This window comes from Legionella anisa (assembly GCF_001467525.1).
In the GTDB taxonomy this organism is placed as follows: domain Bacteria; phylum Pseudomonadota; class Gammaproteobacteria; order Legionellales; family Legionellaceae; genus Legionella; species Legionella anisa.
Window position 1 is genome coordinate 1 of record NZ_LNXS01000002.1, and the last position, 41,495, is coordinate 41,495.

Consider the following 41,495-nt stretch of genomic DNA (forward strand, 5'->3'; position numbering starts at 1 on the left):
TTTGAAAAAATGGCCTAAAACACTGTCAACCCCTAAATGATAAAATTTAAAAATATTTTTTACGCAGCCTTGCCGAAAGGACACTTTGATACTACTTGGTGTTGATAATCGAAAACGCCGACACATTGCAGATAAAATCAGCATGCTTTCAGTCATAGCCAACTGATGTCCGGTACAAATACGCTTTCCCAAACCAAAAGGCATGAACGCTTTATTTGCGAATGGAGAGCGATTCAGATGCCGCCTGATATCAAATAACTTTGGATTGGGCCAGTATTTTTTATGCCTTTGCATACCATGGACATTGAGGATCACCAAATCATTAGACCGGAAATTCAGATGGTACAAACTCACATCGACTGTTGGCTGGCGAACGAGCATATATGCCGGAGGATAGAGGCGAAGCGTTTCACAATAAAGTGCTTGAGTCCAAGACCATTGCCTCATTGATTGCACTGACAATTGCGCACTGTCGGAGCTTTCATCGTATATAGCCTGCTGCCATTCTGGATTGCTCGCTAAATAATGCAGAGCGGTGGTAATAGAACTTGCTGTCGTTTCGAAACCCGCAAATAAAAAAGTACTCAAGTGATCGATGCACTCTCTTCTAGGCCAGTGTAGTTGAAGTTGATGTAATGGTGAACCAGTTCGGACTTTGGCTGTTTGTACTAGGAGGTCCAATTTACTCCTCAAGTCGGAAGCCTTCTTATGAATCAACCGATGTGAAGGTAATGGCAAAAATAAAGGCAACCGCAACAGTTGCCGCATGCGTTGACCACAGTATTGATTTAATACCAACATATCATTAATGATTGGTGAGACATCTGTCACACCTTCAATACCCATTAAGGCTAATATGTTGCCCATGGTCAACTTCATAATGATTGGGTGAATATCAATGAGCCCTTGATCACATTGTTGCATTACATTATCGATATTAGCGGTGATCAAGGGTAACGATTCATTCAGTCCTTGAATAGAGAACTGTGGCTTAATTGCAGGCACTCTATGTTTCCAATCATTATCATCTAACTGGACCAACCCTTGGCGGCCAGTAATAGGGATCAGCTGCTTAAAAACTAGAGAAGACTTGGCAAAACAGCTATGTTTCACTAAGGCATCAGCCAAATCAGGTTGACGAATTACCCATAAGCGCTGATTCAAACACTGAAAACCAGCGATATCACCATGACAATGAGCGACTTGCGCCATGAAACGAATTGGAGCCTTGTGGAAATAAGACAGCGACTTTAAAGGTAACCGGTGGAAAAGCATCGACGTTCTTCCTGAACTTAGATAATTCATGGTACCGCATGAGATTTTTTAGTATAAAATATTTTGCTTTGAAGTCAATTATGGACCGCAATTGGAATAGGTAAATGCGCAAATAAAGAAAAAATATTATTAATATCAATCAGTTGCAACTTAATCACTCTGTGTTATAATCGGGCAGATGATTAATTCATTTTCTATGTTTTCCTCACCTAACCTTTCAAAATAATAAGGAGATTTACTATGCCTAGAAACGATCCTCCTGAAGTAAAAATGCAAAAAACCTTACAGGTTTTAGGAATGGTAAATTTGATGCTATCCCCTCTGCTCTTAATTGACTCCCGTCTTGCTTTGGCAGTAGGTTTAGTAGTAAATGGATTGTTAATTTCCCAACTCCATGACATAGGGAAAAAAAGAAGGCCGGGATCCAATCTGCTCAATCAGGGAAGAACATATTTCTCAGGAATGTTTTTTACCCAAAACTCACCCAACGAAAATATTGGCGAAGTGGATAATACCATAAGAAATATCATCAATGGCGGAGGCGCGATACACGATGAAGTAACCAGTATGTTCTCTAATAAAGGACCCAACTGATTAGATCAGGCAATCTTAAGAAAAGCAAGTAGGGAATTGTGTCTTTAAATCCAGCAAAAAATTAAAATTCACTACGGATTGTTGGGTCAATATAGGAGCCATGGTCGTCTAGCTAAGAGTATTTAGTGTTCCATTTTACTCAAGCCAGCCGGTCATCCCCGCGCAGGCGGGGATCCATTTTTATATTGGCAATGTGCTCTCTCATGGATGGATTCCTGCCTTCGCAGGAATGACACCATCGGCTCATTCTAAAAAAGATACTGAAGACCAAGAGCGACGCTGTAGTTTTTATTAGATAATCCAGCTGAGTCACTTTCATAGAAATGCGCACCGGTATCGTTGTCGATTATTTCGGTATCAGCACGCCCATTCGAATAATGATTGTAGGACGCCTCAACAAAAACTTTTGCGTTGGGTGTGACATAGTAGCCAGAATTAATTGTTGCAGCATAATATCTGGAGTTATTTCCATGCTCTTTAAACGTTAAATTGCGCATATAATGTTCATCATGATCTTGTGCTGAAACCCAATTACTGTATTTTAAAAGGGCATTGAATTCAAAATTATTGATGAAATAGTTCCCTGCTAAGCCAACATAAGGAGTTCTAAATTTTTGTTGGTATCCAATTCCAAGCTGATTACCAAGGAAACACCCCATATCAGCGCCACTATTATATTGGTAGCAACCCCCAATTGCTCGCCAGCTAAAAGAGCTCCATTGATAACCTGCAGCCAGACCCAGCTTATAATTTTCATTTTGCATCAGCCAAGTTCTTAAATTCAGATCCACTTCATTGGCATAATTAAGATGTGTATTCTCATGATGCGACCAGTCAGTCCAGGTTTCTTGATAGGGATTGAGCCAGTCATAATCATCCATTGCAGCCTTATTTTTTGCCAAGGTTATCCAGCCTCTACCATTAATACTAAGCCAGGTTAGGAAATCATAATTTAATTCCCCTTTTATTATCGCAGCATTTTTTATGCGCCAATTGAGCTGGCTTAGCTTGGTACCTGTTTCTGGATTATAAACATATTCATGGGCCTTACCTGATAGGATTCCTACAGAAGTACTTAACGACAAGCCATTCAAACTGTAATCCACAGCATAAGCATCAAGCGTGCACGTCAAAGATAAGGAAGTTAGAGCCAACATAACTATTTTATTATTCATATTCTTTTCCTAGTTTGGGCCGGCAGTCCTTGCAGCGAAGTGACTTCAAAAAAGCAATCGAATTATTGTGACTCATGATGCTCTTGTCAAGAACAAGATTTAAAAATATTGACCACCAGGAGTGTTAATCGTACACTTACATGGTACCTTCATGGTACCTTGTTGGAAAAGAAGCCTGGTTATTAATATCTCTTTACCTTCAAGGGTTGCTCATATTTCCTTAATCTTAGTAATGTAAACTTACAACAAGGGAAATTCTGTATAAAAAACAATCAGGATTAGCCCTGTAGATCGCTTCTTCAGAGCAGACGAGTAAGTTCCGGGGTTTGCTTACACTGGAATTTTTTTAACGAGATAATGACATACTTGAGGAATAGTAATGGCATTAAGTGAAGAATATCAAAAGAAAAGTCTAGAAAACTTCATTAAACGTTACAAGAAAAAATTAGCTGCCCAAAGTATAGCCCTTCTTGAGGCTATCAATAAATTGGCGGCTACTTATAATGTGCCTTTAGGTTTTCAAAGTGATGACGTTATTAATCTTGTAGGCAAGCAACTCGAAAAACCTTTCGATAAGTCTTCGCTTCAAAATGTTGCTGCCTCTATTTACACTTTGGTCATAGAGCAAAACGACCGTGAAATGCATGAAAATAGACGTAAACACCGCGCTCAAGGACATTTTGATCTAAAGTATATTCATCAACGCAGCCTCCGGGATCAATTACAAGACCATGATATGGCCTTGTTAATGCCTCAATCCTATAGAAATATCGAAGTGCTGGGTCCGGTAAACCGCTTTGACTCCCGATCGGTTGAAGCAGCACAAGAAGGCTTGGATTTAGCCCTTAAAAATAAACGTTTTGATCATATTTTTATTTCAATAGGTCCTGGTCATTGGCGAGGTGTTTATTTATCAAAACCCGCTGGAGGTAAAGGGAAATATCAGCTTGAATTATTTGACCCTATGGGTCCGAGTGGTGCTAATGCAATCCGGGAGATGACTTTAGATTTGTTAAAAAAATGTGGAATCGATGAGAGTCAAGTAACGATTAAGACCACAGGACCTACTCATCCACAAACAGACGCGTATGCTTGCGGAGACTTTACTTGTGCTTATAGCCATAAAAAAATGAAAGAGCTTAGCGCCCAAGATAGAGCCTATAATCAAAATCTTATCACCGTATTGGATAGCCGTGGCAATAAAGGAGACGCACTGCGTTATGCAAGTAGAGAGGAATCTTCGAAACTTGCAAAATCCAAACCCATAGTGCAACAGCCTGAAGAGGAAATTGAGTTTTCAGAAAGTGAAAAGCAGGAGTTTTTGCGTCGATTAGGTCAAATCGTGTCAGACCCTAATCAGATAGATAAAGCCGTTCTGGAAGGAAATGTTGCACAAATAAAAAATACATCTGGAACATATAAATCCGCATCGTTACGTGAATTGGACGCTTATGGAGTATTTAATTCAGACGGTTCTATAAATGAAGATGTTGCCGCACAATATGGGATAAAGTTCGATAAAAGTCAAATTAAAACACGGCTGGAATCTTATGGGTTCAAGCATCTCTCTTTAAGAGAAATGCTCATTTTTGAATCGGCTATTCGTTCGGTAATCAATGATCTTACTTCTGAGACAATAGATCTTGATCTAAGCTCGCATCAACCAAGTATGGGATTGGCGAAGCAGTGTTTCGCAGATTTTTTGCCGCCGACTCAGTTTCGACTTGTAAATCCTTTAAGTATGGAATTAACCGGCCCAACCCGACAAATGATAGGCATGGGTTATTTTAAATTTAAAGAGACTAATATTTCAATTTCCCCAGGACCTAATTCAGCCAGATCACTCACCCCAAAGACAAATCCAGAGCTTTATGAAGCAGAACATGATATCGCAAGATATTTAAACAATTTACTAACAAATAATGTAGCTCATGTATTTGCTATGGGGAGGGTGTTTCCTTATTATCCCCAAGCAAGTTCTGGTCAAAGAGAATTAATAAAAGATAACGCGTTAACAAGTGATTTCATTAATTACTTCATACCGGATGCCAATGGACGCGTGGCACTCCCTAATATTCCTGAGCTTGAAGACTTTAATATTACGTCACGTCCAATTAGAACAGTAGGACGATTTATAACTTATGAAATCAGCATCAATGGAAGTGCTCCTATTCAAATACATCATTTCCCTCTTCGCGATAAGCTACCCTTGGAGTTAACTCCAGACGAATTGGCTTATGTTAAACAAGTAAATCAGACCACTCTTCCGCAACAAAATATCCATGCACATTGCCGAAAAGGAAAAGGACGTAGTGCCCAAATTGCCTATCTTTTAGCGTCTTTGAATCCCAAATACAGCCAGCTGAGTCACGAAGAGCGACTCGCTCAGATGCGAGCTGAAAAAACCCCTCATAGGAAACCCGAATATTTTATAGAAACGGACGTACAAAAAGATTATATCAAGAAAGCCGGAAGCTTAATTCAGAGAAACATTCTTGCTGAAGTCCCTCAAAATATTGAACTTTATGGAGACATTCCCACTGAAGTCTCTCTTGAAGAGAAAAATATCGAACTTTATATTGTTTATGGAACTTTATTAAAGCAAGAAATTGATAAACATCTTCAACAGATTGAACTATCAAAGCAAACAGTGGATTTAGCACTTCTTGAATTGATGGAAAAATATCAAGAATTAAGTTCGACTTCTCCCGAGAAATTAGATGAGTGGGTTGAAGGTGTTTGTTCCAATTCAATTATCACTCAGTCTACAATTACGTTATTCGAGTCGATTAAGAACTCTACTGATTTCTTGCTGCATGCCTTTGTAGAACAGAGAAACATCAACGATGTGGAGATGTTTTTTGATTTACAAGTACATCATGGAAGCTATCAAGATATTCTTGATAAATTAGCTGCACTTCAAATTAAACGTTCCAAGGAGATATCAAGTAGACAGGAACGTGGGAAAATTACTCCTGATGCAGCTCAAAAAGAACAAGATAAATTAGAAAAATATGCCGCCTCTTTTGTATCTCACATACAAGAGACCTATTTAAAAAATTGGGAAAAGATAGGGTCTAAAAAGGACAAAGTAAGCTGCTTCGTTGAAGTCCGTGCAAGCAGTTCAGAAGTAATAACTCAAATATTCGATGCGCTACTACATCACGATCCGAAGACATTCGCAAAAGAAGAATTTAAGCGCCTACAAAAAGAATATTATCAGTACAAACCACGTATTAACCTGCTTGAAGAAGTAAACCTACTCGAAAAAGCCAAAGGTATAGACACCTATTCACTTGATCCTGAGCTTAAACAACAGAGCATGATTATAGAACAATTGTTTGCTTTAGGTTATGACCATTTTACAGCGGACACGGATCATATAATCGGGAAAATGTATCTGATCTATGAACAATTAAGTGAATTGATTAGCGCTAATGAACTTAGCCCAGAACAGTGGAATGCCTTAAAAACACGGTATATTGCATTTAAGACTCTATTTGATTTTACAAAGCCAGATAAAATGGAAACCCCTGACATATTTTTAACTTTGGATAACTTATTCCAGGGAGAAAGAGAACACGCCACCCATTTATTCACTTTATTTAAATGGAGAGTCTCCCAAGTCACACCGAGGAAAGAAAGTCTGGAGGAATTTGTTTCCAGCTTAGGTTTTGCTGTATTAGATACCGCGGTCGAAGATCTTCCAAAAAAGTATTATGGTGACAATGCGGATGGTATTTATTCTGAAAAAATCAACCAATTATTAAGAGATATTGAAAAAATAGCTGCGAATTATAAAAAAACCGCTAAAAAAGGAGTCATTAAATTAACGCAAGAGCGTGAAATCCCGACTCAAGAAGAGTACGAAGAAGCACGGGAACAGGTTGTCGAATTAATTTCAAAATATCTTCCATTTCTTACCACCTCAACAGATTTTAGAGTACGTCTTGAAAATCTAGCCAACGACTTTCTACGTTTTGAAAGTGATTCTCAATTAAGCGCTCCGGAGTTTGAGAAATTAAAAAAACGATTTGCTGAATTGAAATTAGAGTATCAAAAGCACGCCAAGAATGAGGTCGTTGAGCAGGTGATAGAAGAAATTGAAGTGCGAATTAAAGAAGTGGTCGAGCCTGATAAAGAGAAAGAAAATCTTCTTACAAAACAATATCGTGAATCAAGAGAAAATGTTCTAAGAATCAAAACCATTAAATCGGGGGCTGCTCGAGAAGCTCAAGATGAAATTCCTTTTTTTGAATCGCGAATTGAAAAGAAAATACCCAAAGAGAGAGGCTATCTTAAACGTCCAAAACTCATTGTGTTCAATATAGATGAGATAATCATTGAATTGAATCATGGTGAAAAGACACGAACGAAGGAACTGATTAATGTACTGAACTATGCCAAGAAATATGGCGTGGAAGTAGCTCTTGCTTGCAGTCATACGCCATCTCCCGATGATGAGGAACAATCACCGTTCGCACAATTAAGAGGAATAATAGAGAAAAAAGCAGGAATTGATATTTCACATATGATGTTTTTCTTAGATACTCTTCCCCTACATCATGAAAAAGCAACTACAGCCCGATATTTTCAGAAAAAAATCGCTCAGTTATCAGAACAAATTGACCTCTTAAAAAGCCAGATTCCTACGGAAGTAGATGTACAAGAATTACAAAGACGGTTCCCTGAAGAAAAAGATAGAGAAGAATTAGAACAAGCCCTCCAACAGGTACGCGCAAAAAAGGAAAAATTAGAACAAACGATTGGAACGTTACAAGAAGAACGTGCTTCTCTGCCTGAGAAATTAGCTAAATTAACTTCAGATGAATTCTTACAGTTGGATGCCATAAGACATTACCATGCGCTTAGAAAGCCGAGCAATGATCTTGATTATTATCAAACGGTTGAAGGCGGTATTTTAGCGGATTTTAAAAACGCTGAATTAGCAAAAAAACATTTAGGAATAAGTGAATTAGAGAAAACTGCAATTTGGGATAACTTATTTCAGTTAGCAGAAGCCCTGATGGAAGCGGAGTACCCTCAACTGCCGACCATGAAACCATCAACTGCAAGACCTTCATTGCAAACCCTATTAAAAGAACTTATTTATAATGCGGATAAACCAAATCTATTGCAAAAGAAATATGGCGATCTTCGCCGATGGGAAGAGGTGAGACAAAAGATTGCAGAAAATAAAGAGCATTTTCTCCAACACATTCCTCAACTCGAAGCATTTTATCACAGTCAACTTGCGTACCGAAAAAGTGCATACGAGAAAAAAATATCTGAAAAAGCTGTTTTGAAAGAAGAGGATATGGTGTTTTTTGATGGCCATCAAAATACTCTTGATCAAATTCATCAACGCAGTAATTATCGAGCAATTAAGATTGGTAATGGTGATAAAAAACCATTTCGACACATGGTGGATCTTAATTATGAGATGGGCGCATACAACGGGGTTATTGCTTATTTAAAAGGAGATGAAGAAAATGCTCCTAAAAATTATGGCCCAAACCACATCAATAAAACATTAGCACCTTATTTAACCAACATTCCTGATTTTAAACTATCTGAGTTTCAACATTCTCCTATCGTATTACATTTAGAAATGTCCGTAATACTTGCGAAATTACCTGAGTTAAGCGCAGAAGAAGAAGTCCAACAACGTTATAAGGAGCAATTTTTTGAGGCTGCTATTGAACGCTTTGAACAATTACCCAAAGCATTGCAAGATGATTTCGTGGAAACTTATTATAGGAATGGGCATCAAGCCTTAAAAGAAATAAATCAAGAGCTTGCAAAGTTAATCTCAGCTCCCTCTTCTCAGCTTGATGACAAATTAGCCAAGCTACAGACTCAAGTCGATAGAATTGTCGAAATGGATGAAAAATTTTCACGACACATTTCACTAACGTTCCTAAGTTCCGAAGCGAACTTGTTACGAGCAATGATTACTGAAGGTTTGGATTCAGAAAATCTCGACCATTTAAAAAAAGTAGGCGTTGATAAAGTGGCGTTTACAGCAGCTCATGATGAATTACGCACACAGTTTTATATCGAATCAATAGAAGAACAACCCGATACTTATCTGCTGCAAAAAATTCATCCGACTCTTGAAGGAATGGATACTTTTGATAAAGAATTTATCACCGAGCAATATACACTTTGCGTTAAGAAACGCTTGATGGAAATTACTAATGAGAATTATGCTTCGTTAAAAGACGCTTTAGTTGCTGTGCAAAATGATGTAGAACAGATAATAACACCACGCGAAAAAAATGATGCAGCTCTAGATGTAGCCGTAGCCCATCGCCAATTGATTGCCGCAAAAAAACTATGTGACTCTTTACGCCAAACAATCGTTCCATACCAAAATAAGGTAGACGAGTTAAATGAACAACCTGAGGTAGATTATATTGAGCAAATCTCTGCTCTATCAGAAATAATTGCACATTACCAACAAAAAGTTGAATCATCCCCTGAATGTCAAGCCAAACTCTTCTTGGATAAAGCAGAGAAATATTTGTGTACTAAAAATTGGGACGTGGGATTTCAATTGGAAAAACATACCATACGCGTAGGAGATAAAGTAAAGAAAATTCCTGCAACTGTAGCAGAACAATTGAAGGTTATAAAAGAGGCCCGGGAGGATGGCAATTATTTAGATGCTAAAACAAAGTTTTTAGATATAGGAAAACAAAAGGAGCTTTCTTGGCGTTCTTCAAAAGTAGCAAAAAACTATTATTCTTTATTCAAGAAACCTGATGACGAAAGCATAGAAAAAGACCTGAACAGCAAGTTTTCGCCAACCTCAAAAACTTAGCTTCAAACATTGATTTTTTGCCCTCTTCTATGATGCCCCTTTCACATCATAATGCGTTTATTATATTGAATTTTTTATTGTACATTTCCTAACAAATCTCCTATCTCTTTTTCTGCTGATTGGGGTGCCGCTACAGATTGGAAAATTGCTTTAATTTCGCTCATTTTTAGCCACATCAAATGGTCTATAATTAAACGTATAAGCAAAATACAACCCCAGGTGTCCTTATGCAAGCCAGAATGGAAAACCTCCCTGATGGGCAAAAATGGTTTATTAATAGCATGAAAAGGCTGGGATATAGGGGCAGTCGAAATGGGGTTTGTCATGGATTGGCCACCTTATTTATGGTTTATTGCCTAAATAACAAGGCTGATTCATTCTTTAGAATATTAGATTTTACTAATGAAAACCGTCACCTCATCAATAAAGAGGTGATTGATGCGTTAAGGGCAAGACTTGCAAAAAATCCACAAGAAGTACTCACCGAAACAGAAAAACAGTTGCTTGAGTTAGCTAATTTTTGTGAAACAGTCGAGATACTGCAGCAACCAATCTATTATCCACAATTGTTTCCTAACGAGCTTGCAATTAGAACTCAAGACGTAGAAGAAACTCTTTCATTATTGGGGTTGGATACCTGGAATAACGAATACACTATTGAAGAACTCTCAGAGCAAACACCAGAAAAAGGTAAATTCTACGCCAAGTTTACTCCAACAGGACTTGACTATGCTTTCATAAATCCAACAGGCGATGAGATTAGAGGAACACTTCTTGCAGAAGACCTAATTACTGCATTCAAACCCAGCGAACAACATGAAGAACAGCCGTTCAAAACATTAAATACATCCTTTAAAAAAGTTATCGATTTGATTGAGAAAAAGAATGGCCATCAAATTAATTCAGGATATTTTCAGAAAAAAAACATTTTTCCTGCAGGAGATGTATGTGGGGTTTATAATAATGCAGAACTTGAAAAATTGATTCAGTCTTTTGCGAAAATCGCACCTGAATACCAACCGATTTCATTTACCCTCTCTGCATGCAGGCATGCAATCGAGCTTACTTATGTAAATAATCAATGGGTCTTATTTAACCCAAGCCGCAAATTCAAATTTTTTAATAATGAACCGTCGTCTGCAAAAGAAATTTCAGTACTAATAGCAGACACATATAAGTCTCTTGCTAAGAATCCTAAAGGTGAATACATTGGCTTATCCTTTACTGTGGCTGTAAATAATAAAGGGCAAGCCCTTAAAGTAAAAGAAGCAATGTCTTCGATACAAGTAAATCCTGATATTCATCCAACTAATTTTGGTGATCTGCGCCGAGTTGATGCTGATGGTAAAACATGGGATGAAATCGCCGTCAAAACAGATAATCTAGTCGCCATGAAAAAGATTGTGGCCGGGCAAGTAGAGGATGACGACGTCATTCATCTAATGCTGAAACATTTGCATACCGCCATAAGAAACAAAAAAAGAGAAGTACATGATTATTTTATCGAGAAACTTAAAGGATATGGACTGCAATTCGAAAATTTAGGTGAACGGGATATAGATACCATTTTAGCTGCATTTACTTCTCAACCTTTAAATGATTTTAAACAATTTTATCAGCTATTATCGCCTAAATTGAGTCAAGAACCGTTATCACATACCTTAGAGCGTTGTTTAGTCAGTTCCATTTTAAACAATAATAAATCGGTTATGGATTATTTATTGGACGATGTATACCAATTGAAATCGCCAGATCGTGAATTAAAACTTCTGCAATGTGCTGTTACATGTGAAAAACCGGATTTGGCACTGGAACAAATGCAAAAACTTGATGCCTTAAAAGAAGAAAAAGCACTAACCGAAGAACAAGTACTAGCATATGATGGCTTCCTAAAGGGAACGTTTGCAAAACACTTTCAAAGTCAAAAACCCTACCCCATGATCTTCTTAGAAGTAAATGAAGGAGTAACTCTGAAGGAAGGACAATTGGGTAAAATATCGACACAAAATGGAAATAGTCCAATTTTGATAAAGCAAGGCAATACGATAATGATATATGGCTTATCAAAAGAAAATAAATGGCAACTCAATCCATTAAAAAATCCACCGAGCGAGGTAATGCAAGAAATAGACAAATTGCAATTTGGCTCAGTAGGAACTATTAGTCCAGGTGAGTTACACAAAGAAATTAGAAAAAATAACCTGCATATAACTTCAACAACGACGTTACTTCTTTCTGCTGTTAAATCAAGAAATGTTGACCTTATAAATAAGCTACTTGAAAAAGGAGCTAATCTTGATATACCTAATAAGCAAGGATTAACACCACTCATGCACGCGAGCAGAAATGGATTTGGTGAGATCGTCCAAATTTTGCTAACGAAAGGTGCAAATTCTTCTTTAATTGATAAGAAAGGGAATAGTGCATTACATTATGCATGCATGGAAGGACATACCGAGATAGCCCAGCAATTAATCAGCAGCAATCCTGAGCTAATTAATATAGCAAATAATGAGAAGATTACCCCTTTGATGTATGCAGTTTATTTGCAATACGAAAATGTTGATTTAATCAAATTATTATTGGCTAGCAAGAGCGAAGCTAATTATGCTGTCTTATACCTTGCTTGTACTAAAGGCCGTTTAAATACGGTTGAAGTTTTGCTTGAGCTTGCTCCAGGTGTTTTAGAAAATAATGTTAATCTAATTGCAGCGGCCATCAAAAGTGGCAACGCAAATTTAGTAAAATTACTTCTTGAACCTAAGCTTCCTGAACATAAAATTGACTATGATCCTCTTCAATTATTTAAATTTGCTTGCCAGAATAGAAATGCCGATATTGCTCGCCTTATTGCCGAAAAACACCCTGATATTTTAAAATCACCAGGAGCTAAGGTCCCCTTCTTAAATGCCTGCATTGCAGGTGACTTGGGAATAGTTAAATTATTTGTAGAAAAGCTAGGTTCCGAATATATAGAAACAATAGAAGATCAAAATGACACAGGATTATTTTTTGCTCTTCAACGTGGACATAAGAATGTTGCGGAATATTTACTGGATAGTTGTCCTAATTTCAATGACTCTATCAAGAATGATCCTCAATGGCTTAAACTTATTACAGAAAGAGGACATTTACCTCTTTTAGAATTATTCGTAAATAAATACAACGTTGATATAAAAAAGCCGGATTCCAAAGGCTTCAGCGCGATTCATCATGCTTGTGCAGGGGGCCACGTCGAGCTGGTCAAATTTCTTGTCGAAAAAGATCCCAGCGTCTTAGAGTCTCGTGTTCTTGACAGTAAAACGCAGACACCTCTGTTTTTAGCTGCAGGTTTGCCCGATCCAACCGTTGCCTCTTATTTACTTAGTAAAGGCGCGGATATTTATGCTGTGGATACAGCTTTAAACACGCCAATACACCTTGCTTGTGTCTCTAGTGACAGCTCTTTATCTCATCTGCTTACACTCCGGGCAGAGGATAATTCTGAAGAAGCAATCCCTGAAATAAAAAAAATGGCTGAACTAAGAAATGCAAAAGGACAGACACCCCTGATGTTTGCCATCGTATTTGATAATCCTTCACTTGCAAGCCTATTCTTAGAATGTAAAGCAGATATTAATCTGGTAGACAAAATGGGAAACAATGCATTGCATCTTCTTTGTAAAAGTCCAAAAGATGAAAACGAGGAGGTACGTTTCTTAAAAGATACGATAAAAATTGTTCTTCATGAAAATAAAGAATTGCTCAATACAATAAATGGCGCTGGAATGACCCCCTTAATGCTTGCAGCTCAAAGTGGCCGAGTGGATATTTTTAAAATTTTATTAAAGTACGACCCCCTTTATGTTAGGAATGATGAGAAAACCATTTTTGATTGCTCGCCTAATGAAGAGACTACAAGCGAATTGCTAAAGGCAATCATCAAGGGTTCAGCAGAAAATCAAGATCAGCTGCAACAGCTAATCGAACTGGAATTAAAAAAACAGCATATCCATCTCGTATTACCGATGCTCAAAGCAGTTTCAGATCCAAAATTTACCATCAATATTTTAAACAACATTCTTTCAATAGAGAGTGATACGCCACTATTTAAATCGAAAGCCATTCAAGAAAAAGCAAAAGAACTATTGCCTTTACTTTCTTTCTTGCATGAATGTATTGGAAAATATGAGGTTCAGATTCCTTCTGAGGAAATTGATAATTTCGTCAATGCAATTGAACAACTCGCGCAAACTGAAGATGAGCAAGATTATCTCATGATTAAGGAATACATTGAGGGAGCTACCTCGAAGTTAAAAGAAACAGTAAAAATAAAAGAACCTACTCCCAGTAACACTAATCCCTATCAATGGTTCCAACCACCCTCAGCTAATGCGCCTGTAAGTACGACTGAGTCGGATAAAAAAATTTCCTTTTCACCTGGGGGGAATGATGATTCCCATAGTTAGATCCTGTGCTGACCCTAGCTCTTTTTCATTCTATTATTGAAAACATACAGGTTGTTAAGTTCTTATTTATTTTAATCGAGGAACTTGCGCAAGATAATGAATATTCTCTAACCAAAGTTGCCATTTAAAACCAAGCACTTAATAATTTCTCTGAAATTTTTAATATAACGTTTCATCCACGTCGTTGCCATCATCGGTTCAACATAGCTGAAAGCACCCCATATTTTATTGTTAATGGTAGCAATATGTAGAAAATAGGGAAAATCTCCAATTTGTCGCCCACTACCGCGATGTATTCCTTTAACTGTTAAACTCCCAAAATGTTTAGGGAAATCAATTTTCCCCCAATTGCTGATACCAAATCCCTCAGTAAATTCTCTTCTCCCCGAATATTCAGGTAATTCAAACCGATCAACCAATTCTTCTGCGTCAAATTTTTTAGGTGTTAAACCCGTTAAATAAAAATTATTATCAAACTGATATTGATAGTGCTGCACTAAATGCCAGAAGTGTGTGTTTTTGTCCACACTATGAAGCGTTTTAACTACACTTACAAAACATCCAACATGTTCAGGAGCTATAGCAGGCTGGGCATAATGACGCAAATTCACAGCTACATGAAGAGAAAGTTTCTCAAACTGTTCAAGTTTAGATGCAGCAAATAATAGTGCAGCATTAATTACTGCCGTCATTTTAACGCGCCTCTCTTTACAAAGAGCTTGGATCCTCTCAGATATTGATGCATCGAAATCGCAAAATAAAACCTTGGTCTCTATTTTTTTTGCTGAAAAATCATTAAACTTAAGTTTCGAGTCAGGACCAAATAGGTTATTGATAGTACATTGATTTTTATTGTATTGTTCCCAGCTAATAGGTGATGGAAGCTGGTATTCAATCGCCGAAATAAGCGGAAGTGAGACTACATCAGGAAATTGCCCTTGTTCAAGCTGTTCATAGAAACGCAACAAATCATTGAGTATTGATAGCTGAGAAGCCCCATCCAAAATGGAGTGGTGCAAACCAATAAGTAAATAATGATGTTTCGGGTTAACTTTTGAAGTAACCAGTATACTTTGCCAAAGATATTTGGAAACAGGATAAGGTTCTTTTAAAATTTGTAAAAATTTTTCAAACCAAGCATTGTCATCCGTTGTAATAAGTTGTTCAATGGGCACTTTATCAAAATCTACATTGGTTTGAAAAAAGTAGGTGTTTGTCTCTCTAAAATAAGTTGCGCGCAATAGAGGGTGCCGGCAATATAAATTGTAAAAAGCTCTTTTTAATAAAAAGAAATCCACCTCACCCTTGATATAAACTACCATACAGGTGTTTGCCGTGCCCCTGCCTTTATCATGAGCAATGGCACAAGCCGTTTCCCATAATCCTAAAGCTCTTTTCACAATGATGTATTGAATGAGTAAGCTTATAAAAATTATAGACGTAAAATATTTACTCAAATGAGTGGAGTTCACATTTTTCACTAGAAAAAACAGAACTCATTACGTATTTTATACCAAATAATAAGCACCAAAATGACTACAAAATTTCTAAAAAAATCCTCTTTTAATAATTTCTTAATTTTATTCTAATATAATATCGCTCAATTATTATTCTAATTGAGTCATTTAAATCAACTATGCCAATGAAAAGAAAACATATGTCAAGCCAACGTGAACAGCACTATTATAAAGAAGTTGGTAAAAAAATTGTTCCCATAGAAGATGAGGATGAGCAAAGAAAAATCGATGAATTCATGAAGAAACATCACTCAGAAACTCCTTCTCATACAGCACGTGAATCGGGTTATTCAGCTTATATGTTCCATGGGAGAGCAGTTGAAGTAAATACGTCCATGGTAAAGAAACGCAAGGTAGATGAAGAGCATTATCTTATTTCAAGAGCACCTAAAGCCCCTACCTTACCTGTTTCGTGTTTGGCTTCAACAGAGCATGTCGTTGCGATGCAAGAAGATGTTAAAGATTTTATGTCAGAATCTGAACCCCAAACAAAACAGAACGTAATGTATCTAATTCCATTGGCGTGCAGTACTAAAAAAATAACTATCCGCAATGAAAAAAGTGCCATTTTAAAGCTCTTACACCAATATGATAGTACTTTAAATAGAAATAATGTCAGCATTACCTATAATAAGGAAAAAGTTGTTTTTGAAATTAAGGTGAGTACACAAGTTGCCGACATTCAAGTGCTTGTTCGAGCACTGACCAGCACAAAAAAATATAAGATAGTTGATTGTGATTTTGAAGATATCGGTTTAAATCAAGGCGTTTGTTTGGTTAAAAGGGATGCATCCAATCCAATTCATGCCCTGGTTGCTATTGTAGATTCTAATTCTGAAAAAGGATTCCTTGAGCGAGATGCGGGTAAAACATCAGGTCGTAATACTGCTTCGTATCAGGATCGTCATTGGACATTTAATTTCTTTACCAGTTTGGAGGATATGCGAAAGAAAACGGAATATCCTGAAGATACTTTCGCTATAAAAATTTTTAATTCAAACTAAAAATCAAAAAACAAAGATAAATATAAAATTCGCTGCGTTGGGTCAAAATGACCTGAGGGATCGTCAATTTTTTATACACAAGAGATTTTAATAATCAATATTAATGGTAATAATATACTTTGATCTAAGTTTACGTCATTCCCTCCTGCGCGGGAGTGACATGATATAGAACCAATATGCCCATTAAAAGACCAATAAACTGCTCGAAAAAAGTGACGACCCCTCAGGTCATTTTGACCTAACACCCATTTACCCCAAGTACTTTAACCTACTTTTTGCTCCCTGCTTTCACCCCCCAAATAAAATCAGATAATTAAGAAATTATTACTTTGCTTCGTATCCTTAAAAAGGATAAGATGAGGCCTGTTTAAGTTTTCAGTACAGGGATAATGACTTCCATACTTAAATCCGAAAATATTGCTCTTACTCATAATGAAGTAAGCCAAAATATCAACATATTATTCACTATTTCGATTATTTTTGTTTCCGTAGCACTACGTTTTTTATGCATTGGTTCACACAACTTGTTTGTTGAAGAAACCTATTACTGGAATTATTCACAACATCTCGATTTTGGTTATCTGGACCATCCCCCTATGGTCGCATTGCTTATCAAAATGTCTACCTTGATTTTTGGCACCAATGAGTTTGCCGTTCGCATGCCTGCTCTGCTTTGTTGGGGAGGAGCTGCCTTTTTCAGTTTCAAGTTAACTGAATTAATTCATCGAGGCTCTGGTCTGTACGCGGTATTATTGCTATCGCTCATGCCATTTTATTTTATACAGTCTACTATAATAACGCCTGATCAACCGGTTCTGGTTTGTTGGTCAGCCGCGCTCTATTATTTTTATCGCATTTTTATTTTCGATGAATCTAAATCCTGGTACAAAGCAGGTATATGGCTTGGTTTAGGAATGTTGTCCAAATACACAATTGTATTACTTGGACCTGCTGTTCTTCTTTATTTAATCACAGTACCTTCAACACGATATTGGTTTATTAAGAAAGAACCTTATCTTTGTGTATTGATTGCCTTACTCCTTTTTACTCCAGTAATTTATTGGAATTTTACGCATGAATGGGCTTCATTTGTATTTCAAAGCGTGCGTCGATTTAAGCCAGCCCATCGTTTTTCCTTTCATCATTTTATTGGATTAGTTTTTCTATTTTTATTGCCATCGGGGGTAATGGGCCTTTATTATCTCTTATGGAATAAAAAATCGATCAACATTGAAGTAAAAAAGAAACGCTTTCTGCAAATATTTACACTGTTTCCATTGGGGTTTTTTGGAGTATACAGTCTTAATCATTCCATTCGATTGGATTGGATAGGCCCAGGACTAATCGCTATTATACCTTGGCTTGCACTACTGATTTCTAAAAACAAATTCTACAAAGAATGGCATCTAATCTCATTTTTTTTATTGCCATGCTATGTTCTCTTAATTGTCATGATAGCGTTCGGAATCTCTGAAAAAGCATCAAAAATGTTTTTTCAAAAAATGATTTCCTGGGAAAATATGACTGAGCAATTCCATGATTTAGCAAAAAATGTGAGCGATATACGACATACTGAGCCCGTTCTTGTCCCCTTAGATGCATATAATATAGGAAGTGAACTTGCATTTTATCAAGCAAGACTACTGGAACAGGGAAAAATCCAAAACATTTATCCCGTTATTGGGAGACATATTTTTGGTATGAATAGCTTGATGTATCAATATTGGTCAAGTGCAACAATGCCTTCTGGAAGGACTTTAATTTTAATTGCTACAGATCCCAAGGATTTTAATTTACCTTACATCAGCAGTAGAATAGCAGTACTAAACCCGCCGAAGAAGCTCTGGTCGCATAGCCAAGGAAGGGGGAAACCCATATCTCCATACTATTATGAACTCGTACAAATGAAATAAAAGGGTAAACGGTAGCCTGGGTGCAGCGCAGTGGAACCCGGGGTTCGCTGCGCTGCACCCAGGCTACAATGCATCCAAATAATGGGGACGATCCTCCCATATATCATGTGACCTGTTATTGCGTTGGCCTCTGTTCCTTTTCGATTTCTTCAGCTACCACTTTTGTCATTCGGTCATAAGCCTGCTGAGTGCCTGTTTTAAACCCAAGCGCTTCAACCAAACTGCTAAAAATACTTTGACGTCTACGAGTGTTAAATAATGGATCATTGGTTTTTCTGTGATCGGCAATTTTAGTTAAAAGCTGATTCAATGATAATTGAGATTCGCCTGCTATCTCCTGATATAGATATTTTAATTGATTAAATTTTTTCTCTGTAATATCTAAATCAGGCTGATTTTTAGGCAGATCCTCAAGTTTTTCATACAGTTCCTTGAGTACTTCCATTTGAGTAGGATTGACCTTAAAACAATTTGGCGGTGGTGGAAGAATATAAAATCCATTTTGAGGGAGTTGCCCCTTGACCAGTTTTGTTTTGTAATCAAGCCCAAAAGTAAAAAAAGCAGGAACTTTGGGAGAATGTTGTAAGGTGTAATTAAGAATATCACATGCGGTAGTACGACATGTGTTCGATGGGTTAATTTCTCTTGCACCATCAATGATACCATCACGAATTTGTTTATTATTAAAAGTGCTTGCCTTACCATAATTATCAACATTTTGAAGTCTGAATGTGATTTGGCCTGAGTGTTCTTTCTCAGGAATATAACACTTGATGCCACGTCTAAGAAAATAGACACCTTTTTCTGGATAGGTTAATTTTTCAACTGCGATGTTTCGAACTTTTCTTTCTTTATAGTATTTAAGCTGATCCTCATGAATATCTCTTGTTATCGCTAAAAATTCTAAATAGTGCTCATAAGTTATGGAGTATGCTTGATAGCTAATGTCTGAGTTCCTATTATCCTCCCCTTCATCCATTAATGACGCATCAGAATGGCTTCCCAAAATTTTTCCAAATAGGGTAAATTGATTAGTACAACTTATCCCGAAGTCTTCGTCGATAACATTCCCTTTACCTACTTTCGCTAAAAGCTCAGGCTTGCCATCGACCATAACCCCGAGCATGACAAAACTATGAATGCCTTTTTTAGCAATAGTTATAAAAAATTCGCTTTTTTTATTGGCAACAAGAACAATAGGCCTACCCATATTTCTTTCTCTCCAATGCTCTAAACTTGAGATTTTAGCATATTTATTGATCATTATGAATGTTATGTAGAATATGAATGTCTTGGCTGTAATGCAGTATTGTTTTCCATATACGAGAGAACAGTACTGCGACATTGGATCAATAGAATATTCTGACTGAGCTTAGATGTACCTTATAAATGGCCCCCTCCTGCCTACACAGGAACGGCAATCTTCTAGGCATAATGTAGACTTTAGAATACGTATTTCCTGATTAAATTTCGTAGGAACAAGTGGGAACGGCATATAGAAAACCGCTTCAGTTTCATTTTGGCAACTCATCAAATCGTTGTAAATGCATTAGCTTATCCTCCCAGGATGCTCGGCTTGTATAGAAAATATGAGCGGTTGGCTCTAGGCACGTATCATTATCCAGTGTCCCGGCTGGTAAAACCACGTTGCCTTTTTCATTTTGTCTAGGAAGTGGGCTACCACACGTCGTGCAAAACATACGTTCCTTTCTTGTATCTTTCAGTTTGAAATAACTGATATTTCTTTCACCTCTCTCCCAGGACAATTGAGCATCATCAAAAAAAACATTGGCACCGTGAATCGAGCCCGTTTCTTTTCTGCATCGACTGCAATGACATAAATACATTGCTGCAGGCTTTTGCCCTGTAATCACATAGCGGCATGCGCCACATAAACATTCCCCTGTATATCGATTCATTTAAAATCTCCCCTATATTTTGAAGAAACTGCTGGAAAAAGCAGGGGAATCATTTGATTGGTCTGGTTAATCCCAAGCTACACGTTCTTACTTGATTATTTTTTCAAACTGTTCTCTGAGGTATTTGAGAATAAATGACTCAAGTGTGCTTGTGTGTAATCAAATAGTTTTTGACCAACAGCCATTCCAACTGCAACTCGTGCTGTACCCCATCCAATCCTAAATCGTTGCTGGAAAAAACTCAATCGACTTAAGAAGGATTGTGGTGGTGTTTTTGATTCATTCCACACTCCAGTTAATACCTCACATGTCGATGGCGATTTGAGGTTTGGAGATGTTGCATACTGCATGTTGCGAACATAATTGAATGGACTTGATGCAATAGTAGCTACTGCGGCTGCACTTGCATTATAAATAAACTCAACATACGACTGATTCGATCCAAGTGTTTTGTTTTCTGATTTTTTGCTGGTTGTTTTCATCAAACTACGTAACATTTCGTAAGTACTTCCAAAGACCATGTCGCGTGTCATTGTTGCCGTAGTTCCCTTTAGAAAAGGTTTAAGACCTCCAAGAGTCCACATATCACGAACGCTTGAACGAAAAGAGGCGCTTTCTTGTCCCCATGTATGATATTTGACAGCAGAAATACTATTGGTTAATGCTCCTCCAATGCTTCCTGCAGCCATACCGACATAAAATTGAGCAACTGTTTCACTAAAACCTAAATTATGATGCAAATAAGGAAAAAGGTACGATTTGAGTTCTCCCTGAGCAATATAGTAAATGCTTCCAAGAAATGCGCGTTGCACTAATGCCTGCGAAAAGCCCTGATATGGTGATTTAAAATTTTGCACTGAAAGAAAAGGACGGTTATATTTCACGGATAAATACAAAGCGCGATCCCAAGGATTAAAAAGCCCTGAGTTGGATACACCTGCAATCAATCCACTGGCAACATCAATATTAAGCTTTTGTTTATAATTTAATTTTGAATCCTGCTCATTTGATTGTTCCTTTGTACTACTCGTGCGCCCCATCCCTAGCTCTCCCACATTAATTTTTTCAAAACAGCATTATATTGGATATTTTTAAAAAATTAATGAAATACTGACCTATTTTTAGGAAGTCTACACATCCTATGCTACATTCTATTCATAATGTGCACCCTATTGCGGTTACTGCTCCAGAGTGAAAAACGGACTATCGTGAAGGTCCTCAGATTTCGTTTGTTGCAGTTGTTCTTTATAATAGTGCATCACGGTTGCAGCCAGTTTAGGGTGTGCTTGAGGCAGCTGTACGGCAAGTCCGGTTGCCCAGGATTCTGCAGTGTGTCCCCCATTGTGCAGTCTACATTCAACCCCTAACGCGTGAGCTAATGACATGGTTGCTTGAGTCAAGGGTTCATCGCCTAAGCCACAGTCACCTGTTTCATAGGTTCCCGCCTGCAGATAAATATGTGGCTCTCCTTTCGGTACTTCCCGCTTGGAGAATACATCATAGCCAGTCTGTAGCATATGCAACAAATAGTGTTGCTCTTGCTTATTTGCCAAAGGAGCACGCCAAGTTTGATCATCCTCATATCGCACAGGAACAGTCATCTCTTCACCACTTAATCGCAGAGAGGGCGGTCCCCACCAAACAGCAGGCGATTGCGCAATCACTTGCCCATAAATATCAGGATGCATTTTAGCAGTATACAGTGCTTGAAGTCCCCCCATACTTTGGCCACATAAACCTATTTTTTGAGGATCACGTGTCACTGGGATACCTGCTTGTCTTAACGCGCCTGGAATTTTAGTAAGCATCGCATCCGTTTGCAAATCACAACCATATTCTTTAAGTCGAGGCATTGATACCCATTTCCCCATTTCCATGGTCGGTTGTGTAGGCGATACAAATACGGCAATGACAGGCTCCATTTTTCCTTCAGCAATTAAATTATCTAAAATGTCCTTTGTGCCCATGCTATTTCCAAAAGCATCCTGACGTAAGTGCATATCACCATCCAACATTACTTGAATATTGTACTCTTTAGATTCTGAAGTCCTATAACCCACCGGAAAATAAACTTCAATCAGCTGCTCGCCAAAGCCTAACTGAGAATGTTCCTCTACTGGATCACTTAAAATACCTTCTGCATTAAGCACACGTTTTTGCGTGCTTCCTTTATTTTTCTTAGCCAGTTCAGGATTTTCATACACAGATCTAACAATTTTTCCATCGGATAAGGCAATTTTGTTGATAATATTAGGTTTTTGAGCCAATTCTCCTGGTTTCGCATCGGGATGTATGAAAAAATCGCTGCTTTCATTTGGTTCGATAGGCCTTTTTGCGATCCATTGGCCATTATCCTCTGCCATGGAAATCATATGCCCCTTCCCGGATGAATCACGATAACCCAATAACATTTCTTTCGGGATAGGAGTTTCTGGATTGGGTTTATAGATGAATGTTGCAGTGTGTTCTGATGAAGTATTATCAATAATCACTTCAACCATCCCGGCGCTTTCTCCGGTCACAACAAATTTAATTGACTCTGACATTTAATTTTTCATTTCATTTTGCATTTTATATTATATTTCGGACAAATAGGAATATTGTGATTCAGCTCATTAGCTTTACGTATTATTTTCAGTTCATTTTTCCAATGATATTTAGTACTAAAAATTAACCCAAATAGGATATATAGTATCAATATGAGTAATATTGGCGACAACAAAACAAAATTTATTAATATTGAAAAAAACATTTGCATTTAAGCCAATATTTATATTAATCTGAAGGGGACTCACAAGGAAAAGGAGATCACCATGGATAAAAAAGAAAAAGCTCGTCTAAAAAATGGAAATAATAAATCAAAACAATCTGATTCTCATCCAAGTTCACAACGTTTTTTTAATCAAAAACAAATTATCCCCTCATCAGAAATGCAAGGAGCACAAAAAACACAACAACCTCAAGAAATCAGTTTGCAAACTACTACTGACATTTTATTAGCTGCTATTTTACAAGAATTAAAAACTCAAAATATGATTGAACTCATGAAGCTAAAAACCCAACAAGAACAAGAGCAAGAAGAGTTGCAAACAGCTGAAAAAATGCAAGAACAGGATAGGGCTCGATTCGAAGAAATCCGGCACACGATGTATGCTTGATTTAATATATATTCTCCCAAAACCAATTAACAGATTTTCTGTTAATTGGTTTTTAAGGTCTGTTTTCCATTTCGCTTGATTTTCGAGTACTGAAGCACAGCATACTCTACCTATGAAGACAGTTTCATCATCAACAGGCCAGATACTATCAATACTGCCGCAACAATTCGCATGGTGTTTACAGGTTCACCTAAAATGATGAGGCCAACCAGGAACGCACCAACAGCCCCGATTCCGGTCCAAATCGTGTACGCGGTTCCCAATGAAAGAGTTTTCATGGATATTGATAAGAGAACAAAACTTGCAATCATCGTTACAATGGTGATGATACTCGGCAAAATCCTGGTAAAACCAAGGGACTGCTTCATGGAAAAAGCCCAGATTACTTCAAATACACCAGCGAAAACTAATAGAACCCATGCCATACAGCCCTCCGTTCAGAATCGGGCCGTCCCGCATGTAACCATAATGGATGAGGTCGTCCTCACATTAGAAATTATACATGATCCGTGCGGTGCTTGCTAATTGAAACCAATTAACCGCTTCAGATAGCCATGCTCTTCTCTCCACTTATCGAGCATCTACGTCTCCACTTTTAGCTTTTCTTGACCTAAACGGGATTAAATTGAGCAAAAAACGCCTAAAATTACTCACTCCTTAAGTTTGCTTTAAGACTAATATGTTAAATTTATCCGCACAAAGTCAAATGAATACCCTTTTTTGGTGAATAACCGCCCATTTTTAGTAACAATTTAAGGTGAATTTTTATGCATGCTAAATTCAGTGTTTTTAATCAAAAACACACTTCAGTGCAATTAAACAATAATTATGTGTTACGTTTTCCCAGACATATGTCAACACAATCATTCCAACAAACATCTCAAAAGATTGAGTTTAAATCCGTCATTACTGGATTGCAAAAACTCCCTAATGTTGTTGTAACCCCCACCCAACCTAAATGTCCACCCGAAATCCATTTAGGCTCAACGGTACGCTATGTAAGTTTTCAGAAAGAAGATGAAGTGAAAAGCTACATTCAAAAAGGTGGATTAACGAATAATTGCAAACCAGGTCAAGTCCCAACGAATGCTTCTGTTGTTAAGTATGTTTTATTTAATGAACCAAGTAATTGGTTTAGTGGATCTAAAACTTTAGAGAATTTACAGTGTTTTATTTCTGAAAAACGTCCCAAAGATGAAAGTGGATTCGTTATTTGTATCGGAGCAGCGCCCTTTAATAGCACGTTTCGCAAACAACACGCATCTATATTATATTCTCAAGAGCAACTTGATGAACCCGAAGATTTTTTAGATGACATCTCCTCCTGTAAACAACCTAATCCACACAAAAATGAAGGCGATGTATTGCATTCTGGTGGTGATTTTTCTTCGTTTGTAGTAGCAGTCTTTAGCTCATCTGATCTCACCAAAGCGCTTGCAGGGGAGTTAGTACACGATATTTTAACGGGTACTGCTTTTGAGCCTTTAAAATGGCAAAAAGCAGAATTGGAAACTCAAAAAGCCCTGGAAATACAATTGGATCAAAAGCCAATAATTGATACTGAGAAAGAGCCTGACGAGACAAATTCTTACCAAGGCGGAATTACGTGTAACATTCTCTAAATAGAACTCGGTAGCCCGGTTGCTTGCAACTGAATCTATACACAACTCACCGAAAAGCCACATTTGGCACATCTTGGGTGAAAATGGTTCTCAAAAATGCTCACATAGTCATCTATGCTGCGCGCTTTTTGAGAACCATTTTCACCCAACCTGCACTCAAATCTGACTTTTCCCCAAGAATTTTAACTTGTGACTAAGAGGCAGTTGCTTGTGCTGAACCCAAATTCTATCAATTTATGGAATGATTCGATCCCAGATGCTTGCAGCCAGGCTTATCCTTTAGGATACAACATTGAATCCTGATGCTTTGAATCATCCCATATTTCCTCTTCAGATAAGCTTGTTTCAATGAACTCAATTATGGCCCCATGCTCCTCTATTATAGCCACTCTAAAATTTTTTAATGGAAAATAGGGTTCCAAAAGCACATGTTTTCCCTTTATTGCTTCATCAATACTATCAACCTTGTAGGCAATATGCGGTTGAGTCTGAATCAATTGATGCAAAGGACAATTGGGGCCAAATCGATGATATTGAATTCGACCAGGCAACTCCCCTCCCGAGGTATACATGTCCATAACAGAACTATAACGCTCCCCAAAACGGGGTTCAGTTACCGGTATTCCCACATGATGATACTGATATTTCATAATAAACCTCTAACTGCTTTGATTTATTTATATTCTACAGACTAATTGTTCCAATATTAATCAATATTATTTCCGAGATTATGAACTTTTGGTTTATAATAATACATATATTTAATAACCAATATTTTATTATGTTTAATCTTTCTCAATTAAGATGTTTCATAAAAGTTGCAGAGCACCTCAATTACAATCGCGCTGCAGAGGAATTGAGTATCACGGCAACCGCCGTGAGCAAGCAAATTAAAAATCTGGAACATCAATTGGGTGAAAAACTCTTTATTCGAGACACACGTAAGGTTCAGTTGACTTTATTTGGTATCATACTCCTGGAAAAATGTCAGCGATTACTTCAAGAAACCCAACGCATCGAACAATTTGTTGAATCACGGCATACAGTTCCTCAGGGACAAATTACTATTTTGGTTTCGACCATTCTTGCAAGCGAGTTAATTTTAGACAGACTTTCTGATTTTATTAAAAAATATCCCTTAATTGAGTGTGAGTTTTTATTTTCTGAGCACGATAATGATTTGGCACGAAAAGACATCGATGTGATGGTTGGCTTTCCTGAGATTCCACCTTTTACCGATCAATTAAAATATAGAAAGATGAAGCCTGTTACTAACATCCTTTGTGCGGCCCCAAGCTTAATTAAACAATATGGCATGCCGGTTCAGGCTTCTGATCTCATGTCATTTCCTTTTATTTCACATAGTTTAAGGAAACCTGCTACAGAACTCCCGCTAGAAAATGGAACGTACCTACCCTGTCCCAAACCAATACTTTTTATGGATGACTTTGATGCGCTAAACCAGGCATGTAAAAACGGAATAGGTCTCTTTTTAACAGGTGATAGATTGGTTGAAAATGCACTTAAGGAAAAAACGCTAATCCAAGTTCTTCCAGAAATCGAATTTAAACGATATGAAATTTTTACTTTTTATCAGCCTCATGGATCCGAACTGCCTAAGGTCAGAGCCTTCCTTGACTTTTATGCTCCGAACTCAAAAAAATCTTAATTTTCCTTCTTGTTTTTGCTGCAGCAAAAAAACTCTGAAAAACAAATCAATGCCATCCCCAACTCTTTAAAAAACCAATGCCAAAGTTAAGCCCCCATATTTATTCTCAATTCATTGATAATTCAAATCGATTTTTCTAGACATTGGGAAAGTTTTTGTATTCTAATGTCACAACGATTTAGGGAAGGGAAGAAGCGATGGTTTTTGCAAGGATTTTCTTTTTAACTGTATTGTTTGGCATTTTTGGAATACAAAAAATTCAGGCAGAAGAAACCGATCAATTTACTCTTCCACCTGGCGAACTGCAAGACATCGGCCCTGCTGCTAGCCACAGACTTTATGAAGTGCTTGAAAAAGTGATTGCGCAAACCAATTCAGAAATGCAAATGCTTCTACCAAGAGCGCAACATAGTCGACATGCCGCATCACAGTTAGCATTGCGCCGTAATGACAGCTACCTTGCTGATTTGGTATATAAATATGGTGGCCCTGGTTTTCCGCGCTGGCTGCGACCTTTACCCAAAAAATCCAAGCAGGTACTCTATAAAGAAGTCTTGCCCTGGAAAACTGTTTATTGGCTCGTTTTTTCCCAGTCCCCCGTATTTATAATTGGACTGGCTCCAACAATCAATATGTATGGTTATTATTTGGGTACGGATAAGCTAGACCATTTTTTCATGATGGGCCATACCTACTACAAAATTTATATGTATTATCTGGATCATGGAAAATCTGCGAAGCAAGCCCATGCAGCGATTGTTTTATATGGTCAAATCCTTGAGCAAACTTATTTAGGCACATTAGCTAATGGCGTTTATTCCAACGGAGATTTATCAGCGAATTATGCTGGATGGAAATTTTATATGAATCTTGGCCATAGCGTAAAAATTGGCGAGCGGACACTTCCCCCAATTCTGGTTTTGAATGGAAATCAATGGGAATTTTCCAAGCACGTCACAAGGGAAAATCTACTCAAGCCCTATATCTCAGATAATTTAAATGAAGCCTATAATCCCTGCCGATACTCTTTTAGCCGAAGTCAAATTCGTAGACAAATTAAAAAACGCTGTGCTCAGTGGATTAGCCGTAAAGGCCTTACACCGCAAATGGTGCAGGCTAAACTGGAGGAAACCCGTCTTTGGCATGGAGAAAATTACGGTCATTGGCTTCCTGAACGCAATGCTGTAACGCTTGCTGCATGTTTCGGAGACAAGTAACAAATTATATTCTGCGCAGTGGCACGATGAGTATGTTTTCTAAAGTGAGCCATCGTGGTTTCGCCAGAAAGCTACATGTTTTCTCTCATTCTGCCGGAAAAAGAAAACCGTTAAAAATAGGATCATTTTATAGAGGCACCAAAAATATTTTTTGCACCTTGTATTGTTTTTCCTAAACTAGAAATTGTTTGATGTTCCGAATATAAAGTAATTTGTCGCAAATCCAATCTAGAAATAATTTTCATCATTGTCGTATTGTTGATTTTTCTTTCTTTCCTCAATGTGCGCAATTCCTGATGGGCTCCTTCCAAAGCGGCATACCGTAATTGGCGTTCGAAGGTTAAGGCTAATATACCCTCAAGTTTTTCACTTTCAGTACCCTGATTGGATACAATAAATTGATTAAACGTCGCCATTAATTTATCTGCAACGTCGATACACACAGCCCTATCTCGCTCATTTACATCATCACATAAACTCTTCATTTTTATTTTAATTGCTTCAACTGCCGCCTTGGATAATGCAAGCACTGCTTCGTTTTCTTCCTCTTGAGTGTGTTTATGTATTAAGTTTTTCAAACCCGGCGTAATTAAAGGCAAGAGCAGACTGCTAATTAATAGCGAGCAAAGAACAACACCAATGACAAGAATAATTAAAAGCTTTCGTGCGGGAAAAGGCTCTCCATTGATCATATGAGGCAGAGATAAAATCGCAGCCAAAGCAATTGCCCCCCGTACTCCTCCGAGTGAAAAAGTACTGATTATCTTTATATTAGGAAAACGCCAGGAGCTACGATTTCGTCTGGAAATTAATGCCTCAAAAGGTAACGTTAAATAAATCCATGCCGTGCGAAGTAAAATTAAGGTTACTGTAATAAAAACGACAATCAGTGCATACTCGGATAAACTATAGCCTGTTGTTGCAAAGAATTTAATTGAATAAGGCAAGTATAATCCTAAAAGAATAAAGATAATTCCATTTAAAGTAAGATCGAGTACTCCCCAAACAAAATGACCTTCGATACGCATTTTGGCCATTGTTCGGTCTAAGAATCCAGCCCTATCAATAGTGAATCCTGCAGCAACAGCGGCAAGTACTCCTGAAAAACCTAATTTTTCTGCAGCAAGATATACAGTAAAGGGTAAAAGCAGTAATAATAAATTTTCAGTAGTTGTTTCGTGAGCGCTGTACTTGCTCAACTTTCCTAAAAGTGAAATAAAAATATAGGTAAGAATAACACCAACAGCAATTCCTCCTGCACTAATAAATAACAAACTTCCTACTGCGTCTTTGAGTGAAAACACGCCTGTTAACATGGCAGCAACAGCCAATTTTAATGAAACCAAGCCTGAAGCATCATTTAAAAGTGCTTCTCCTTGTAAGATATGCATAATTCGTTCAGGTATTCGAGTTCCAGCGGTCATGGAACGGAGTGATACAGCATCAGTTGGAGAAAGAGCGGCTGCTAATGCAAAAGCAGCAGGCAAGGGAATGAGAGGAATTAACCAATGAACTAAATAACCAATTCCCGCCACAGTAAAGAATACTAAGCCAATGGATAGCATAATAATTGGCCGGGTATAGAGCAAAAATTCCCGTTTAGGAAAGTGCCAACTGTCATTAAATAATAAAGGAGGAATAAACAACAACATAAACACTTCAGGATTAAATCCTACATCAAAGGCGGGAAAGAATACTGCAACAAGCGCCCCTAAAGTAATTTGGATTAATGGAGTCGGCAGGAAAGAAACAAAACGTGTAATTACCCCAGAGATCACCATCAGAAAAAGAAGTACTAGACAAATGAACACACCTTCCATTGCTTTTATTCCTCCGAGATTATTTGCGATGAATCAATCGATGAGTAAAATTTACTCTTTTATTACTAGGGTCTGTTTCCATTTCTACTATCTTGAAACTGGGCACTTTTACCGCGATACATTATCAATTGCAAAAACAATTCAATCTACTCGAATAGAGCGAGTTGAGCAAGAGTAGCCTGGGTGACTAATCCCGATAAACGAATACAAATTAATAAAAAACAATCTTGTTGCACAATTTGCGTACAATATTTAACTTCTCTTAAAAACACGAAGCGTATCATTGTAAATTGAATAAACGCTTTTTGAAGCGTTATTCTAATACAGCAAGTTACTCTGTCACAAAAACAGAGGAGGAGATGAAAATGCTAACTTTCAAAAAATTGATAACCGTTCTAACGGCGATTCCACTCTTTCTGGCTAATTTTTCCGCCCTAGCCGCAGATCAAAATCAACTGAATATTTTTTTAATTTCAGACCCTCATGTAGATATTACCAAGCGTCAAGCGACTCATATAAACCCCCGTCCAGATACTTCTGAAGAGTTGGATCAAAAAAGTTTCACAACTTTAATCGCTAAAATCGGTGAGCAAATTGATTTACATCAAGAAACGAATCATGCAGTTATATTGCTTGGCGACTTGCCTGCTCATAATGCATACAGCCGTAAAACAACCCGAGACAATATTAATTTAGTTTTTGAGCAACTGAATGAAAAAGTAAACCCAGCACCCTGGTATTATGTTTTTGGTAATAATGATTCCTTACAAAGAAACTATGGGCCATTTACCTACAACGGTGAATCTGTCTCTGATTTGTTAAAAGCAATAACAGGAAATGATGACGGATTTCTTTCAACAGGGCTTAAATGCCCTTTTAATGGTGAGACGTGTATTGACAATGAAAATACCAAATACGGTTATTATTCTGCTTATTTAGGCGACCACCTCAAACTTCTTTCACTAAACAGTGTTGTATTTGTATCAAGACCAGGATTTTCCCCTTCTCGCGATGGTGCTACGGATGAATTGCAATGGTTAGAAAAAGAGCTAAAAACAAGTAAAGCAAATCATGACAGTGTTCTTTTAGCCATGCATGTGCCCCCACAAAGTTGGGAAACAACCTATAAAGACTCATTCAAAAAAATTATAAAAGCTTATCCAGAAAGTGTAATTGGCATGCTCGCAGCCCATACTCATTTTGATGAAATCCATGCAATTAAAGTTGCAACTAACGGTTATGTCATTCCAATTGTTTATTCTGCCTCCCTTGGCACTGATCATGGCAATGCCTCTTCTTTTAAAACGTTGAATTTATCAAGACCCAATGAGCAGGCACCATGGAAATTGAAAGACTACGTTACTTACAATTTCATCGGCGATACTGCCGCCAAGACTCAGCTCAATCAATATTATGATTTTAATCAAGCGTTCTGTTCAGGAACTAGCTCGAGTGTCGGTAGTTGTCTCAACAAGCATATTAGTAATAATAAGTTTGATAGTGCCACCAGTACCTTAATGAGCAAACATTATACCGCTGGAAACCCTAATAATAATCAAAAGATTGATCCATCCTCAAAATGGCTCATGATCATAAAATGATGATTTGTTGAGTCAACGACCTGAGGGATCGTCAGTTTTTCATTTAAACTCCTCTACGTACCGCGCTTGATGCCTGTACGACCCCCTCATTTAAGTGAGTGAGCGCATGGTAACTCCATGCGCAATGTATCAAACACATTATTATAATTAAGGGGTTTCATTTTCTTTTTTATTATTTGATATCCAAGATAGAATAAAGAAAGTACCCGTTTCTTTTTGTTAGTATTCGCTTGAAATTGATAATGTCACTGCTTAATTTCAGCGATAAATCCTGTCATTAATGGCAATTGTAATTAATTGGACTATGTGATTTTTTCTAACTTTAAGCCTTGCTCTTGCGACAAAGAAAGCATAGTGTGAAGCAGTGAATGTACCAAATTATCTCTAGTAATACTACGCTCGTTCGGGACTTGTTCAATGGAAGCATTGTCAGCACCTATAGATAGTATGTAATTATTACCCTCTCTGTTGCTCATCTTGACGTGACTTGGATTGTATTTATCTGGAAGTATTATTCCAGTAGTAAGTATAAATTTTTCTACATACCGGGCATGTGGATTAATTAGTTTCATACATTCACAAAGAAACTGCTCTTCATTTTCCTTTGATAACTTATGAAAATCTTCAGGAAGATATTGTTTTGCTGTAGCATGAAGCTGCATGATCTTAAGCTCATCACGATGAGACATGGTTATCTTTTTATTCTTAGCTTTTATCTCAAGATATTGTTCAATTTCAGGAACAAGATTGAATATAATTTTCGATGTAGTAGTATTTTCTAAAGCTAAATCCAGAGGGGTTATTCCCTGTTTATTTTTTTCATTTAACGCGTCAAGACGCTTTTCTTGCGGGAGTAGTTCCAATAATTTTTGCAGAGCTTCCAGATCGGTTACAGCCAGGTGCAATGCAGTTTCACCATTATTGTTCCTTTCCTTGATCACCTCGAAGCGTTTTTCTTTTGGAATGAGTTCCAATATAATGTTCATTAAGTCTATTTTTTCTGCCGCCAAATTCAGTACACTCTTGCCATCTTTATTCTGCTTCGTTACTGCGCTGAAGCGATTTTCCTCTGGGAATAACTGTAGTAGCATTTGTAATGAGTCTGGCTTATCTGTGGCAAAATACAGAATATCATACCCATATTTAGTTGGTTTTGTTATCGCTTCGAGACGGTTTTCATGTGGGAGTAGTTCCAGTATGATCTTAAGCGAAACTGGATTGCTTACAGCCCAATGCAGCATCGTTTCACCAGTTACACGTTCTTGTGTTACCGCCCCAAGACGTTTCTCTTGCGGAATTAGCTCAAGTAATTTTTGCAGTGCTTCTGGGTTTCCTGTTGCCTTATACAAAACAGTATAACCATTTTTATTTTCCTCCATTATTGTTTTGAAACACTGTTCTGGAGAGAGTCGCTCAAGTAGCTTTAGTAGTAATTCCGGTTTTTCTGCAGCTTGTTGCAATAGAGTTTTACCACCTTCACCTGGCTTTGTTACCGCCTCGAAATAGTTCTCTTGAGGAATTCGTGCAAGTAACTTTTGCAGTGACTCTAGGTTCTCTAAGGCATGATGCAAAAGATTTTCACCATTCGCGCGCTGCTTTGTTACTGCCTCAAAGTATTTTTTCTGAGGGATGCGTTCTAGTAACTTTTCAAGTGAATCTGGTTTATTTATCGCCCAATGAAGTGCGGTAATACCATATTTATTTCCTTTTGTTATTGCTTCGAAAAATCTCTCTTGAGAAAATCTCTCGATTAATTTTTGCAGAGACTCTGGATACATTGTTGCCAAATGCAATAAAATCTCGCCATTTTCATTTTCTTTTGTTACTTCATCAAAATAATCATTACCAGAAAGTGGCTCCAATAGAATTTGTATTGATGTTGGATTTACTAGAGCCCAATGAAGTACATTCGGTATTCTTACCGCCTCAAGACGCTTGTCCTGTGGAAGTAATTCCAATATTTTTTTCAGTGAATTCGGATTATTTTTGGCTAAATGAAGTACGGAAAGCCCTTCTTGATTTTGCTTTTCTACTGCATCGAAACGATCAGCTTGAGGGAGTAACTCCAGTATTTTTTGCAATAAGTCTGGGTCATTTGAAGCCAAATGTAGTATGGTCTGACCTTTGTTATTTGGCTTTATTACCGCTTCCAGGCGCTTATTTTGTGGAAGTGATTGCAATATTTTTTGTAGTGATTCAGATTTGTTTATTGATAGATGTAATGGAGTATATCCCTGACTAGTTTGTGCTGTTATTGCCTTAAGACGATTATCTTCCGAAAGCCGATCTAATATCATCTGTAATGAGTTTGGATTATCTACAGCAAAATGCAAGATGTTTTTGCCGTAGTTATTCCCCTTAGTTATCGCCTTAAAATACTGCTCTTCTTCCTTGAATAAGGGTAGAAGGATTTGAAGTGATTCTGGATTGTCTGCTGCCAAATGCAATACAGTATCTCCATTTTTATTCCCCCTCATTATTTCCTTTAAACATTTATCTTCCTCTATAAATAATGACAGTAGAAATTTCAGTACATCTGGATTGCCTGCAACTAAGTGTATTATAGTTTCATCGCTTTCATTAGCTTGTGTAATTACAGCGAAACGTTCTGTTTCCGGAATAAATTCCTCTAACAGTATTTTTAGCAGCTGAGGATCATTATAAAAAAGCTGAACTATTTCTCCGAGATCCCAAAAAGATAACTTCGTATCTTTTAATACGTTAAATACAAGCTTAAATCGTTCAGGAGTGAGTGAAGATAATATGCCATATAGTGTACTTACTCTATCAGTTTCGTCTAATTCAGAATCCATCTCATCTTGACACATTTTTTTCATAAGATGAGGACTTGTTATAGTGAAAAATGCTTCTAATTTATCAATTGGCGTCTCATGAATGAATACTACCAACTCCTCAATATCATTAAATACCGAAGCTAATTGTTCATTACCTCCCTCTTGATACATTACTTCCTTGATTTCTTCAGGACTTAAGGTCATTATGGCGCGTAGGTCCGCTAAAGACTTAATAGTTACTTGGATATTCAACCTCTCTAATAAAGCCTTGGTGATAGGTAAAGCATCTAATCCTTGATATTTATTTTCCTCTAAGGATTTACGTAATATATGCTCTGCCTGCTTGACTTCCTGCTCTTTTTCCTGAATAAGGTTAGCCATTGTTTGTTCACTACATGCAATCGTACTCAACAAAGCAACATACTTTTCTTTGAGTGGCTCTAAATTAGTGCGTCGGGTAGCAATACAGGTCGCTAGATTTTCTGTTGCATCCATATTTTGACTTGAGTCTGAGGATAATGACAGCAGCAAATCTATTTCGTTTCGTAAATCATCTGGAATTTTTGCTTTTTCCTCTTTGCCTAGTGTTTGATAATATTCACTAAAACGAATAATAGCTGGGTAGGCACCAGTACCTGCGTTTTCTTCATTTCCAGTCCCTTCACTTGCATCATTTAAACGTAGTTGTCTAATTAACTCGGTTAAATGTCCCAATAAATTACTCTTATCACTTTTTAATCGTTCCAAGCTTTTTCTTGTTTCATCCAGCGCCCGTGATTCTGGAGAGTGAGCAGCCAAGCGATACATTTCTTCCGAAGATATTTTTCTATAGTCTGTACTATAAGGATTAATCGGGTCTTCTGTATTATCTAATAACACCTCTATGGGAATAAGCATTGAGCTATCAGCACTTAATACATATTGGGATAAAATCGTTGCGATGTCATAAGCAGGAACCAACCATTTTCCCTCCCCTCTACATCCCTTGTTTTCTCTGACCCATTGGGCTTTTTCTTGCTCTAATGTATTTAATTCTCGGAGTTTTTTGGTATTAAGTGATTTTATTGCAAATCCATCTGACGCTTCTAACTCGTGTAGCGCCTTTTGTTGTTGCTCTAAAGCGTTTCTATATTCATCTATTTCTTTTGCATTACCCTCTTTATCCTTAGCCTCTAATTCCTTTATTTTAGCTCCTAGCCAACTTACCCTACTTCTAAGCTCGACCATTCTGCTTTGTTCATCGTCCGAAAAAACCTCTTTTAGCTCACTTCGCTCAACCAATAAAGCGTCTAATCTCTTTTGCTTTCCCTCGTCCCAGAAAACAGTTTGCTCTATGGCTTTAAGTGGACGATAACCCACCATTATCGACTCCATATGCAACCCAGGCATTAGAAACTCGAGAGGCACTAAAGGTGGATGCGTGTCCTTATCTAATAATTTGTTGTTATGAGAACATACCAGCTCAGCTGCATAACCCAGCACCTTCGTTGCATCAGTGTTCGGAGTCGCTGTATAGCTTACCGCCGAACCCTTTGTTTTTTCCCAATGTTCCTTAAGGTAATCCTCTAAAAGCTTATAAACTTCCTCATCCGTTGATTCTTTCTTAAGAATCGTCTCTAAAACCTCTCTCACCTCGCGAACATGAGCATTATAGACTTTCTCCATAATAGATAAATCGCTGTCATCCTCAACAAAAGACAGTAGTTGAAGCCTTTCCCTTAATATTTCTAAGCTCATAAAAATTTCTTTACAAAAATAAAAACTGTTATTTTCAGTATAGTCAATGATATTCCATATAAAGCAAGCGCTTTAAAGAAATTTGATTTACTGAAAACTCATCGAAAAAGTAAATTTAAATAACAACTTTATTAAACCGCTCAAAGGATTTAGAAATAATCTTTATACGGTGCAAAAAAATCTCTAAAAAAATAGGAAAGGAAGAAAGATAATAAGTAACTTGTTGATTTTGAATAATTTTTAGTACAAATTAATTGATGGGCTACTTCTTTGTAGATAGATTGACGTTCTCGATGCAATTTGTTGTTACCTAAAAAACGGTCACAACGTTTAATATTGTGCTTTTCTTGAGTTTTGTTTCTTAATGCTCGCCCCAGTCTTGTTAACGATAGCTTTTTTTCACTGATTAATGAAAACCTACGACAAATAATCCTTCCGTTTTTTGACGATTCACCCTTTGAAATATATTCCATTCCAGATAATTTGGTTGCTTACAACCAGGATTTTTAAGAATGCACCGAAATAGATCCTGGCTGCAAGCAGCCAAGCTACGTATTAAAAAAATCTAAAACAGAATCATGTACTGCCATCGTATCGTTAAAGCCTAACTTTATTAATTCGCGGGTGAATGCTTTTTCAAATAAAAGAAAGCTGAGTAAGTCACCCGAATGACGCTTAGCGCCAAGAAAATTAAGCAGAATACGCAAGAGCATCGGTATATTATTGTATTGAGATTGAGCCAGATTGGCTACATCCACACTGGGTCGCAGATGTAAGGTTTGGATGGGGCGCCAATGAGAATGATCCCGCGTGGGAACCATGTGCGCCATATGGTTCATATGACTCACCATCTCAAGATCGCGCTCAAGATTATCTAAAAACAACCCATTAACCATGCCCCCCAAAACACGTGAAAAATCAATGTCGCCGCTCCGTAATTTTTCTGGGTCGCTCATACTCGGTAAGGTGCGCGTACCAATAATTAAAATTTTATCTACCTGACACCGAATAGCGCCACGCAGAGGTGCCGCTAACCCCACATGACCATCTCCATAATGAAGTCCATCGATTTTTGCAGGCGGAAAGAATAAAGGCAATGAGGTCGACGCCAGAAAATACTTCATTTGCAGGGTAACGCGCTGGCTGCTATGAAGTGGATCATCCCAATCCTCAAAATCTTCTGCATGATGTTGATAAAAGGAAATGGTTTTTTGCATTTCATAACAGTTACTGATGATTTCCATCATTTCCAAGTGCTTATTCTTAATAACACTTTCCAGAACTTCAAAATTAATGATGTTATTAATAAACTGACGCAAAGGCGAGGTATCAAGAATATGGCCTAAAAGACGTTGTTTGGTCAGCATACTGTTCATATTCCGCATGGCTGATATGCTCAGCGCATAATTACTGGACTTAAAAATATGCTGGCATGTAATATTATTCCATAATTCATTTAATTTGTTCATACCTGCAGTAAAATCCAGTGCATTTTCAGCGACTACTGCAGCATTAATACTGCCAACACTCACCCCACTAATCATATTGAAAGGAATTTTTTTTGTATCAAGAATTGTGCTGATCGCTTTAAGCACCCCTGCCTGATAGGCTCCGCGGGCGCCGCCACCAGCTAAGTAAAGCGCAATTTTGGTCATTTTTTACTATTTTTAGGAAGAGAAGTAAAAAATATAGCCCTATTGCACGTCGCTGGCAAGTCATAGAAAACACAGCAAAATGAGGCGTAGCCATTCATAAAGAGGGTTTATAGGTTCTCCTGCGCCAATCATTTCAATGCGCTTAGGGTATTGACAGACCCCTCACTAAATTGTATATTAATAGTACAGATAAATTTTTATGATTTTTTCATGTCTCATTCTACCGTACACCACAAGTTAAATAGAAAAGCAGCTTTCACACAAGCCGTTGCTTGCTTTTTTTATTTTAGCTTTTTTAGCCCGACGCTGGTGGGTAGGTAGAATTAACTAACACTCCAACCCCCAGCATAGTCTGGGGGTTTTTGGTACCCGAATTCCCAGACAATAAAAAGCATGGGAGTTGGATAGAACCAAAGAGGAGTGTACATCATGCAACATCAATCGCGACATCGTTCTCATGTCCTATCCAAAGTACCTACTGGTTGCAGGAGGGGATTATGAGCTACTCCGTTTTAAAAAAACTACCTCCCGTAGAAGAAATCATTCAGGAAATTCCCTTATCGCATGCTACCTCTCAGCAAATTGCTCGCGATAGAGAAGAAATCAAAGCAATTTTAGAAGGTCGTGATCATCGTCTTTTAATGATCGTAGGTCCTTGTTCTGCCTGGCCTAACAAAGCTGTATTGGAATACGCCCAACGTTTGGTGAAACTCAATGAGCAAGTAAAACACGAATTAAAATTAATCATGAGGGTATATATTCAAAAACCCCGTACAACTAAGGGATGGACAGGCCCTGTAAACCAACCCGATTTATTTTCTCCCCCAGATATCGCAGCCGGAATAAAGTACACACGAGAGATGATGATTAAAGTCATCGAAATGGGACTTCCAATTGCCGATGAAGCTTTATTTACTCATAATGCCAAAGGATTTCTGGAGCTCCTTTCTTGGGTAGCAATTGGTGCCCGCAGTTCAGAGGATCAAGAGCATCGAATTTTTGCTTCCGCTCTGGATTGCGCGGTAGGATTAAAAAATCCCACACATGGTTCGTTAGCTGTGGGAGTAAATAGTATCGTTGCCTCACAACACGCCCATGTCGCTGTATTTGATGGCTACGAAGTGCAAACACATGGCAATCAGCATGCTCATCTGGTTTTACGTGGCTCAAATCATGCACCGAATTATTCCATTGCGCACCTTAAAGAAGTGAAGTGCTATATGGATCTCCATAAGATAGCCAACCCTTCAGTCATTGTTGATGTCAGCCATGATAACTGTCTGGTAGATGGCAAAAAAAATCATCACTTGCAACCATCAATTGCTCTCAGCGTTTTAGAAAGTCTTAAAAAACATCCTAAGTTAAACCGATTGGTCAAAGGGTTTATGGTAGAAAGTTTTATTAAAGAGGGGAATCAAAAAGTTGATGCAATGAATCCAGAAGCCCTTGATTTAAGCGGGCTATCTGTCACCGACCCTTGTTTAAGCTGGGAGCAAACAGAAACTTTTCTCTTGGAATTAGCTAAGTTACGGTCTGTAGAGAAAAAGGAATTACCCATGGAGGAGCTCGTATGACCACTTTATTTGGTATTTCCGGTGATGTGGGCTCGTTTTCTGAAGAAGCAGCCCTAATTTATGCCAGACAAAAAGGAATTGACCCCACTCTTATCCATTTACTGGATATGGAAGGCGTTCTCAATGCCATTGAAAACGGCTCCATTGATCTGGGCATCGTGCCCGTTGTTAATCTCTTAGGGGGATTAGTAAAACCTACATTCCAAGCGATGGGAAAACATTTATTTACCCCCGTTGATGAATTATGGCATGAAATTAATCAATGCTTGCTGGTAAATCCTGGAATTCAGTACGCGCAAATTACTCACATCGTTTCCCATCCTCAAGGATTAGCTCAATGCAACCAATTTCTACAAAAAGAATTTAAAGACACCGAACACATAGAGTGGATTGACACAGCAAAGGCAGCAAAGGATTTAGCAGAAGGAATACTGCCATTTCATGCCGCAGTCATTGCCCCGGCACGGTGTGCCGAACTCTATGGTTTAGAAATAAAAACGGCAAATATTCAAGACAGCAATCCGAATCGAACCGCTTTTATCCTGGTAAAAAAGTATAGCGATAACGTAAGCCTTCTCAAGTAAGGAGAAAATCATGTATACGCTCGAAGAATTGAGAAAACAAATTGAACAAACAGATGCTTGCATCATTGAAATCTTAGCAAAGCGTCAAGAATTATCGAAACAAATTGGCGCTTTAAAATCAAAAGAAGGGAAAAAAATAGTAGACCATTCACGTGAAAAACAATTGTTTGAGTTTTATGAGCATTTATCCAAGCAGTATCATTTACCAGAGGAATTTATTAATCGTTTATTCAAAATAATTATATCAAACTCTAGGAAGGTACAAAAATAATGAAGATTTTACCTGAAGATTCAGCAACAGTGGTGATCAATTCATTAGCTCAGCAAAAAATCAATGCAGGCATTAAAATTTATAATCTAAGTGCCGGTGAGCCCAAACTTCCACCCCATCCATCCATTGTCACTGCGGTGGCACACGCTTTAGAGCAAGGACATACTCTTTACCCTCCAGTATCAGGAATTCCAGAACTACGGCTTTTGGCAAGTCAATGGATGAATGAAGTTTATGGTTGTTCATTCCAAAAAGAGAACTGCCTTGTAGTGAATGGTGGAAAATTTGGAATCTACTTATTGATGCAATTATTAGTACACGAGCACGATGAAATCATTATCCCCGCCCCCTATTGGGTTTCTTACCCTGCCATGAGTAAATTGTTTGGCGGTGTGCCGGTTATTGTTGAAACGAAAGAAACAGAAGGTTGGAAGCTGACACCTCAAGCACTTAAAAACGCATGTACCCCTAAAAGTAAACTCCTTATTCTGAATAATGCCACAAATCCAACCGGTGCATTATATACTGAGGCCGAGCTTGCAGAATTATTGCAAATTGCTCATGAGCAGGAACTTTTAGTAATTGCTGATGAGGTATATAGTGCCCTGACCTACAATGAGCACAATTATATCTCTTGTGGTTCTTTTCCCCAATTTCAGGATCACGTCATTATTATTCAAAGTTGTTCAAAAAATTTTGCCATGACCGGTTGGCGAATCGGCTTTGTTTTTGCCCCTCAGTATCTTATCCAGCCATTAACAGCATTAGTGAGTCAAAGTACCAGCGGTGTCACTACTTTAAGTCAATGGGCGGCAGTTGCTGCATTAAATGAACTGGATCATGTCAGTTCCTGGGTGAAACAATGCATGCAAAAAAGAAGAGACACACTCATTAACGCCTTGTATCAGCATTTTGATCTCACCATACAAGCTCCTGCCTCCTCTCTTTACGTATTTATTTCTTTAAGCAGTCTAGGTTTTAAAAAACAGAACGCTGCAGAGTTTTGTAAACACGCATTAGAAGAAGCCCATGTTGCTCTGTGTCCTTTCGGCAAGGCTGCGTAAAAAATATTTTTAAATTTTATCATTTAGGGGTTGACAGTGTTTTAGGCCATTTTTTCA

General features: G+C 37.7%; 26 protein-coding genes. 14 read left to right on the forward strand and 12 right to left on the reverse strand.

The window, feature by feature from the left end; translation table 11 throughout:
- A partial coding sequence (locus Lani_RS01375; protein ID WP_156415156.1) for a cytochrome P450 occupies positions 1 to 1,305 on the reverse strand: 1,305 nt, incomplete at its 3' end.
- A 210-nt stretch (positions 1,306 to 1,515) separates the two neighbouring features.
- On the opposite strand from Lani_RS01375, the gene Lani_RS01380 reads away from it, so the two are divergent.
- Positions 1,516 to 1,869 carry a hypothetical protein gene (locus Lani_RS01380; RefSeq protein WP_058388353.1) on the forward strand — a complete coding sequence of 118 codons (354 nt, stop codon included), beginning with the start codon at positions 1,516 to 1,518 and terminating at the stop codon, positions 1,867 to 1,869.
- A gap of 248 nt (positions 1,870 to 2,117) precedes the next feature.
- On the opposite strand, the gene Lani_RS01385 is transcribed toward Lani_RS01380, so the two are convergent.
- Positions 2,118 to 3,044, reverse strand: a complete 927-nt coding sequence (locus tag Lani_RS01385) for an omptin family outer membrane protease (RefSeq protein WP_019234186.1) — start codon at positions 3,042 to 3,044, stop codon at positions 2,118 to 2,120.
- 379 nt (positions 3,045 to 3,423) lie between these two features.
- Between Lani_RS01385 and Lani_RS01390 the strand changes: the two genes are divergently transcribed.
- Together Lani_RS01390 and Lani_RS01400 are read left to right on the forward strand one after the other, a co-directional pair.
- Positions 3,424 to 9,870 carry a hypothetical protein gene (locus Lani_RS01390; protein ID WP_058388354.1) on the forward strand — a complete coding sequence of 2,149 codons (6,447 nt, stop codon included), beginning with the start codon at positions 3,424 to 3,426 and terminating at the stop codon, positions 9,868 to 9,870.
- A gap of 227 nt (positions 9,871 to 10,097) precedes the next feature.
- Entirely contained in the window at positions 10,098 to 14,318 is a 4,221-nt protein-coding gene (locus Lani_RS01400; protein WP_082654111.1) for an ankyrin repeat domain-containing protein, read from the forward strand.
- 107 nt (positions 14,319 to 14,425) lie between these two features.
- On the opposite strand, the gene Lani_RS01405 is transcribed toward Lani_RS01400, so the two are convergent.
- Positions 14,426 to 15,799: a condensation domain-containing protein gene (locus Lani_RS01405; RefSeq protein WP_058388356.1), complete on the reverse strand. Its 1,374-nt coding sequence runs from the start codon at positions 15,797 to 15,799 to the stop codon at positions 14,426 to 14,428.
- 176 nt (positions 15,800 to 15,975) lie between these two features.
- On the opposite strand from Lani_RS01405, the gene Lani_RS01410 reads away from it, so the two are divergent.
- Positions 15,976 to 16,839 carry a hypothetical protein gene (locus tag Lani_RS01410; RefSeq protein WP_019234195.1) on the forward strand — a complete coding sequence of 288 codons (864 nt, stop codon included), beginning with the start codon at positions 15,976 to 15,978 and terminating at the stop codon, positions 16,837 to 16,839.
- Positions 16,840 to 17,228: 389 nt separating this feature from the next.
- Positions 17,229 to 18,752 carry a glycosyltransferase family 39 protein gene (locus Lani_RS01415; RefSeq protein ID WP_019234196.1) on the forward strand — a complete coding sequence of 508 codons (1,524 nt, stop codon included), beginning with the start codon at positions 17,229 to 17,231 and terminating at the stop codon, positions 18,750 to 18,752.
- Between the two features lie 115 nt (positions 18,753 to 18,867).
- On the opposite strand, the gene Lani_RS01420 is transcribed toward Lani_RS01415, so the two are convergent.
- The 4 genes from Lani_RS01420 to Lani_RS01435 all read right to left on the reverse strand — a co-directional run bounded on the left by Lani_RS01420 (position 18,868) and on the right by Lani_RS01435 (position 23,217).
- Complete coding sequence (locus tag Lani_RS01420; protein WP_019234197.1) at positions 18,868 to 19,962, reverse strand: hypothetical protein; 1,095 nt, start codon at positions 19,960 to 19,962, stop codon at positions 18,868 to 18,870.
- Positions 19,963 to 20,266: 304 nt separating this feature from the next.
- On the reverse strand, positions 20,267 to 20,671 hold the full coding sequence (locus Lani_RS01425; protein WP_019234198.1) for a GFA family protein: 405 nt from the start codon (positions 20,669 to 20,671) through the stop codon (positions 20,267 to 20,269).
- Positions 20,672 to 20,766: 95 nt separating this feature from the next.
- Complete coding sequence (locus Lani_RS01430) at positions 20,767 to 21,711, reverse strand: hypothetical protein (RefSeq protein WP_019234199.1); 945 nt, start codon at positions 21,709 to 21,711, stop codon at positions 20,767 to 20,769.
- A gap of 138 nt (positions 21,712 to 21,849) precedes the next feature.
- Positions 21,850 to 23,217 (reverse strand): alpha/beta hydrolase, encoded by a 1,368-nt coding sequence (locus Lani_RS01435; protein ID WP_019234200.1) that lies wholly within the window; start codon positions 23,215 to 23,217, stop codon positions 21,850 to 21,852.
- Between the two features lie 267 nt (positions 23,218 to 23,484).
- Between Lani_RS01435 and Lani_RS01440 the strand changes: the two genes are divergently transcribed.
- On the forward strand, positions 23,485 to 23,829 hold the full coding sequence (locus Lani_RS01440; protein ID WP_019234201.1) for a hypothetical protein: 345 nt from the start codon (positions 23,485 to 23,487) through the stop codon (positions 23,827 to 23,829).
- Between the two features lie 110 nt (positions 23,830 to 23,939).
- Here Lani_RS01440 and Lani_RS01445 read toward each other — a convergent pair whose 3' ends face one another.
- Complete coding sequence (locus Lani_RS01445) at positions 23,940 to 24,254, reverse strand: DMT family transporter (RefSeq protein ID WP_019234202.1); 315 nt, start codon at positions 24,252 to 24,254, stop codon at positions 23,940 to 23,942.
- Between the two features lie 342 nt (positions 24,255 to 24,596).
- Between Lani_RS01445 and Lani_RS01450 the strand changes: the two genes are divergently transcribed.
- Positions 24,597 to 25,451 carry a hypothetical protein gene (locus tag Lani_RS01450; RefSeq protein WP_019234203.1) on the forward strand — a complete coding sequence of 285 codons (855 nt, stop codon included), beginning with the start codon at positions 24,597 to 24,599 and terminating at the stop codon, positions 25,449 to 25,451.
- 272 nt (positions 25,452 to 25,723) lie between these two features.
- On the opposite strand, the gene Lani_RS01455 is transcribed toward Lani_RS01450, so the two are convergent.
- Positions 25,724 to 26,101: a hypothetical protein gene (locus Lani_RS01455; protein WP_019234204.1), complete on the reverse strand. Its 378-nt coding sequence runs from the start codon at positions 26,099 to 26,101 to the stop codon at positions 25,724 to 25,726.
- A 131-nt stretch (positions 26,102 to 26,232) separates the two neighbouring features.
- On the opposite strand from Lani_RS01455, the gene Lani_RS01460 reads away from it, so the two are divergent.
- Both Lani_RS01460 and Lani_RS01465 read left to right on the forward strand, forming a co-directional pair.
- Positions 26,233 to 27,120 carry a LysR family transcriptional regulator gene (locus Lani_RS01460; RefSeq protein ID WP_019234205.1) on the forward strand — a complete coding sequence of 296 codons (888 nt, stop codon included), beginning with the start codon at positions 26,233 to 26,235 and terminating at the stop codon, positions 27,118 to 27,120.
- Positions 27,121 to 27,317: 197 nt separating this feature from the next.
- The gene (locus tag Lani_RS01465; RefSeq protein WP_019234206.1) at positions 27,318 to 28,337 is read left to right on the forward strand and encodes a hypothetical protein; all 1,020 of its coding nucleotides are present in this window, start codon (positions 27,318 to 27,320) and stop codon (positions 28,335 to 28,337) included.
- A 122-nt stretch (positions 28,338 to 28,459) separates the two neighbouring features.
- Here Lani_RS01465 and Lani_RS01470 read toward each other — a convergent pair whose 3' ends face one another.
- The gene (locus Lani_RS01470) at positions 28,460 to 30,157 is read right to left on the reverse strand and encodes a Na+/H+ antiporter (protein ID WP_019234207.1); all 1,698 of its coding nucleotides are present in this window, start codon (positions 30,155 to 30,157) and stop codon (positions 28,460 to 28,462) included.
- A gap of 365 nt (positions 30,158 to 30,522) precedes the next feature.
- On the opposite strand from Lani_RS01470, the gene Lani_RS01475 reads away from it, so the two are divergent.
- Positions 30,523 to 31,758, forward strand: coding sequence for a metallophosphoesterase (locus tag Lani_RS01475; RefSeq protein ID WP_019234208.1), 1,236 nt, complete (start codon positions 30,523 to 30,525; stop codon positions 31,756 to 31,758).
- A 302-nt stretch (positions 31,759 to 32,060) separates the two neighbouring features.
- Here the strand turns inward: Lani_RS01475 and Lani_RS01480 are convergent, their stop codons facing one another.
- Together Lani_RS01480 and Lani_RS01485 are read right to left on the reverse strand one after the other, a co-directional pair.
- Positions 32,061 to 36,290, reverse strand: a complete 4,230-nt coding sequence (locus Lani_RS01480) for an ankyrin repeat domain-containing protein (protein ID WP_019234209.1) — start codon at positions 36,288 to 36,290, stop codon at positions 32,061 to 32,063.
- A 548-nt stretch (positions 36,291 to 36,838) separates the two neighbouring features.
- On the reverse strand, positions 36,839 to 37,945 hold the full coding sequence (locus Lani_RS01485; protein ID WP_058388357.1) for a patatin-like phospholipase family protein: 1,107 nt from the start codon (positions 37,943 to 37,945) through the stop codon (positions 36,839 to 36,841).
- A gap of 497 nt (positions 37,946 to 38,442) precedes the next feature.
- On the opposite strand from Lani_RS01485, the gene Lani_RS01490 reads away from it, so the two are divergent.
- The 4 genes from Lani_RS01490 to Lani_RS01505 are packed head-to-tail and all read left to right on the forward strand — an operon-like array spanning position 38,443 to position 41,438.
- Positions 38,443 to 39,519, forward strand: coding sequence for a 3-deoxy-7-phosphoheptulonate synthase (locus Lani_RS01490; protein WP_019234210.1), 1,077 nt, complete (start codon positions 38,443 to 38,445; stop codon positions 39,517 to 39,519).
- Positions 39,516 to 40,103, forward strand: a complete 588-nt coding sequence (locus tag Lani_RS01495) for a prephenate dehydratase (protein ID WP_019234211.1) — start codon at positions 39,516 to 39,518, stop codon at positions 40,101 to 40,103. Before Lani_RS01490 ends, Lani_RS01495 begins: the two co-directional genes overlap by 4 nt.
- Positions 40,104 to 40,113: 10 nt before the next feature.
- Complete coding sequence (locus Lani_RS01500; RefSeq protein WP_019234212.1) at positions 40,114 to 40,374, forward strand: chorismate mutase; 261 nt, start codon at positions 40,114 to 40,116, stop codon at positions 40,372 to 40,374.
- A complete protein-coding gene (locus Lani_RS01505; protein WP_223499526.1) occupies positions 40,374 to 41,438 on the forward strand; it encodes a pyridoxal phosphate-dependent aminotransferase in 1,065 nt (354 codons plus the stop codon). Before Lani_RS01500 ends, Lani_RS01505 begins: the two co-directional genes overlap by 1 nt.
- Positions 41,439 to 41,495: the final 57 nt, after the last annotated feature.

What these genes read in the sequence shown, in the direction of transcription:
- Lani_RS01380 (WP_058388353.1), top strand. Translation starts at nt 1,516, where the DNA reads ATGCCTAGAAACGATCCTCCTGAAGTAAAAATGCAAAAAACCTTACAG.
- Lani_RS01385 (WP_019234186.1), bottom strand. Translation starts at nt 3,044, where the DNA reads ATGAATAATAAAATAGTTATGTTGGCTCTAACTTCCTTATCTTTGACG.
- Lani_RS01390 (WP_058388354.1), top strand. Translation starts at nt 3,424, where the DNA reads ATGGCATTAAGTGAAGAATATCAAAAGAAAAGTCTAGAAAACTTCATT.
- Lani_RS01400 (WP_082654111.1), top strand. Translation starts at nt 10,098, where the DNA reads ATGCAAGCCAGAATGGAAAACCTCCCTGATGGGCAAAAATGGTTTATT.
- Lani_RS01410 (WP_019234195.1), top strand. Translation starts at nt 15,976, where the DNA reads ATGTCAAGCCAACGTGAACAGCACTATTATAAAGAAGTTGGTAAAAAA.
- Lani_RS01415 (WP_019234196.1), top strand. Translation starts at nt 17,229, where the DNA reads ATGACTTCCATACTTAAATCCGAAAATATTGCTCTTACTCATAATGAA.
- Lani_RS01420 (WP_019234197.1), bottom strand. Translation starts at nt 19,962, where the DNA reads ATGGGTAGGCCTATTGTTCTTGTTGCCAATAAAAAAAGCGAATTTTTT.
- Lani_RS01425 (WP_019234198.1), bottom strand. Translation starts at nt 20,671, where the DNA reads ATGAATCGATATACAGGGGAATGTTTATGTGGCGCATGCCGCTATGTG.
- Lani_RS01430 (WP_019234199.1), bottom strand. Translation starts at nt 21,711, where the DNA reads ATGGGGCGCACGAGTAGTACAAAGGAACAATCAAATGAGCAGGATTCA.
- Lani_RS01435 (WP_019234200.1), bottom strand. Translation starts at nt 23,217, where the DNA reads ATGTCAGAGTCAATTAAATTTGTTGTGACCGGAGAAAGCGCCGGGATG.
- Lani_RS01440 (WP_019234201.1), top strand. Translation starts at nt 23,485, where the DNA reads ATGGATAAAAAAGAAAAAGCTCGTCTAAAAAATGGAAATAATAAATCA.
- Lani_RS01445 (WP_019234202.1), bottom strand. Translation starts at nt 24,254, where the DNA reads ATGGCATGGGTTCTATTAGTTTTCGCTGGTGTATTTGAAGTAATCTGG.
- Lani_RS01450 (WP_019234203.1), top strand. Translation starts at nt 24,597, where the DNA reads ATGCATGCTAAATTCAGTGTTTTTAATCAAAAACACACTTCAGTGCAA.
- Lani_RS01455 (WP_019234204.1), bottom strand. Translation starts at nt 26,101, where the DNA reads ATGAAATATCAGTATCATCATGTGGGAATACCGGTAACTGAACCCCGT.
- Lani_RS01460 (WP_019234205.1), top strand. Translation starts at nt 26,233, where the DNA reads ATGTTTAATCTTTCTCAATTAAGATGTTTCATAAAAGTTGCAGAGCAC.
- Lani_RS01465 (WP_019234206.1), top strand. Translation starts at nt 27,318, where the DNA reads ATGGTTTTTGCAAGGATTTTCTTTTTAACTGTATTGTTTGGCATTTTT.
- Lani_RS01470 (WP_019234207.1), bottom strand. Translation starts at nt 30,157, where the DNA reads ATGGAAGGTGTGTTCATTTGTCTAGTACTTCTTTTTCTGATGGTGATC.
- Lani_RS01475 (WP_019234208.1), top strand. Translation starts at nt 30,523, where the DNA reads ATGCTAACTTTCAAAAAATTGATAACCGTTCTAACGGCGATTCCACTC.
- Lani_RS01480 (WP_019234209.1), bottom strand. Translation starts at nt 36,290, where the DNA reads ATGAGCTTAGAAATATTAAGGGAAAGGCTTCAACTACTGTCTTTTGTT.
- Lani_RS01485 (WP_058388357.1), bottom strand. Translation starts at nt 37,945, where the DNA reads ATGACCAAAATTGCGCTTTACTTAGCTGGTGGCGGCGCCCGCGGAGCC.
- Lani_RS01490 (WP_019234210.1), top strand. Translation starts at nt 38,443, where the DNA reads ATGAGCTACTCCGTTTTAAAAAAACTACCTCCCGTAGAAGAAATCATT.
- Lani_RS01495 (WP_019234211.1), top strand. Translation starts at nt 39,516, where the DNA reads ATGACCACTTTATTTGGTATTTCCGGTGATGTGGGCTCGTTTTCTGAA.
- Lani_RS01500 (WP_019234212.1), top strand. Translation starts at nt 40,114, where the DNA reads ATGTATACGCTCGAAGAATTGAGAAAACAAATTGAACAAACAGATGCT.
- Lani_RS01505 (WP_223499526.1), top strand. Translation starts at nt 40,374, where the DNA reads ATGAAGATTTTACCTGAAGATTCAGCAACAGTGGTGATCAATTCATTA.